The 57,671-nt window shown below is 72.0% G+C and carries 38 protein-coding genes and 3 tRNA genes (1 of these 41 running past the window's edge); 22 read left to right on the forward strand and 19 right to left on the reverse strand.

The annotated features are described in order from the left end of the window. Positions 1 to 2: 2 nt before the first annotated feature. Complete coding sequence (locus tag IE251_RS31755; RefSeq protein WP_229897021.1) at positions 3 to 602, forward strand: hypothetical protein; 600 nt, start codon at positions 3 to 5, stop codon at positions 600 to 602. 191 nt (positions 603 to 793) lie between these two features. Here IE251_RS31755 and IE251_RS31760 read toward each other — a convergent pair. The 3 genes from IE251_RS31760 to IE251_RS31770 form a co-directional block, all read right to left on the reverse strand. Continuing rightward, a tRNA-Ile gene (locus tag IE251_RS31760) sits at positions 794 to 870 on the reverse strand. A gap of 177 nt (positions 871 to 1,047) precedes the next feature. Continuing rightward, positions 1,048 to 1,120: transfer RNA gene (locus IE251_RS31765), tRNA-Asn, on the reverse strand. Positions 1,121 to 1,126: 6 nt separating this feature from the next. After that, positions 1,127 to 1,199, reverse strand: a tRNA-Asn gene (locus IE251_RS31770). A gap of 158 nt (positions 1,200 to 1,357) precedes the next feature. Between IE251_RS31770 and IE251_RS31775 the strand changes: the two genes are divergently transcribed. From IE251_RS31775 to IE251_RS31790, 4 genes are all read left to right on the forward strand, one after another. Beyond that, entirely contained in the window at positions 1,358 to 1,651 is a 294-nt protein-coding gene (locus IE251_RS31775; protein ID WP_030777052.1) for a hypothetical protein, read from the forward strand. A gap of 92 nt (positions 1,652 to 1,743) precedes the next feature. Next, entirely contained in the window at positions 1,744 to 3,183 is a 1,440-nt protein-coding gene (locus IE251_RS31780) for an FGGY family carbohydrate kinase (protein ID WP_189756412.1), read from the forward strand. 151 nt (positions 3,184 to 3,334) lie between these two features. Beyond that, positions 3,335 to 5,068 (forward strand): ABC transporter ATP-binding protein, encoded by a 1,734-nt coding sequence (locus tag IE251_RS31785; RefSeq protein WP_189756413.1) that lies wholly within the window; start codon positions 3,335 to 3,337, stop codon positions 5,066 to 5,068. Next, entirely contained in the window at positions 5,068 to 6,996 is a 1,929-nt protein-coding gene (locus IE251_RS31790) for an ABC transporter ATP-binding protein (RefSeq protein ID WP_189756414.1), read from the forward strand. Before IE251_RS31785 ends, IE251_RS31790 begins: the two co-directional genes overlap by 1 nt. Before the next feature lie 33 nt (positions 6,997 to 7,029). On the opposite strand, the gene IE251_RS31795 is transcribed toward IE251_RS31790, so the two are convergent. From IE251_RS31795 to IE251_RS31815, 5 genes are all read right to left on the reverse strand, one after another. Next, positions 7,030 to 8,172, reverse strand: coding sequence for an RNA polymerase sigma factor (locus tag IE251_RS31795; protein ID WP_189756415.1), 1,143 nt, complete (start codon positions 8,170 to 8,172; stop codon positions 7,030 to 7,032). A gap of 198 nt (positions 8,173 to 8,370) precedes the next feature. Beyond that, positions 8,371 to 10,278, reverse strand: coding sequence for a DNA primase (dnaG, locus tag IE251_RS31800; protein ID WP_189756416.1), 1,908 nt, complete (start codon positions 10,276 to 10,278; stop codon positions 8,371 to 8,373). A 47-nt stretch (positions 10,279 to 10,325) separates the two neighbouring features. Then, positions 10,326 to 11,591 (reverse strand): NAD(P)/FAD-dependent oxidoreductase, encoded by a 1,266-nt coding sequence (locus tag IE251_RS31805; protein ID WP_189756417.1) that lies wholly within the window; start codon positions 11,589 to 11,591, stop codon positions 10,326 to 10,328. A gap of 104 nt (positions 11,592 to 11,695) precedes the next feature. Beyond that, positions 11,696 to 12,994, reverse strand: a complete 1,299-nt coding sequence (locus IE251_RS31810) for a deoxyguanosinetriphosphate triphosphohydrolase (RefSeq protein WP_189756418.1) — start codon at positions 12,992 to 12,994, stop codon at positions 11,696 to 11,698. Between the two features lie 115 nt (positions 12,995 to 13,109). Continuing rightward, positions 13,110 to 13,898 (reverse strand): sirohydrochlorin chelatase, encoded by a 789-nt coding sequence (locus tag IE251_RS31815; protein ID WP_189756419.1) that lies wholly within the window; start codon positions 13,896 to 13,898, stop codon positions 13,110 to 13,112. Between the two features lie 152 nt (positions 13,899 to 14,050). Here IE251_RS31815 and IE251_RS31820 point away from each other — a divergent pair, with 152 nt between their 5' ends. The 3 genes from IE251_RS31820 to IE251_RS31830 all read left to right on the forward strand — a co-directional run bounded on the left by IE251_RS31820 (position 14,051) and on the right by IE251_RS31830 (position 17,932). Then, the gene (locus IE251_RS31820) at positions 14,051 to 14,737 is read left to right on the forward strand and encodes a SanA/YdcF family protein (protein ID WP_189756420.1); all 687 of its coding nucleotides are present in this window, start codon (positions 14,051 to 14,053) and stop codon (positions 14,735 to 14,737) included. Between the two features lie 122 nt (positions 14,738 to 14,859). After that, complete coding sequence (locus IE251_RS31825; protein WP_189756421.1) at positions 14,860 to 17,025, forward strand: molybdopterin oxidoreductase family protein; 2,166 nt, start codon at positions 14,860 to 14,862, stop codon at positions 17,023 to 17,025. A gap of 70 nt (positions 17,026 to 17,095) precedes the next feature. Continuing rightward, a complete protein-coding gene (locus IE251_RS31830) occupies positions 17,096 to 17,932 on the forward strand; it encodes an arylamine N-acetyltransferase family protein (protein WP_189756422.1) in 837 nt (278 codons plus the stop codon). 65 nt (positions 17,933 to 17,997) lie between these two features. Here the strand turns inward: IE251_RS31830 and IE251_RS31835 are convergent, their stop codons facing one another. The 3 genes from IE251_RS31835 to IE251_RS41785 all read right to left on the reverse strand — a co-directional run bounded on the left by IE251_RS31835 (position 17,998) and on the right by IE251_RS41785 (position 26,134). Beyond that, complete coding sequence (locus IE251_RS31835; RefSeq protein ID WP_189756423.1) at positions 17,998 to 18,243, reverse strand: hypothetical protein; 246 nt, start codon at positions 18,241 to 18,243, stop codon at positions 17,998 to 18,000. 420 nt (positions 18,244 to 18,663) lie between these two features. Further along, positions 18,664 to 19,101: a DUF4259 domain-containing protein gene (locus IE251_RS31840; protein ID WP_189756424.1), complete on the reverse strand. Its 438-nt coding sequence runs from the start codon at positions 19,099 to 19,101 to the stop codon at positions 18,664 to 18,666. Between the two features lie 19 nt (positions 19,102 to 19,120). Beyond that, on the reverse strand, positions 19,121 to 26,134 hold the full coding sequence (locus IE251_RS41785; RefSeq protein WP_268253351.1) for an RHS repeat-associated core domain-containing protein: 7,014 nt from the start codon (positions 26,132 to 26,134) through the stop codon (positions 19,121 to 19,123). A 405-nt stretch (positions 26,135 to 26,539) separates the two neighbouring features. Between IE251_RS41785 and IE251_RS31850 the strand changes: the two genes are divergently transcribed. The 4 genes from IE251_RS31850 (at position 26,540) to IE251_RS31865 (ending at position 34,206) form a co-directional block, all read left to right on the forward strand. After that, on the forward strand, positions 26,540 to 30,637 hold the full coding sequence (locus IE251_RS31850; RefSeq protein WP_229897023.1) for a beta-sandwich domain-containing protein: 4,098 nt from the start codon (positions 26,540 to 26,542) through the stop codon (positions 30,635 to 30,637). A gap of 212 nt (positions 30,638 to 30,849) precedes the next feature. Continuing rightward, on the forward strand, positions 30,850 to 32,499 hold the full coding sequence (locus tag IE251_RS31855; RefSeq protein ID WP_189756426.1) for a M4 family metallopeptidase: 1,650 nt from the start codon (positions 30,850 to 30,852) through the stop codon (positions 32,497 to 32,499). Between the two features lie 324 nt (positions 32,500 to 32,823). After that, positions 32,824 to 33,369 (forward strand): hypothetical protein, encoded by a 546-nt coding sequence (locus tag IE251_RS31860; protein ID WP_189756427.1) that lies wholly within the window; start codon positions 32,824 to 32,826, stop codon positions 33,367 to 33,369. A 123-nt stretch (positions 33,370 to 33,492) separates the two neighbouring features. After that, on the forward strand, positions 33,493 to 34,206 hold the full coding sequence (locus IE251_RS31865; RefSeq protein ID WP_189756428.1) for a class F sortase: 714 nt from the start codon (positions 33,493 to 33,495) through the stop codon (positions 34,204 to 34,206). A gap of 17 nt (positions 34,207 to 34,223) precedes the next feature. Here the strand turns inward: IE251_RS31865 and IE251_RS31870 are convergent, their stop codons facing one another. Continuing rightward, positions 34,224 to 34,571, reverse strand: a complete 348-nt coding sequence (locus IE251_RS31870) for a winged helix-turn-helix transcriptional regulator (RefSeq protein ID WP_189756429.1) — start codon at positions 34,569 to 34,571, stop codon at positions 34,224 to 34,226. A 99-nt stretch (positions 34,572 to 34,670) separates the two neighbouring features. Here IE251_RS31870 and IE251_RS31875 point away from each other — a divergent pair, with 99 nt between their 5' ends. From IE251_RS31875 to IE251_RS31900, 6 genes are all read left to right on the forward strand, one after another. Further along, the gene (locus IE251_RS31875; protein WP_189756430.1) at positions 34,671 to 35,576 is read left to right on the forward strand and encodes an NAD(P)-dependent oxidoreductase; all 906 of its coding nucleotides are present in this window, start codon (positions 34,671 to 34,673) and stop codon (positions 35,574 to 35,576) included. A 504-nt stretch (positions 35,577 to 36,080) separates the two neighbouring features. Continuing rightward, positions 36,081 to 37,295 (forward strand): NAD(P)/FAD-dependent oxidoreductase, encoded by a 1,215-nt coding sequence (locus tag IE251_RS31880; RefSeq protein WP_189756431.1) that lies wholly within the window; start codon positions 36,081 to 36,083, stop codon positions 37,293 to 37,295. Next, on the forward strand, positions 37,296 to 39,905 hold the full coding sequence (gene nirB / locus IE251_RS31885; protein WP_189756432.1) for a nitrite reductase large subunit NirB: 2,610 nt from the start codon (positions 37,296 to 37,298) through the stop codon (positions 39,903 to 39,905). Continuing rightward, entirely contained in the window at positions 39,902 to 40,255 is a 354-nt protein-coding gene (gene nirD, locus IE251_RS31890) for a nitrite reductase small subunit NirD (protein WP_189756433.1), read from the forward strand. The genes nirB and nirD overlap by 4 nt, the downstream gene beginning before the upstream one ends. A 49-nt stretch (positions 40,256 to 40,304) precedes the next feature. Then, entirely contained in the window at positions 40,305 to 40,889 is a 585-nt protein-coding gene (locus tag IE251_RS31895; protein ID WP_189756434.1) for a TetR/AcrR family transcriptional regulator, read from the forward strand. 91 nt (positions 40,890 to 40,980) lie between these two features. Continuing rightward, complete coding sequence (locus IE251_RS31900; protein WP_189756435.1) at positions 40,981 to 41,748, forward strand: SDR family NAD(P)-dependent oxidoreductase; 768 nt, start codon at positions 40,981 to 40,983, stop codon at positions 41,746 to 41,748. Between the two features lie 42 nt (positions 41,749 to 41,790). Here the strand turns inward: IE251_RS31900 and IE251_RS31905 are convergent, their stop codons facing one another. Genes IE251_RS31905 through IE251_RS31915 form a run of 3 tightly spaced genes read right to left on the reverse strand, consistent with a single transcriptional unit; the run spans position 41,791 to position 44,757 of the window. Then, positions 41,791 to 42,624 (reverse strand): carbohydrate ABC transporter permease, encoded by an 834-nt coding sequence (locus IE251_RS31905; protein ID WP_189756436.1) that lies wholly within the window; start codon positions 42,622 to 42,624, stop codon positions 41,791 to 41,793. Then, positions 42,617 to 43,519, reverse strand: coding sequence for a carbohydrate ABC transporter permease (locus IE251_RS31910; protein WP_189756437.1), 903 nt, complete (start codon positions 43,517 to 43,519; stop codon positions 42,617 to 42,619). The genes IE251_RS31905 and IE251_RS31910 overlap by 8 nt, the downstream gene beginning before the upstream one ends. Then, positions 43,516 to 44,757, reverse strand: coding sequence for an ABC transporter substrate-binding protein (locus IE251_RS31915; RefSeq protein ID WP_189756517.1), 1,242 nt, complete (start codon positions 44,755 to 44,757; stop codon positions 43,516 to 43,518). Before IE251_RS31915 ends, IE251_RS31910 begins: the two co-directional genes overlap by 4 nt. Positions 44,758 to 44,972: 215 nt before the next feature. Between IE251_RS31915 and IE251_RS31920 the strand changes: the two genes are divergently transcribed. Continuing rightward, a complete protein-coding gene (locus IE251_RS31920) occupies positions 44,973 to 45,551 on the forward strand; it encodes a DUF4232 domain-containing protein (RefSeq protein ID WP_189756438.1) in 579 nt (192 codons plus the stop codon). Positions 45,552 to 45,675: 124 nt separating this feature from the next. Here IE251_RS31920 and ppdK read toward each other — a convergent pair whose 3' ends face one another. Together ppdK and IE251_RS31930 are read right to left on the reverse strand one after the other, a co-directional pair. Further along, a complete protein-coding gene (gene ppdK, locus IE251_RS31925; protein ID WP_189756439.1) occupies positions 45,676 to 48,396 on the reverse strand; it encodes a pyruvate, phosphate dikinase in 2,721 nt (906 codons plus the stop codon). A 776-nt stretch (positions 48,397 to 49,172) separates the two neighbouring features. Beyond that, a complete protein-coding gene (locus tag IE251_RS31930; protein WP_189756440.1) occupies positions 49,173 to 50,402 on the reverse strand; it encodes an ROK family protein in 1,230 nt (409 codons plus the stop codon). Between the two features lie 122 nt (positions 50,403 to 50,524). On the opposite strand from IE251_RS31930, the gene IE251_RS31935 reads away from it, so the two are divergent. From IE251_RS31935 to IE251_RS31945, 3 genes are read left to right on the forward strand one after another with little or no spacing between them, the layout of a single operon-like run. Further along, complete coding sequence (locus IE251_RS31935) at positions 50,525 to 51,991, forward strand: MGH1-like glycoside hydrolase domain-containing protein (protein ID WP_189756441.1); 1,467 nt, start codon at positions 50,525 to 50,527, stop codon at positions 51,989 to 51,991. Next, a complete protein-coding gene (locus IE251_RS31940) occupies positions 51,988 to 53,925 on the forward strand; it encodes an amylo-alpha-1,6-glucosidase (RefSeq protein WP_189756442.1) in 1,938 nt (645 codons plus the stop codon). Before IE251_RS31935 ends, IE251_RS31940 begins: the two co-directional genes overlap by 4 nt. Positions 53,926 to 53,985: 60 nt before the next feature. After that, the gene (locus IE251_RS31945; protein WP_229897024.1) at positions 53,986 to 55,695 is read left to right on the forward strand and encodes an alkaline phosphatase family protein; all 1,710 of its coding nucleotides are present in this window, start codon (positions 53,986 to 53,988) and stop codon (positions 55,693 to 55,695) included. Between the two features lie 17 nt (positions 55,696 to 55,712). Here IE251_RS31945 and dusB read toward each other — a convergent pair whose 3' ends face one another. Together dusB and IE251_RS31955 are read right to left on the reverse strand one after the other, a co-directional pair. Then, positions 55,713 to 56,846 (reverse strand): tRNA dihydrouridine synthase DusB, encoded by a 1,134-nt coding sequence (gene dusB, locus IE251_RS31950; protein ID WP_189756443.1) that lies wholly within the window; start codon positions 56,844 to 56,846, stop codon positions 55,713 to 55,715. 103 nt (positions 56,847 to 56,949) lie between these two features. Beyond that, a protein-coding gene (locus tag IE251_RS31955) for a helix-turn-helix transcriptional regulator (RefSeq protein WP_229897025.1) crosses the window boundary here: on the reverse strand, positions 56,950 to 57,671 show its 3' portion. 49 nt of this gene lie beyond the right edge of the window; 722 of the gene's 771 nt are visible here — the last part of the coding sequence; its start codon lies off the right edge, out of view; it ends in the stop codon at positions 56,950 to 56,952.

Genomic DNA, 57,671 nt, shown 5'->3' on the forward strand with positions numbered 1-57,671 from the left:
TCATCGACGGCGCGAGGAGAGCGGCGGCGGAGGAAGCCCGGAAGAAGCTGGTCCCCGGGGACCTCCTCTCGGCGATCGACCGGAACGTCGAAGTCGAGGTGGGGGCCAAGTGGTACGACCACAGCCCGACGTTCCGGGGTCTGACCGGTGTCCTGTACGACGCCGAGGGTGCCATCGTGCCTTCCCATGAGCGCCGCGGGCCGCGCAGACCGAGTGCCGTGGCCGGCGCCCACCGGTTCGAGGCCGGGGTGCGGAAGCTGCTGCGGAACCGGGGTGCGAGGGCCGTCCCGGCGCTGGTCCGCGACCTGGACGGAATCGCGAGCGTGTTCCTGACGGACCTCGCCCGGGACGCGGCCATGGTCGTCCGCGAGGGCGGGATCAAGCGTTTCGGTTCGGTCCACCTGGTGACGCCGGGCGAACCTGCCCCGCCCCCGCTCCTCAAGGACCCCCTCCTGTCCCTGTCCACCCGCAGGGGGGACCGCCGGACCATCGGCGGGGACGACGTCCTGGCCGCCACCACGATCCAGCTGTTCGGCGGCACCCTCAGGCAGCGGGCCCTCACCGAAGCACGCGAGGCGGCACGGAACACTTCGGCCGGCTGAGCGTGCGGCGACCGTCGGCCCGGGCCGCGTGAGCGAGATGGGACTACCCCGGGGGCCCGAGCCGCGCCCTCCGGGACCCTGGAGGGTCCCTGGATCCTGGCCCGGCAGGGTGAACGGTGGCCGCCGTTTCGGCGTGGCGGCCGCCGTTCCTTCGTTGCCGCAGGTCGCATCGTTTCTGCCCGCGTAGCGAGTGGTGGGGCGGGTGGGACTCGAACCCACGGCCGACGGATTATGAGTCCGCTGCTCTAACCGGCTGAGCTACCGCCCCATAGCGGCGTGTCGCGTACAAGTGTGCGCGCCGTCTGCCGCAGCATAGCCGCTCATACGATCTGCTGCCTCGGCTGGTCGGCTTCCACGCTGCCGCTCATGACCTTGAGGACACCGCCGCGGGCGCGACGGTTCCCGGGGACATGAAAAAGGACCCCTGAGGGGTCCTCGTTCAGCGCTCCCCCGACTGGACTCGAACCAGTAACCTGCCGGTTAACAGCCGGCTGCTCTGCCAATTGAGCTACGGAGGACCGAAGCTCCCCCGACTGGACTCGAACCAGTAACCTGCCGGTTAACAGCCGGCTGCTCTGCCAATTGAGCTACGGAGGATCGCCTCGATTGCATCGAACGTACCTTCCTGGGTATTCGCCAGGGGGCGGTTGCTCGCTGCGACACATACATTAGCGCAAGCAGGGGGGTGCTCCGCCAATCGGTACCCTCGGCGCCAGCGCCGCACCAGATACCTACGCACGGGAAGGGTGGCAGCCATGCGCTACCGGCTCACGTTCCTCGCCGGACTGGCCCTCGGTTACGTACTCGGCACGAAGGCCGGACGCGAGCGCTACGAACAGCTGAAGAAGTCGGCCCGGCAGATCGCGCAGAACCCCGCGGTCCGCAACACCGCCGAGACCGCCGCCCAGCAGGGCCGCGTCTACGCGGGCAAGGCCTTCCACACGGTCGGCGACCGCATCCCCGAGTCGGTGGCCCACCGGGTCCGCTCGCTGCGGGAGCGCAACGGCCACGGCACCCGCGAGGACGACTGGGGCACCAGCACCACCTGACCCCCGGCCCGCGCCCGCGCCGCGGCGGGCACCCCCTCCTCCTTGGGTGCCCTCGGCCGAGCCGGGCGCGGCGGTACGGCAAAATCGTCCGCATGGGGATAGTCGCCGGCTTGGACAGCTCACCGGAGTTCACACGCATCGTGGTCTGCGACACGGACACCGGTGCCGTACTACGACAGGGGTACGCCCCGCACCCGGTGGAGGGCCGGCCCAGCGACATCGACCCGCAGGCCTGGCTGCTCTCCCTCGGCGAGGCGGCCGGCGGCGGTCTGCTGGAGGGGGTGCAGGCCATCGGGGTCTCGGCCCAGCAGAACGCCCTGGTCCCGCTGGACGCCCAGGGCAACACCGTCCGCCCGGCCCTGGTCGGCGGCGACAAGCGCGCGCAGGTCGCCGCCGCCGACCTGGTGGACGCGCTCGGCGGCCGGGAGGCCTGGGCGCAGGCGGTCGGCTGTGTGCCGCAGGCCGCCCAGTCGGTCACCAAGCTGCGCTGGCTGGCGAAGAACGAGCCGGAGAACGCCCAGCGCACCGCCGTCCTGCTCCAGGCCCACGACTGGCTGGTCTGGCAGCTGCTCGGCCGGCCCCTGCGGCGCACCACCGACCGCGGCGGGGCCTCCGGCACCGGGTACTGGTCGGCGGCCACCGGCGCCTGGCGCCCCGACCTGGTCGAGCTGGCGCTCGGCCACCAGGCGGTGCTGCCGGAGGTGATCGGCCCCTCGGAGGCGGCCGGCACCACCCCGGAGGGGCTGCTGATCTCGGCCGGCACCGGGGAGACCATGGCCGCCGCGTTCGGGCTGGGCCTGGGCCTCGGGGACGTGGTGGTGTCGCTCGGGGCCTCCGGTTCGGTGATGGCCGTGCACCCGGAGGCGCTCGCCGACCAGTCCGGGATGATCACCTCGCTCGCCGACGCCACCGGCATGTACCTGCCGGTGGTCACCACGCTGAACGCCGTACGGGCCCTGCGCGGCACCGCCGAACTGCTCGGCCTGCCGGATCTGGAGAGCCTGTCGGACCTGGCGATGAAGTCCACTCCGGGGGCGCACGGGCTGGTGCTGCTGCCGTACCTGGAGGGCGAGCGGACGCCGAACCTGCCGCACACCGCGGGCACCCTCGCGGGGCTGCGGCGCGAGTCGATGAAGCCCGAGCACCTGGCGCGGGCCGCCTTCGAGGGCATGCTGTGCGGGCTGGCGGACGCGCTGGACGTGCTGCGCGGGCGGGGCGTGGAGGTGCGCCGGATCTTCCTGCTGGGCGCGGCCGCCGAGCTGCCCGCCGTGCAGGCATCGGCGCCGTCGCTGTTCGGCGCGCAGGTCGTCGTACCGCAGCCGGCGGACTACGCGGCGATCGGCGCGGCCCGGCAGGCGGCCTGGGCGCTCGGGGTGTCGCAGGGTGCCCTCGATCCGCGTACCCCGCCGGCCTGGCAGGGCGCGGCGGCGCAGGTGCTGGAGCCGGGCGAGGAACTGGCCGTGGGTCAGGCGGTGCGGCAGCAGTTCACCGCGGTACGGGAGCAGACCCATCCGGGGGCGTTTCGCCCGTAAGGGAGCACAGTAGGCGTTAACTTCCCGAAACCCCCGGCCAGTAGAGGAGAGACCTTCGGGTTAATCAGTTGAGGTAACGCGGGTGGAGTGTCCGACGATAGGGGCCAAGGGCAACCGACCAGCCCCTGTCGCCGACTCCGAGAGACGTAGCGTGCTCATACGACTTCTACGGACCTATCTCAGGCCCTACAAGAAACCCATCGCCCTCCTGGTGGCGTTCCAGTTCCTCCAGACCTGCGCGACCCTCTACCTGCCCACCCTGAACGCCGACATCATCGACAACGGTGTCGTGAAGGGCGACACGGACTACATCCTGTCCTTCGGCGCCCTGATGATCGGCATCTCGCTGGCGCAGGTCGTGTGCAACATCGGGGCCGTGTACTACGGCGCCCGGACCGCCTCCGCGCTCGGCCGGGACGTGCGCGGTGCCGTCTTCGACCGGGTGCAGTCCTTCTCCGCGCGTGAGGTGGGTCACTTCGGGGCGCCCTCCCTCATCACCCGTACGACGAACGACGTCCAGCAGGTCCAGATGCTGGTCCTGATGACGTTCACCCTGATGGTGTCGGCGCCCATCATGTGCGTGGGCGGCATCGTGCTGGCGCTCGGCCTGGACGTGCCGCTGTCCACCGTGCTGATCGCGGTCGTGCCGGTGCTCGGGGTCAGTGTGACCCTGATCGTCCGCCGGCTGCGCCCGCTGTTCCGGTCGATGCAGGACCGGCTGGACACGGTCAACCGGGTGCTGCGCGAGCAGATCAGCGGCAACCGGGTGATCCGCGCCTTCGTCCGGGACTCCTACGAGCAGGAGCGGTTCGGCAAGGCCAACACGGAGCTGACCGAGATGCAGCTGGCCACCGGCCGGCTGCTGGCCCTGATGTTCCCGATCGTGATGACGGTGGTGAACCTGTCGTCCATCGCGGTGGTGTGGTTCGGCGCGCACCGCATCGACAGCGGCGGGATGGCCATCGGCGACCTCACCGCGTTCCTCGCCTATCTGATGCAGATCGTCATGTCCGTGGTGATGGCCACCTTCATGTTCATGATGGTGCCGCGCGCGGAGGTCTGCGCCGAGCGCATCCAGGAGGTGCTGGACACCGAGTCCAGCGTCGTGCCGCCGGCGGCCCCCGTCGCCGGGCTGCGCTCCCACGGGCACCTGGAGCTCCGGGGCGCGGGCTTCGGCTATCCGGGGGCCGAGGAGCCGGTGCTGAAGTCCATCGACCTCGTGGCCCGGCCGGGCCGGACCACGGCCGTGATCGGCTCCACCGGCAGCGGCAAGTCGACGCTGCTCGGGCTCGTCCCCCGGCTGTTCGACGCCACCGACGGCGAGGTGCTGGTGGGCGGCGTGGACGTGCGCGAGATCGACCCGGTGCTGCTCGCGAAGACCGTCGGGCTCGTCCCGCAGAAGCCGTACCTGTTCGCCGGCACGGTCGCCGGCAACCTTCGCTACGGCAATCCGGACGCCACCGACGAGGAGCTGTGGCACGCGCTGGAGGTGGCACAGGCCAAGGACTTCGTGACCAAGCTGGAGGGCGGCCTGGACGCGCCGATCGCGCAAGGAGGCACCAATGTCTCCGGCGGTCAGCGGCAGCGGCTCGCCATCGCCCGCACGCTGGTGCAGCGCCCGGAGATCTACCTCTTCGACGACTCCTTCTCCGCGCTCGACTACGCCACCGACGCCGCCCTGCGCGCCGCGCTGGCCCGGGAGACCGCCGAGGCCACCGTGGTGATCGTCGCCCAGCGGGTGTCGACCATCCGGGACGCGGACCGGATCATCGTGCTGGACGAGGGCCGGGTGGTCGGCTCCGGCCGGCACGCCGAGCTGATGGCATCCAACGAGACCTACCGGGAGATCGTGCTCTCCCAGCTGACGGAAGCGGAGGCCGCCTGATGGCCGGGCCCATGGGACGCATGATGGCCGGGGGCGGCCCCGACCAGCGCTCGATGGACTTCAAGGGGTCGGGCAAACGGCTCATCGCACGGTTCCGGCCGGAGCGGCTGACGATCTACGCGCTGCTGCTGTGCGTGGTCGTCAGCGTGGGCCTGAGCGTGGTCGGCCCGAAGATCCTCGGCCGCGCCACCGACCTGGTCTTCGCCGGCCTCATCGGCCGGCAGATGCCGCACGGCGCCACCAAGGAGCAGGTGCTCGACTCCATGCGCGAGCGCGGCGAGGGCCGGGTCGCGGACATGCTGAAGAGCACCGACTTCACCCCCGGCAAGGGCATCGACTTCACCGCCGTGGGGCATGTGCTGCTGCTCGCCCTCGGCACCTTCCTCGTCGCGGGCCTGCTGATGGCGGTCGCCACCCGGCTGGTCAACCGGGCCGTGAACCGCACGATGTACCGGATGCGGGAGGACGTGCAGGCCAAGCTGTCGCGGCTGCCGCTGTCGTACTTCGACAAGCGCCAGCGCGGTGAGGTGCTGTCCCGGGCGACGAACGACATCGACAACATCGGGCAGACCCTCCAGCAGTCGATGGGCCAGCTGATCAACTCGTTGCTGACCATCGTCGGCGTGCTGGTGATGATGTTCTGGGTCTCCTGGATCCTGGCGCTGGTGGCCCTCGTCACCGTCCCGCTGTCGTTCGTGGTCGCCACCCGGGTCGGCAAGCGGTCGCAGCCGCACTTCGTGCAGCAGTGGCGCACCACCGGCAAGCTCAACGCGCACATCGAGGAGATGTACACCGGGCACACCCTGGTGAAGGTGTTCGGGCGGCAGGAGGAGTCGGCGAAGCAGTTCGCCGAGCAGAACGACGCGCTGTACGAGGCCGGGTTCAAGGCGCAGTTCAACAGCGGCGTCATGCAGCCGCTGATGATGTTCGTGTCGAACCTGAACTATGTGCTGGTGGCGGTCGTCGGCGGGCTGCGGGTCGCCTCCGGCGCCCTGTCGATCGGTGACGTGCAGGCGTTCATACAGTACTCGCGGCAGTTCTCCATGCCGCTGACGCAGGTCGCCTCGATGGCGAACCTGGTGCAGTCCGGCGTGGCCTCCGCCGAGCGGATCTTCGAGCTGCTGGACGCGGAGGAGCAGGAGGCGGACCCGGTGCCGGGCGAGCGGCCGGCCGAGCTGCGCGGTCGGGTGTGCCTGGAGCACGTGTCGTTCCGGTACGACCCCGAGAAGCCGCTGATCGAGGACCTGTCGCTGACGGTGGAGCCGGGGCACACGGTGGCGATCGTCGGCCCGACCGGCGCGGGCAAGACCACGCTGGTCAACCTGCTCATGCGGTTCTACGACGTCTCGGGCGGCCGGATCACCCTGGACGGGGTGGACATCCGGAGCATGACCCGGGACGAACTGCGCTCCGGCATCGGCATGGTGCTCCAGGACACCTGGCTGTTCGGCGGCACCATCGCGGAGAACATCGCGTACGGCGCCGCGCGCGAGGTGACGCGCGGGGAGATCGAGGAGGCGGCGCGGGCGGCCCACGCGGACCGGTTCATCCGCACCCTCCCCGACGGCTACGACACCGTGATCGACGACGAGGGCACGGGCGTCAGCGCCGGTGAGAAGCAGCTGATCACCATCGCGCGGGCGTTCCTGTCCGACCCGGTGATCCTGGTGCTGGACGAGGCGACCAGCTCCGTGGACACGCGCACGGAGGTGCTGATCCAGAAGGCGATGGCCAAACTGGCGTCGGGCCGTACGTCGTTCGTGATCGCGCACCGGCTGTCGACGATCCGGGACGCGGACACCATCCTGGTGATGGAGAACGGGTCGATCGTCGAACAGGGCGCGCACGCCGAGCTGCTGGCGGCCGGCGGGGCGTACGCCCGGCTGTACGAGGCGCAGTTCGCGCAGGCCGTGGCCGAGGTGGACTAGGGCCTGGGGGGCCGTCGCCCGGCGGCGGCCCCTTCAGTCCAGATAGCCCCTCAGCTGCTCCGCGAAGGCGTGGTCGCGGAGTTTGCCGAGGGTCTTGGACTCGATCTGGCGGATCCGCTCCCGGGTCACGCCGAACAGCCGGCCGATCTCCTCCAGCGTGCGCGGGCGCCCGTCGGCCAGGCCGTAGCGCAGTTGTACGACCTTCCGCTCGCGCTCCCCCAGGGTGGACAGCACCGCGTCCAGGTGCTCGCGCAGCAGCAGGAAGGCGGCCGACTCCACAGGGCTCGTGGCGTCGCCGTCCTCGATGAGGTCGCCGAGGGCGACCTCGTCCTCCTCGCCGACCGGGGCGTGCAGCGACACCGGTTCCTGGGCGAGGCGCAGCACCTCGCGGACCCGCTCGGGCGTCAGGTCGAGATGGGCGCCGACCTCTTCCGCGGTGGGTTCACAGCCGCGTTCCTGGAGCATCCGCCGCTGCACCCGGACGACCCGGTTGATCAGCTCCACCACGTGCACCGGCACGCGTATGGTGCGGGCCTGGTCGGCCAGCGCCCGGGACATGGCCTGGCGGATCCACCAGGTGGCGTAGGTGGAGAACTTGTAGCCGCGGGCGTAGTCGAACTTCTCCACGGCCCGGATCAGACCGAGGTTGCCCTCCTGGACGAGGTCGAGCATGGTCAGTCCGCGGCCGACGTACCGCTTGGCGACGGAGACGACCAGCCGCAGGTTGGCCTCGATGAGTCTGCGCTTGGCCATCCGGCCCATGACGACGAGCCGGTCCAGGTCGAGCGCCAGCTCGCTGTCCAGGTCGGGGGTGGTGCTCAGCTTCTCCTCCGCGAAGAGGCCGGCCTCGACCCGGCGGGCGAGTTCCACCTCCTCGGCGGCGGTGAGCAGCGGGATACGGCCGATCTCGCGCAGGTACTGCCGGAACAGGTCGGCCGAGGGCCCGCCGGACTCCGCCCGCGCGACGACCGGGACCTCGGCCTCCGGCTGCTCGTCCGACTCGTCCGGCCCCTCCGTGTCCGGCGCCTCCTCCTCGGCGGCCGGCTCCGGGTCCAGGCCGGTCCGGCCCTGCGGGGGTACGGCCACGAGGACGCCGGTCTCCGCGTCCGGCTCGTCCCCGCCGGTGCGGGTGGCGCTGGTACTGCTGTCGGTCTGGGCGAGGGTCCGGGTCTGCACGGGGGGCGACCTCCAGGATGATCGCTGCGAAGCCGAGCGGCAGCGTGCGCTCCGAGGCTCGGGCACCGCCCCCAGTGTGGGGTACGACACAACACCGCCACGAGGGGCGTGCGGTGACTTTTTGCATCCGCCTGGTGACGTGGCGGATATGCGGCTCGTCGGACTATGCGACCGGCAAGTGCGGACGGCCGGATTCCGTCAGAGCGCCTCCGCGCCCCGTTCCCGCAGGGACTGGTCGTACTGCTGGAGGACCCACAGTTCGTTCTGGACGGCGGCCAGTTGGGCGGGGTCGCCGCCGGTGGCCAGGCGGGTCATCTGGGACTGGATGTCGCGGATGCGGCGTTCGACGGCGCGGCGGCGGATCTGGACCAGGACCGTGCCGGCGTAGGTCTCGTCCACCGTGCGGCGCAGGATCGGCTCGACGGCCAGCTCCGTGACCATGGAGCGGACCGTGTCGTCCGGCGCGGCCTCGCGCACCCGGACCAGGTACTCCTGCGGGTCGGGCACGCCGTACTCCGCGCCGCCCGCCTCCGCGATGGCCAGCCGCACGGCCGCGTAGGGCGGTGCCGTGAACTCGTCCACGCCGTACGCGTCGAACGCCGGGGAGACCAACTCGGGGCGCTGGAGGGCGAGTTTGAGCAGTTCCCGCTCGGCGGCGTAGACCGGGTTGCGCAGGGTCAGCGCCGGGCCGGAGGTCGCCGGGCGCGGTGCCTCGGCCCACTGCCGCTCGTCCGGGCGGCGCCGGTCGGCGGGCTGCGGCCCCCTGCCGCCCTCGCGTGCCCAGCGGGCCAGCTGGGCGACCCGGCGGACCACGAACTGGGTGTCGAGGATGCCCAGCATCCCGGCCAGCTCCACGGCGACCTCGTGCTGTGCGCCGCTGTTCTTGATCTTCGCGACGACCGGCGCGGCCTCGTCCAGCGCGGCGGCCCGGCCGGCCGGGGTGTCCAGGTCGTACCGGCTCACGATCTGCCGGAGCGCGAACTCGAAGAGCGGGGTGCGCGGTTCGACCAGGTCGGCCACCGCCTCGTCGCCCTTGGCCAGCCGCAGGTCACAGGGGTCCATGCCGTCGGGCGCGATCGCGATGTACGTCTCGGCGGCGAACTTCTGGTCGTCCTCGAAGGCCCGCAGCGCCGCCTTCTGCCCGGCCGCGTCACCGTCGAAGGTGAAGATCACGCGCGAGCTGCGGTTGTCCATCAGCAGCCGCCGCAGGATCTTGATGTGCTCCCCGCCGAAGGCCGTGCCGCAGGTCGCGATGGCCGTCGTCACCCCGGCCAGGTGGCAGGCCATGACGTCGGTGTAGCCCTCGACCACCACCGCGCTGCTGGTCTTGACGATGTCCTTCTTCGCCAGGTCGATGCCGTACAGCACCTGGCTCTTGCGGTAGATCGCCGTCTCGGGCGTGTTCAGGTACTTCGGCCCGTTGTCCGCCTCGTACAGCTTGCGGGCGCCGAAGCCGACGACCTCGCCGCCGATGTCCCGGATCGGCCACATCAGGCGGCCCCGGAACCGGTCGATGGGGCCCCGGCGGCCCTCCTGGGACAGCCCGGAGAGGATCAGCTCCTTGTCGGTGAAGCCCTTGCCGCGCAGATAGCGGGTGAGGTGGTCCCAGCCCTGCGGGCTGTAGCCGACCCCGAAGTGCACGGCGGCGGCCTGGTCGAAGCCGCGCTCGGCGAGGAAGATCCGGCCGGTCTCGGCCTCGGCGCTGCCGGCCAGCTGCTCGGCGTACCACTGCGCGGCGATCTTGTGCGCCTCGACCAGGCGGATGCGCTCGCCGCGCTGGTGGGCCGGGTTGTACCCGCCCTCCTCGTACCGCAGCGTGATGCCAGCCTGCGCGGCCAGCCGCTCCACCGCCTCCGAGAAGGAGAGGTGGTCCACCTTCATCACGAAGGTGATGGTGTCGCCGCCCTCCTGGCAGCCGAAGCAGTGGAAGAGTCCCTTGCTGGGGCTGACCTGGAAGGACGGCGACTTCTCGTCGTGGAACGGGCACAGGCCCTTGAGGTTGCCGCCGCCCGCGTTGCGCAGCTGGAGGTACTCGGAGACCACGGCGTCGATCGGGACCGCGTCCCGTACCGCCTTCACGTCCTCGTCGTTGATCCGTCCTGCCACGGATGAATTCTACGGGGGTGAGGGGAGGCTCCCGGTGCCTTCGGGGGTCACGGGACGAGCCCGGCGAGCGGCACGTGCGGGTCCGACAGGGCCTCGACGTTCACCTGGGCCCGGGAACGGATGAGGTTCTGGATCGGCTCTGTGACATCCCACACGTTCACGTTCATCCCGGCCAGCACGCGCCCCTCGCGCACCCAGAACGCGATGAACTCCCGCTTGCCCGCGTCGCCCCGGATCACCACCTCGTCGTACGTCCCGGGCGGCGCCCACCCGCTGTACTCCATGCCCAGGTCGTACTGGTCGGTGAAGAAGTACGGCACCCGGTCGTAGGTGACGTCCCGGCCGAGCATCGCCCGCGCGGCGGCCGGACCGCCGTTCAGGGCGTTCGCCCAGTGCTCCACCCGCAGCCGGGTGCCGAACAGCCCGAGCGGGAAGGACGCCACGTCGCCGGCCGCGTGGATGTCGGGGTCGGAGGTGCGCAGCCGCTCGTCCACCAGGATGCCGCCGCCGTGCGCCCGGTCGGCGATCTCCAGTCCGGCCGCCTCGGCGAGCGCCACCCGGGGTGCCGCGCCGATCGCCGCGAGGACGTCGTGCGCCGGGTGCTCCTCGCCGTCGTCGGTGCGTACCGCGAGGACCATGCCGTCCTGTCCGACGATCTCGGTGAGCCGGGCCCCGAAGTGGAAGCGGACGCCGTGCTCGCGGTGCAGCTGGGCGAAGACGTTGCCCAGCTCCGGCCCGAGGACGCCGTACAGCGGGGTGGGCTCCGGTTCGATCACCGTGACCTCGGCGCCGTACTCCCGGGCCGCCGCCGCGACCTCCAGCCCGATCCAGCCGGCGCCCGCGATCACCAGGTGCCCGTTGTCCCGGCCGAGGTGCTGGAGCACGCCCTTGAGGCGCTCGGCGTGCGCGAGACGGCGCAGGTGGTGGACGCCCGCCAGGCCGGTGCCGGGGATGTCCAGGCGGCGCGGTTCGGCGCCGGTGACCAGCAGCAGCTTGTCGTAGCGGACGAGGGTGCCGTCGTCACCGAAGCGGACCGTCTTCGCCGTGCGGTCGATGCGGTCCACGGTCTGGCCGAGGTGCAGTTCGACGTCGTGCCGCGCGTACCAGGCGGGCTCGTGCACGAAGACGCTGTCGCGCTCCTCCTTGCCGAGCAGATAGCCCTTGGACAGCGGCGGGCGCTCGTAGGGGTGGTCGCGTTCGTCGCAGATCAGTATCACCCGTCCGCTGAAACCCTCCGCCCGGAGCGTCTCGGCCGCCTTCGCACCGGCGAGACCGCCTCCGACGATGACGAATGTCTGATCCGCGTCGACCACTTGATGCCTCCTCGTAAGGGTGCCGCCACGTGCGAGCCTCCCGCACGCAGCGTGATGCGGGAAGAGGGTGTGACCCGATCAGGCCACGGACGGTCACTTTCCGCTCACCGGTGTCCCGTCAGTCTCGCGTGCAGCGACAGCGCGGAGGCGTCGGTGAGGGAGGCGATCTGGTCGACGATCACCCGCTTGCGCGCCCGGTCGTCACCCGCCGCGTCGAACAGCGCGCGGAACTGGGGGTCCAGCCCGTCGGGCGCGCGGGCGGTCAGCGCCTCCGCCAGTTCGGCGACGATCACCCGCTGGTCGGCGCGCAGCCGCTCCTGCTCGGCGCGCTGCATCACATACCGGTCCGCGACCGCCTTGAGCACCGCGCACTCCATCCGGGTCTCGCGGGGTACGACCAGCCGGGCGGCGTACCGGGTGAGCCGGCCCGTGCCGTACGCGGCGCGGGTCGCGGTCTCGGCGGCCAGGCAGAACCGGCCGATGAGCTGGCTGGTGGCGTCCTTCAGCCGGGCCTGGGCGGCGGCCGTGCCGTCGTAGCCGTGCGGCCACCACTCCTGGTCCTGGAGGCGGTCCAGCGCGGCGGAGAGTTCGGCCGGGTCGGTGCCGGCGGGGACGTAGCGGCCGACGGCGACCTCGAACACCGCCCGCCGTTCCGGCTCCGCGTGCAGGCAGTTGGGGTCGATGTGCCCGGCGTGCAGTCCGTCCTCCACGTCGTGCACCGAGTAGGCCACGTCGTCCGACCAGTCCATGACCTGTGCCTCGAAGCAGGTGCGGGTGCCGGGGGCGGGGGCGCGGACCCAGTCGAACACGTCGCGGTCGTCGTCGTACACGCCGAACTTCGGCGAGGTGGGCGCGGTGGGGTGCGCGCCGCGCGGCCAGGGGTACTTGGTGGCGGCGTCGAGGGTGGCGCGGGTGAGGTTCAGGCCGACGGAACGGTCCTCGGTGAACCGTTTCGGCTCGATGCGGGTGAGGAGCCTGAGGGACTGGGCGTTGCCCTCGAAGCCGCCGCAGTCGTCGGCGAACTCGTTCAGCGCGGTCTCGCCGTTGTGCCCGAAGGGCGGATGACCGAGGTCGTGGGCGAGACAGGCCGCCTCCACCAGGTCAGGGTCGCAGCCGAGGGCCGCGCCCAGCTCCCGGCCCACCTGGGCGCATTCCAGGGAGTGGGTGAGCCGGGTGCGCGGGCTCGCGTCCCACGCCTGGCTCCTGGTTCCCGGGGTCACCACCTGCGTCTTGCCGGCCAGGCGGCGCAGGGCGGCGGAGTGGAGGATGCGGGCGCGGTCGCGCTGGAAGGCGGTACGGCCGGGGCGTTTGTCGGGTTCGGGGGCCCAGCGTTCGGCCGACGCCGGGTCGTACGCCGGGTCGTACGCCGGGTCGTGTGCGGTGGAGAGTGCGGTGCCTTCCATGGGTCGACAGTAAGCCTGATCGCCTGCCGGGTCCGGTTGCGGGGCGGGTGCGGTGCGGCTGTGGGGCGGGTGCGGGGTGCGGCCGTAAGTCAGGTGCGGTGCGGCCGCGGGCCCCTCAGGCAGCCGACGACCACGGTATTGCAACGCTCTGTTCATAACGGTGCAGGACCAGGCGGGCCATCGCCTCGTGGGCGCCCAACGGCGCCGAGGCGATCCATGGTGCCTGGGAGGCGCACTGCGTCGCGAAGCGGCCCGGAGCCGTGAAGCACGAGGCGACCGCCACCCGGTGCCGGCCCCTGGCCGCCAGGGCGCGCAGGGCCGTCGGGACCGTCGGGGCCGCCGCCGAGGCGTACGCGGGGACGACAGGGACGCCCAGGCGGCCGGCCAGGAGGCGGGCCGTGCGACGGGTGTCCGCGGCCGAGTCCGGGTCGCGGGAGCCCGCCGCCGCGAGGACGACCGCGGTCGTGCGGCGGGCGGTGTCGTCCAGGGCGGCCGGCCAGCCGGCCTCGGTGAGCCGGGCGTGCAGGGCCTCGGCGAGCAGCGGGTGCGGGCCGAGCGGGGCGGCCACGCTCGCGCGTACCGGCGCGGCGGCGGCCAGCTCCGGGATGTCCTGCTTGACGTGGTAGCCCCGGGCGAGGAGCAGCGGGACGAGGACGGCACGCGTGTCGCCGAGGGCCGCGAGGGTGTCGGGCAGCAGGGGCTCGTTCAGCTCGATGTGGCCCAGCCGGACCGGCAGGCCGGGACGCAGCGCGCGGACCCGTGCCATCAGGGCCCGTACGGTGCCGAGCGCCCGCGGATCGCGGCTGCCGTGGGCGACCAGGACCAGGGCGGGCGGTGCCGGGCGGCCGCCGCCCGGCACGGAGACCGGCCGGGTGCGGGTGCGGGAGGGGATCGACGCCGTCATGGCAGGATCCTGGCCCCCGCAGGTTGCGCCCCCGTTGCCGGGCCGTCACGGGCATTTTCCGTACCATCACCCCGGCCGGCGGCGGGGTGTGAGGCGAACCGGACCGGTGCGGGTGGCGTCTTTCCCGGTCGGGACGATCAGGGGGGCATCGTATGAGGAACCGCCGGCCGCGATGGCTGCGATGGCCGCGTACCCGGGCCGGGCAGCGGCGGCTGCTGTGGGCCCTGATGGCCGGGTGCGTGCTGGCGCTGCTGCCGGCGACCTGGCTGCGCCTGTCCACGGCGGACCGGCTGCGGACCACGGCGGACGTGCCGCGCGCCGAGGTCGCGGTGGTGTTCGGGGCGGGACTGTGGCACGGGAAGCCGTCGCCGTATCTCGCGCACCGGCTGGACGCGGCGGTGACGCTGTACCGGGCGGGCCGGATCGAGGTCGTCCTCGTCACCGGCGACAACAGCCGCGAGGACTACGACGAGCCCGACGCCATGCGCGCCTATCTCACGGCACACGGCGTGCCGGACCGGCGGATCGTCAGCGACTACGCGGGCTTCGACACCTGGGACAGCTGCGTACGCGCCAAGCGGATCTTCGGGGTGGACCGGGCGGTGCTGATCAGCCAGGACTTCCACATCCGGCGGGCGGTGGCGCTGTGCGAGGCGGCGGGGGTGGACTCGTACGGCGTCGGGGTGGCCGCCGAGCACGACGTGACCTGGTACTACGGCGGGACGCGCGAGCTGTTCGCGGCGGGCAAGGCGGCGCTGGACACGGTGTTCCGGCCGGACCCGCGGTTCCTCGGACCCCGGGAGCCGGGGGTGACGCGGGCGCTGGCGGCGGGACGGTGACGGCTCCGTCGCCGGGGGACGGCTCCCTCACGGCGGGCCGGGCGGCGCGGGGAGGTAGCCGTGCCGGGCGTGTAACCGGACGCGCCCCGGGGCCGTAACACGCCGGACGCACGCTGGGCGGCATGGAGAAGACCTCGACGCCCACCCACTGCCCGTACTGCGCCTTGCAGTGCGGGATGAACATCACGCCCCTGCCCCAGGGGGGCGTCGAGGTCACCGAACGGGCGGACTTCCCGGTCAACCGGGGCGCGCTGTGCGGCAAGGGCCGTACGGCGGCCGAGGTGCTGTCCCCGGCCGTACGGCTGACCACCCCGCTGGTACGGGAGGGCGGCCGGCTGGTGGAGGCGGACTGGCCCGAGGCGCTGGACCGGATCGCCGGCCGGCTGGCCGCGACCCGGGAGCGGTACGGTCCGGACGCGCTCGGCGTGTTCGGCGGGGGCGGGCTGACCAACGAGAAGGCGTACGCGCTCGGCAAGTTCGCGCGGGTGGCGCTGGGCACCTCGCAGATCGACTACAACGGCCGGTTCTGCATGTCGTCGGCCGCGGCGGCGGGCACCAAGGCGTTCGGGCTGGACCGGGGGCTGCCGTTCCCGCTGGAGGACATCCCGAGGACGGGGTGTGTGATCCTCGTCGGCTCCAACCTGGCCGAGACCATGCCGCCGTCGCTGCGGTTCTTCACCGAGCTGCGGGAGAACGGCGGCACGCTGATCGTCGTCGACCCGCGCCGGACGAGGACGGCACAGCAGGCGGACCTGCACCTCGCGCCCCGCCCCGGCACCGACCTGGCCCTCGCCCTCGGCCTGTTGCACCTGGTGGTGGCCGAGGGACGGACGGACGAGGAGTACATCCGGGAGCGGACCACGGGGTGGGAGGAGGCCCGGGCCGCGGCGATGGCGCACTGGCCCGAGTACGTGGAGCGGATCACCGGGGTCCCGGTGCCCCGGCTGCGCGAGGCCGTACGGATGTTCTGCGAGCCCGAGGCGGCGATGGTGCTCACTGCGCGCGGACCGGAACAGCAGTCCAAGGGCACGGACACGGTGGGCGCGTGGATCAACCTCTGCCTGGCGACCGGCCGGGCGGGGCGCCCGCTGTCCGGGTACGGCTGCCTGACCGGGCAGGGCAACGGACAGGGCGGACGCGAACACGGGCAGAAGGCCGACCAGTTGCCCGGCTACCGCAAGCTGGACGACCCGGCGGCGCGACGGCACGTGGCCGGGGTGTGGGGCGTGGACCCGGACAGCCTGCCGGGCCCGGGGCGCAGCGCGTACGAACTCCTCGACGCGCTCGGCTCGGACGTACGGGCGCTGCTGCTCATGGGCTCCAACCCGGTGGTGTCGGCCCCGCGCGCGGCCCACGTCGAGGAGCGGCTGCGCTCGCTGGACTTCCTGGCCGTGGCCGACGTCGTGCTGTCGGAGACGGCGGAGCTGGCGGATGTGGTGCTGCCGGTGACCCAGTGGGCGGAGGAGACGGGCACGACGACCAGCCTGGAGGGCCGGGTGCTGCTGCGCCGCCGGGCGGTCGCCCCGCCGCCGGGCGTCCACAGCGACCTGTACGTCCTGCACGAGCTGGCCGGCCGGCTCGGCGTGGAGAAGGGCTTCCCGACCGACCCGGAGGAGGTCTTCGGTGAGCTGCGCCGCGCCAGCGCGGGTGGCCCGGCGGACTACTCGGGCATCACCTACCGCCGCCTGACCGAGGAGAACGGCGTCTTCTGGCCCTGCCCGGAGGAACCGGCCGGGACGAGCGGAGCCGAGGGCGCAGACGCGGCTTCGAGCGCCGTGTCCGAGGCTCCGGCGGCCTCCGACGCCTCCGCCTCCGTACGCCACCCCGGCACCCCCCGCCTCTTCCTGGACCGTTTCGCCACCCCGGACGGGCGGGCCCGGTTCGTGGCGGTGGCGCACCGGGCGACCGCCGAGGAGCCGGACGCCGAGTACCCGCTGTTGCTGACCACCGGCCGGGTGGTGTCCCAGTACCAGTCGGGGGCGCAGACCCGGCGCGTGGCGGAGCTGAACGCGGCGGCGCCGGGACCGTTCGTGGAGCTGCACCCCCGGCTCGCGGCCCGACTGGGCGCGGCCGAGGGGGATCCGCTGGCCGTCGTCTCGCGGCGCGGCCGGGCCGTGGCGCCGGCCCGGATCACCGACACGATCCGCCCGGACACCGTCTTCATGCCCTTCCACTGGCCGGGCGAGGGCCGCGCCAACACCCTCACCAACCCGGCGCTGGACCCCACGTCCCGGATGCCGGAGTTCAAGTCGTGCGCGGTGCGGGTGGAGGTCGTACCGCGGTCGTAGGGCCTCGGTCGGAGCGCGGTTCGGCCGGGGGGACGCGGTGGCGCGGGGCGGGCTCGCGTAGGTTCGGGGTATGTCCGACCAAGAGCGGTACGACCTCGACGCCTACCTGGACCGGATCGGCTGGAAGGGGGAGCGGCGGGCCGACCTGGCCACTTTGCGGGGCGTGCACCTGGCGCATTCGCTGGCACTGCCCTTCGAGAACCTGGACCCGGTGCGGGGCTCGGCCCCCTCCCTGGACCCCGCCGATCTGATGGCGAAGATGGTGCGCGGGCGGCGCGGCGGCTACTGCTACGAGCACAACGCCCTGCTGCGGCTGGCACTGGAGGCGCTCGGGTTCCGGGTGACCCCGCTGGCCGGCCGGGTGGTGCTGGGCGCCGAGGGGGAGCCCGGGAGCCGGCCGCGTACGCACGCGATGCTCCGGGTGGAGGTGGCGGGCGAGCCGTGGCCGTACCTGGCCGACGTCGGTTTCGGCGCGGTCGGGGCGCTGCTGCAGCCGGTGCCGCTGGTGGCCGGGACCGAGTACGAGGGCGCCGGACGCCGGCACCGGCTGGCGCCGCTGCCGCACGAAGGGCCGCTGGAACTGTGGGAGTTGCAGGCGCGGGACCGGCGGACCGGGGAGTGGACCGGCCAGTACGCCTTCACCCAGGAGCCGTTCAGCGCGCCGGACCTCGAGGTGTTCAACTGGTTCGTCGCCACCCACCCCCGTTCCCCGTTCACCCGCCGCCCCTACCTCCAGCGCCCCCTGCCCGACGGCCGCCACCTCTCCCTGGCCGGCCCCTTGCTGACGGAGACCCACACCGACGGCACGGTCACGTCACGCGACCTGGCGAACGAGACGGAGGCACGGCAGCTGGTGGAGGAGCTGTTCGGGATCGCGGTTCCGGCCGGGGTGACGCTGCTGGGCTGAGCGTCGCTTTTGGCGGGCCGGCGGGAGCCAGGAGGTGGCGGCGCCCAGCCCGACCGAACCCCTGCCTACAAATAAAGCTCCAGCCATTCCCAGTCACCGGGACACTTGCTCAGCTCCCGAAGGCAGTACCGCAGACAAAGCTGAAGATCGCGGGCGTCTGTACGGATATGCTGACGTTCACCTAAACCCGGACCTGACATCACCATCGTCCAAGGTTTGATTCCAGTTTGCATACGCTCATGATCAACCTTGACAAGAACCGTGACACCGGCTCTTCCCAGCTCGTCCATGAGCAGCTCGAGATCCGCCAAGGAACCCATCCTCCGCAACAGCCATTCGGCGCGTCATCCCAGAGATTCCGCCTCTGCATTATTCTCGGCGATCATCCCTCGGAAGAACTCGGAGAAGGTTCGACATCTCTCGACTTCCCCTCCCGCAAGCCAGATGACCACTGCCGACCTTTTCTGCTCCGGCGCACACGGGTCTCGGTCACTGACTGCCAGCCTGCGCTTGGCCGTATCCACTTCCGCGAAAAGCGCCAGCCAACCAGACACCGCCACCCCCGTAATTCACCGACCCACCCACATGGCATCCGCGTATGCCCGGCAACACCTGAGCAGGGAAGTCTGCCCGCCACCGCACATCTCCGCCTATTTGGTGCCTCACGTGCCGCCTCCCCCTGATAGAACCTGCGGTAGAGACCCGTCTCGTGGGCGACATCGATCAGAGGACTACCGAGACTCACCTTCACTGACGGGACGCAATACAGACCTCAGACTGTCAATCGCAGCCTGTGCCTCTTCCCTCTCGCTAGCGTCGACCCAGCTCGTCCAGAACCATCCATCTGCGGGCAACGCAACTTCCAGCGCCTGAATCGCAGCCGAGGCGAGGGCGGGCGCAATCGGTTTCGCCAGCCATTCTGTAATGCTCGGGTAGTCCTCGTTCCAAGCCAAGAAACTCCCCGCTGGGACATTGGCCGCGACCACACCAGCAGCCGCCATTACTTCCTCAGGAAGCACAGAGGGATTTGACCTACTCCCCGCCTCGATGGCGGAACGGAATGTACTCTCGACGACCGCCAGTCGCCGCGATACAGGCTGTTTCTCCAGCTCATCGAGGAAGTCCTCAGCGGAGTCGCTGTCGAACGGTCCTGTTCCCCAGGTGCCCATCACACACTCCAGTCGAGACTTACGGCAGGTATCCACCGAATGGAACTTCGATCTCTGGGTCTCTTCGGTTCAAGAGAGTCCCACCCCTCGCCTTTACCCCTTCCATCATCGTCTGCTCCATACGGCGAATCGCTGTTTTACTCGCACCGTTAGCCAGAGTGAAATAGGTAACATTCACCACGTCGTCGGCCGCATAACCAGCCTTACGGACGGCATGCTTCGACCGCATCGACTTATTCACTCGCTCTCTGATGCTTGAAGTAGAGCTTCCTACGTACTTCGTTCCGTCATTCAGGTGGATGGTGTAGATGCCCGGCTGCGCAGGCACGTCGAACCGGGTTCCCGGGAGCGCCGCTGTCCCACAGTTGTGGACCAGGATCGGCGTGGCGCCCGCCAGCACATAGTACGTATGCAATGTGCCGACGGTGAGGTCGTAAGTCGTTTGGCGCTGGTGGAAGTTGTGGACCGTCTTGACGGTGACCGTCGTGCCGTCGGGGCCGCGGAGGCGGGTGCCGGGGGTGAGGTCGTGGGCGTCGGTCCAGCGGTGGTGGGTGGTGTCCCAGAAGGGGTGGTGCCAGGTGGTGGTGAGGGTCTCGGACTTGGTGGTGCGGGGCGGGCCGCGGACCGGGGTGGTGTCCAGGGTGAGGGTGGTGAAGTCCCGGTCCGTGTGGGTGACGATCAGCCGCTGGACCTTTTCCGGCGCGGTGACGCCGGTCTGTGGGTCGGTGGCCAGCACCGTGTCGCCCGTCTTGATCTGGCTGATGGGTGTGGAGGAGCCGTCGGCGAGCCGGACCGGTGTGCCGGCCACGAAGCTGTGCACCGCGCAGCTCGCCGCTGCCGTGCCGGCGCTCTCGGCTTCTCTGATCTCGTCGAGCGCGCGCTCGGCGTCCAGCATGCCGTCGACGACCTTCTCCGCTTCCTCGGCGTCCTTGACGGCGGTGTAGGCGCGGTCGAGCGCTCTCCAGACCTTGAAGGCTTCGATACCGACCTTGATGGCCTTGAATGCCTTGCCCCAGGGCACCGAGGTCAGGGCGGTGTTGAGGCAGCCCATGACGTCGCCCTTGGTGAAACAGTTGTAGGCGTCGGTGAGGCCGATGACGTCGGCGACGAGATTGACCAGGTGCTGTTTGAGGCCGGAGGCCTGCTTCTTCGCGGCGGCGGTCGACGCCTGCGCGGTGGCCTTGGCCCGTGCCAGGGCCCGGGATTCGGCCTGCCGGTCGTAGGTCTTGGAGCTGATGTTGCCGCCGTGCACTCCCCCGCCCGCGCCGAGGCGGTGACCGTCGGTGCAGGAGCCGTGGTGGCAGTAGGCCTGGTTGCCGCCCGCGGAGCTGCCCATGGGGTCGACGGGGCCGGTGTCGACGTAGCGCTTGGGGTTGCTGGGGCTGCTGCCGGTGCCGCCGATGGGGTAGCCGACGCCGCACTGGTCGGCCATGCACAGGCCGGAGGGGTCGGAGCTGGTGACGGGAGTGTCGTCGGCGTAGTCGTAGGCGTTCCACGACTGCGGGTCGCCGGTGTCGAGCAGGGGGTCGGGGACGAGGAAGCGGCCGATGGACGGGTCGTACTCGCGGGCGCCGAGGTTGGTCAGGCCGGTGTTGTCGTCCTGGGTGCCGCCGACGTAGCCGCGCTGGCCCGCCGTCCAGGTGCCGGTCTGGTCGCGTCGCTCGCCGAAGGGTTTGTACTGGCGGCGGGTGACGGCCTGGGTCTGGGCGTCGATGGCGAGGGTGCCGGTGCCCTGGCGGTCGGGGATCAGGTAGGTGAAGTGACCGTCGGAGGAGTGCGTGGCCACGGTCTGGCCGGCCAGGCCGATGTAGCGCACGCCGTCGGCGTTCGTGGCGCCCTTCTTGAGGGTGATCTCCTCGTCGCCGGTGTACAGGGTGGTCGCGCCGGGGCTGCGGCGGATCAGCAGGCTCCCGTCGGCGCCGTACAGGTACGTCGTGTCGCCCGCACTGCCGGTGGAGGACAGTTCGGCGAGGTGGCCCTCGTCGTCGTAGGTGAAGGTGTCGGTGCCCGCGCGGGTGGTGCGGGTGCGGACGTTGCCGTCCTCGTCGTAGGTGTAGGTGCTGGTGGTGCCGGCGGTCGGGTCCGCCGGGGTGGTCCTGTCGACCTGGGCGACCGCGTGGGCCGGACGGCCCGTGCCCGGGGTCGCGAAGGGGGTGTAGGTGGCCGTGGTGTCGTGCGAGGTGTCTCCGGACGGGTCGTGGTCGACCTGGGTCCGGCGGGCGCCCGTGCCGTCGTAGGTCCAGCTCTGCCAGTACGGGGAGGGGCCGCCTACGGTGGTGGAGGTGCCGGGCGCGGGGGTGGCGGCGCAGTCGTCGGTGGCCGTCCAGGCCGCCTTCAGGCGCTGTGCCCAGTCGTAGCCGAAGCACTGGGTGTCGGTCTGCCCGGTCTCCAGCTTGTCGGTGATCCTGGTGACGTTGCCGGAGGGCTGGTAGGTGTACGTCGTCCGGTCGGCGATCGCACGGCCGGACTCGGTGACGATGGTGGACCCCGTCAGGCGGTGGGTCTGGTCGTCGTAATCGAGGGTCTGCTGGGCGAAGTTGCCGGACGTGCCGTAGGTGAACTGCTGCGGTTCGTCGAACTCCGTGTACATCAGGCCGCTGACGTAGGACCAGCCGCCGGTGCCGCTGCCGACGCCGATGGGCCGGTCGTAGGCGTCGTAGGTGTAGGCGACCGTCTCCTCGGGCAGCGCGACGGTGGCGGGGTCCTGGTCGGTGTAGCTGCTGACGGTGCCGGTGAGCCGGTAGTGGTTCTGGTGGAGGTAGGTGCCGGCGAGGGCGCCCTCGGAGGACGGGACGACGAGTTCGGTGGCCTGCGCCCAGCCGTGGCTGTCGTAGCCGAGGACCTTGCTGGTGTACGCGGTACCGCCGGCGCCGTCGACATAGCGGGTGGACGAAGTGGGCTTTCCCTTTTTCAGCGTGTCGTAGGTCCAGGCGGCCAGTTCGTTGCCCGGTGCCGGGTCGGCGCCGCCGGTGGTGTCGTACGCGGCGGTCTTGCGGCCCATCTCGTCGTACTTGTAGGAGATCGTCTTGCCGCGGTTGTCGGTGATGGTCAGCAGTTGGCCGGCGTTGTCGTAGGTCGAGCTGGAGGACCCGGTGTCGGGGTCGGTCTGGGAGGTGCGGCGGCCCAGCAGGTCGTAGTGGCTGGACCAGGTGTGGCCCTGGCCGTCGTCTTGGCCGGTCTGGTGGCCGGCGGCATCGTAGGAGTAGGTGACGGTGTCCGCCGTCCCGGTGGGGGCGGCGCCGTGGTAGCGCAGCAGTTTGGCGGTCTGGCCGCGCGCGTCGGTGTAGGCCGTGGTGGGAGTCGCGCCCTGGGGCGGGGTGACGTCGACCCGGTCGGAACCGGGGTAGGCGGTTGTGGAGCGCCAGGTCTCCGACGCGAAGTGGTAGGCGATGGAGGCGGTGACGCGGCCCGCGCCGTCGTAGACCGTGCCGGTCTGGGACGGGGTCTGGTTGTCGGGCGCGTCCACCAGCGTGGCGGACGGGGCGCCGCTGTTGTAGTAGGGGGCGGACGAACTCACCGCCCAGCCGTGGCTGTCGTAGACGGTGTCGGAGATGACCCGTCCGCCGTCCACGGTCGCGGTCTGTGTCTCCCGCGGGCGCAGCATCGCGTCGTAGAGGGAGATGGAGGTGCGGTAGGTGTTGTTGTCGAGCAGGGTCTGGGTGGTCACCGTCGACGGGGCGCCGGGGGCGAGGTTGTAGCCGTACTTGGTGTTGGGGTTGTTGGTGGTGGGGAACCCCGGGTCCCATACGGCGGTGAGCCGGCCCAGTGGGTCGTAGGTGCTGGTCGTGGAGTAGCCGGCCGCGTCGGTGGTCTTCAGGTCCAGACCGCGGGCCGGGTCGAGGGTGGTCGTGGTGCTGAAGCCGGCGGTCTGCCCGGTGACCTTGGGCTGGGTGACCTTGACGGAAGTGGGGGCGGCGCCGGTGGCGGGGGTGTACACCGTGGTGGTGGTGTGGTTGTCGGCGTCCGTCTCGGTGAGTTCGCGGCCGTAGGAGTCGTAGGTCGTCCTCAGCGCGGTGATGTAGTGCGGGGTGCCGTCACCGGAGACGGAGTCGGCCTTCTGCACCATCGTCACGTCGCCCTTGGTGGGCGGGGTGGTGTTGTCGGTGGCGTTGTCGAAGAAGGTCAGGTCGTCGCTGATCAGGTCGTCCGGGTACGACGGGGTGGCGGAGCAGGCGACGGCGACCTGCTGGACCCGGCGCGGGACGGGCAGGGTGGCGCCGGAGGCGTCCTTGGCGTACCAGGTGCGGGTGCACTTGTCGTCGGCGGTGGTGGCGGTGTCGCCACGGTCGTCGACGGACGTGGGGAGGCCGGTGGCGTCGTCGAGGGTGTAGTCGGTCTCGGTGGTGCGCCGGGTGCCGTCCGCCTTGGTGGTGACGGCCCGGCTGCGGCGGACGTTGACGCGGTGGGCGACCAGGTCGTCGAGGCCCGCCTTGGTACGGGACTGGGCCGCCGTCGCCGGGGAGGTCCAGGGGTCGCTGATCTCGTCGGAGAGGAGGGCGCCGCCGTCGCCGTTGAAGCCGAGGGTCTCAAAGGCCTGGCCGGCCAGCCAGTCCGAGTCCTTCTGCGGATCGTCGCCGGCGCGGTCGTCGAGGGTGACGCTGCGGGTGCCGGAGGAGGTCTTGTCCCCGTCCATGCCGCGGAAGTACGTCTGCGTCGAGAGCGTGATCTTCTCCGGCGCCGTGCCAGTGCGCGTTTCCACCGTGCCGTAGCCGCGCCACTGGTTCCAGGTGCGGTACTTGGCCTGGGTGAGCGGGTTGTCGTCGAAGTGCCAGGCCGGGTCGCCGACGTAGGTGTAGGACGTCTGGACGGGCAGTCCCTGTGCGGTCGGGTCCTGGGTGGTCACGGAGTTGACGACGAACTTGTTGAACCAGTCCAGCTGCGGGGACGTCTGACCGGGCGGGGTCCAGTACGACGGGTAGCAGCGCAAGGTGTTGGCGTCCTGGCTGGACGGCAGCACGGTGGTGCCCGCGCGGTGGCACTGGGGGCCGGAGTAGTTGGCGGTGATCACTTCGCCGGACTCGGTGGTGATGGTGGTGAGCCGGTAGCGGGTGATCGGCTGGTAGCCGTCCAGGCCGTCGACCCGGTTGGCGAGGGCCTGCCCGGCGAACGTGACCGGAGGCAGGGCGAGACTGCCGCCGTCCATGCCGGTGTGGGTGATGGAGGACAGCCACAGGGAGGGTGTGGTGGTGTCTCCGGTCGCGGGGAAGGTGTGGGTCAGGGACCAGGCGTCGACGTTCTGGTAGCCGGTGCCGACCAGGGTCTGGGTGCGGATGCCGGTCAGGCGCCGGGTGGTGAAGAACGCCGGGCCGTGATTGGCGCAGCTGCCCGACGACGCGCACGTCTGGTCCACGGGCACGTCGGGCCAGTGCGAGGCGTTGGCCGTCGTCATCTTCGAGGTGGCACAGTCGAAGCCGGAGTCGGGCAGGCAGCGCTCGGCGGTGTCGAAGAAGACCTGCGCGGCGGCCTGAGCCGTGGTGTCGTAGACCTTGCCCGCCAGTTGCCCGTACTGGATCTTGGCGAGGTAGCCGCCGCGGGTGTACGGCGTGGCGGTGGTGGTGTCGTCGCGGCCGTAGTATCCGGTCTCCGGCGTGTACCAGTAGCTCATGGCGTTGCCATGGGCATCGGTGACGTAGTCGAGGTTCCACCGGTAGCCCTGCTGACACCAGGAGGCGGCGAAGGTGGAGGCGTGGCACGGCTCGCCGGTGTCGTTGCCGTAGACGGGCGCGGTGAACACCGAGTTGGTGGTGGCGTTGCCGGTGGCCCAGCCGGGAAGGCGGTTCAGGCCGAAGTAGTAGCGGGTGCCGTCGGCGGTGGTGACGAGGAAGTACTCGTGGTCGTTGTCGTCGTTGACCGTGTCGGTCTTGATCTCGATCTTCTCGCCGTTGTCGTCCTGCGGGTGCCAGGTGCCCGTCTTGTCGTCGTGGACGAGGGTGTTGGACGATCCGTTGAGGGAGAGGGTGAGGGTCTGGGCGGTGTCCGACCAGCACTCGTCGGAGGTCTTGGGCGTGCCGTTCGCCGTGTCGTCTGAGCAGCCGGGGTAGCTGCGCTCGACGAAGCCGGGCGAGTAGTCCCAGCCGTCACCGATCCAGGAGGACTGGGCGTTGGTGGAGGAGGTGCGCCCGTCCACGCTCTGCGAGTTGTAGCTCAGGGAGACGGTCGGCGTGAGGCTGCCGGGGACGTCCGGCACCGTGAGGGGGTACGAGTAGGAGAAGGCACCGCTGGAGCCTCCGGCCGACCACTGGCCGGACGGGGACAGCGAGGTGGCCGCGTAGGTGCCGCCTCCGCCGGAGGTGCCGGCCACGGCCGCGAGAACCATCGGCTGGGCCGTCGTGGCCTGGTGGGCGACGGGGTCCGCCGGGAGTGACAGGTCGGCGGAGACCGTCCGGCTCCTGACGTCGTTGGTGGAGGGGAGCGGGGTCTGCGCGCGGCAGGCGGCCCTGTCGGGCGTGGTCAGGGCGCAGGCCGGCAGCCGCACCAGGCGCAGCCGTGCGGCCCAGTCGCCGCCGTAGGCGTCCTTGAAGGCCGAGTAGTCCAGGCCGAGGCGGGCGCTGCCACCGGAGGCCGGGGCGTTCGGCTGGACGGTGAAGAGGACACCCCGCAGTCCGAGTCGCTGTGCGGCCTCCTGGCCCGGCATGCGCAGGCGCAGTCGGGTGCCCGAGGGGGCGAGGTGCCCGCTCTTGGCCGCGGTCAGGGACAGGGGAAGGTGGCCGGCGTGCCGGGTGCCGGCACCGCGGGCGGGGACCGTGGTGTCGGCGGCGCCCGCCTCGGGCCAGGTCCGCCGTCCCGTGCCGGGGCTGAAGCGGGGCATGTGCGGCACTGCGACGTGCTTGCCCTCGACCGGCCGGACCGGGACCGAGTGCTGCTTGTCCACCTTGACGAGGTAATCGGGACGGTGCCCGGCGGCGAGGGCGGCCTGGGGCGCGACGAGACCTGACAGAAGCCCGAGTGCGGTGACGACGGCGATCCACAGGCCGGGAACTCTGCGGATCCTCAGGGTTCTTCCGTAAAGCCGCCACAGTGAGTTTCGATGCACTCTGAACCCCCCAATTCGGCGCGACTGCCGAGGGGATATTCGACCAGAGGGAAAGCGCTTTTTACAGAGCCCACATGGCATCGATCACACATAGAGATCGCCATGACTCACCCCGCGAATCACCAAGAAGAGGTAATGCGCACCTCGCTCGGTCCACGGGAAGGTCGGAGCGGGCCAAAAGGTGCCCAACGGTCCACAGTGGAGGCAAAATGCTGCATAGGCCATGCAGTCTGTCCGCGGAAAAAGCGGCATCGAATTTCAGCCATTGCTTGTCGCCCTGACGCAATCACAGGTAACCTCCTCGCGCTTATCGGCTCTTTCCTCACCGGAAGCCAACCTGGGGGGCGTATGTCCGGCATTTTCCGCTCGCGCCGCACGAATAGACCTGCCAAAGGGAAACCGCGAATGCCTGGCCGGCTCCTGGTCACGGCCGTTCTCGGGGCGCTGTCGCTGTCCCTGACGCCGGTGGTATCCGCCGCGGCCGACAACGGTGGTGGGTCGCCGGTCTCCACCCCCGCGCCCGAGCTGCCGCAGAGCCACCCCGAGGGCCCGCTCGGCACCATCAGACCCGCGGACGACTCCGGGCTGACGGCGGAACAGCAGACGGCGCTGGCACAGGCCCAGAGCGAGGCGTCCGCCACCGGCAGCCCCGTCCGGGTGGCAGCCCTGACCACGCAGACCGCCACGGTGCAGGCCAACCCTTCGGGCACCGTGACCTGGACCACCAGCCTGCTGCCGGAGCGCGTCCGCCAGGGCGGCTCATGGGTGCCGGTCGACGCCACTCTGAAGCAGAACGACGACGGCAGTTACAGCCCCCGGGCGTCCGCCGAACCGCTGACCTTCTCCGGCGGCGGCAGCGGCCCCCTGGCGTCCATGACGAGCGGCAGTACCCGGCTCGCCTTCTCCTGGCCCCAGACCCTGCCCCCGCCCACCGTGTCCGGAGCCACGATCACCTACCCCGACGTACTCGAAGGCGTCGATCTGAGGCTGACGGCCAACACTCTCGGCGGCTTCGCCGAACTGATCGTCGTCAAGACCGCCGAGGCGGCCGGCAACCCGGCCCTGGCCACCCTGAAGCTGACCACCCACGCCACCGGCGTGACCGTCTCCGACGACGGCCACGACAATCTGCAGGCCGCCACACCGGCGGGACAGGTGATGTTCAGTGCGCCACAACCGCTGATGTGGGATTCCTCCGGCGGCACCACCGCCCGACCGCTGTCCGCGAGCACGGACGCTTCCGGACCGGACGACGTACCCGCTCCCGGCATCGGCGCCCAGGTGGCCCGCGTCTCCGACGACGTCTCCGGCTCGACGCTCTCCCTGACACCGGACCAGGAACTGCTCACCGGCTCCGCCACCCGCTACCCGGTCTACATCGACCCCAGTTGGAACCCTCACTACGCCACCGGCGGCAAACAGCACTACGTCGAGACCCAACAGGGCTGCCCGACCGCGAAGAACTACGACTCCACCCAGTACGGCGATCCCGGCGTCGGCTACAACAGCTGGTCGGGCTGCATCGGCGCCGAGCGCTCCTACTTCCAGCTCGGCATCCCCTCCGCCGTCTGGGGCACCCACATCGTTTCCGCCACGGTCAACGCCAAGGAGAACTACTCCGCGAGCTGCAGCCTCTCCTCCGACGTGAAGCTGTACCTCACCGGCGCCATCGGTTCGGGCACCACCTGGAACAACAAGCCCGCCCTGTCGACCTATCTGGCGGCCAAGAGCTTCGGTCCCGCCTGCAGCAGCGAACCCTCCGGCGGGTTCTCCGTCACCTCCACCATCGCCAAGAAGGCCGCCGCGAAGGACTCCAGCTGGACCTTCGCACTGGTCAACAGCCGGACAGGCAGTGACGACGGCAACTACTTCAAGCGGTTCGCGAACAACCCGTCGATGTCGATCGAGTACAACCACGTCCCCGGCAAGCCCAGCGCCCTGGCCGCCAAGTTCGGCACGCACTCGGTCGGCTGCGGCACCACCGCCCCCTACCCCGTCATCGGCAAGACACTGGTCACCACACCGCCCACGCTGAACGCCGTGGTCAGTGACGGCGACAAGGACGCCCTGGCGGCGACCTACAAGTACTGGGTCGGCAGCGGCACCGCCACCACGACCACCAGCGCCACCGTCGCCAGTGGCCAGAACGCCCCCAAGCAGCTGTCCTCCTCGTTCATGAGCGGGCTGAAGAGCGGTGACACCGTGGGATGGAACGTCACCGCGAGCGACGGCAAGGACACCGGCGCCGCCTCCTCCACCTGCCACTTCACCGTCGATCTCACAGCCCCGGCCGAGCCGGCCGTCACGGACGCGGACGGCACCTACCCCGAGGACTCCCCCGGCGTCACCCCTGCCGGCACCGCGGGCCACTTCACGCTCAGCACCAACAGCGCCACCAAGTTCCTCTACCGCCTGGACGTCAGCCCGCCCACCTCCAACACACCCGCCTCGCAGGTCGTCACCGCCTCCGGCAACAAGGCGACGATCTCCGTCACTCCCACCGCACCCGGGACGCACACCCTCTACGTCTACGCGGTCGACTCGGCCGGCAACGTCTCCGCCCAACAGCAGTACCAGTTCACCGCCCTCGGCCACACCGGCAAGACCTACGCGAGCCTGAAGGACGCGTTCAACAACACCGCCGTCACCGACAACGCCGATCAGGCGGCCGCCGACGCCGACGGTTCCGGCGCGACCATGTCGCTGCAGGACCTGAAGGCCGCCGGCTGGCAGCCCGGCGGCAGGATCACCGTGGACGGCGCCGCCTTCACCCTGCCCGCCTTCGCCTCCGCTACGGGTGACAACGTGCTGGCCGCCAACCAGACCATCCAGCTGAGCGGCAGCGGACGCGCCCTGGTCTTCCTCGGCTTCTCCACCTACGGCTTCGTCGGCTCCCAGCACGCCGAGGACGACTACTCCAGCCCCGCCGTCCCCGACGGCACCCCGGTCAGCGGCACCGACTGCACCCTCGGCAACGGACAGTACGAGGACTGCCGGGCCGGCGGCCCCACCGGCTCGCTCACCTACGCCGACGGCAGCACCTCCGCCTACCACCTGACCGTTCCCGACTGGGTCTACGGCTCCAACGCCCTGGCCGCCGTCACCCTCCCCCACCGCAACCACGCAAACGGCACCCAGGAGACCCGTTCCACCAACATCTACGCCTTCGCCATCCCGCTCGAGCCCAACAGGTCCCTCAGCTCGGTCACCCTCCCCGACCTCAGCAACGCCGCCCGGCAGGACATCCCCGGCCTGCACCTCTTCGGCATGGCCCTGCGTGACACCACCACCGCGTCCGGCGGCGCGAAGTGGACCGGCGCATGGAGCTCCCCCAGCGAAGGCGCGTTCAACTACGAGGGCACCGACTACAAGAACCAGACCTTCCGCATCGCCGCCGACCCGAGCGTCGCCGGGTCCAGCGTCCGTGTCCGCCTGTCCAACGCCCTCGGCCGCACCCCGCTGACCATCGACCACACCACCATCGCCACCCAGTCCACGGGGGCCGCCCCCACCGCCACACCCGCCGACCTCACCTTCAACGGCGGCAGCAGGACAGTGACCATCCCGGTCGGGGGCGAGGTCTACAGCGACGCGACCGCCTACAACGCCTCACCCGGCAAACGCATCATGATCAGTCTCCACCTCGCCAACGACACGCCCTACCTCGTCCAGCACAGCTGGGCCGGCGCCGCCGTGCAGTACGTCAGCGCCGTGGGCTCCGGCGACCACACCGCGGACACCGCCACCACCGCCTTCACCGGCACCGGCGTGCAATGGGGCGAGTTTACCGACATCCTGACCGGCATCGACGTCACCGCCGGGGCGAACCAGCCCACCATCGCCGTCCTCGGAGACAACCTCACCGACCCTTTCGCCGGCACCGCCAGGGCCGGACTCACCACCCCCCGCGTGTCCGACGCCCTCGCCGCCGCCCTGCGGAGCGACGAGCAGGTACCCGACTACGGCGTCGTCGCCTCCGGCATCGAGAACAACCGCATCGCCACCGAGCAGGGCCAGGGCGGACCCGCCGTGCTCACCCGCCTGGACCGGGACGTCCTCGCCCTTCCCGGCATCACCACCGCGATCGTCGACGAGGGCCTGAAGGACATCGTCGCCGGCACCGACGACACCGAGCTGAGCCGGGCCTACGCCCAACTGCTCGCCCAGCTGCGCGGCTGGGGCATCGAAGTCGTCATCACGACCCTCACCCCCTGCCGCGGGTACGCCGCCTGCACCGCCGCCACGGACGCCAACCGCGTCTCCGCCAATGCGTGGATCACCGACCAGACCGACTTCAGCACGCCCACCGTCACCTGCCTGGACGCCGAATCAGCCGTCGCCGTCCCCGACTCCACCAGCACGGCGGACCCGGCGCCCCTCGTCCTCAACTCCGGTGCCGCCCCCGGTGACTACGACGCCGGCGACCACGTCAACCTCACCGCCGACGGGTACAGGGCCATCGCGGGCGCGATCGACCTGACCACGCTCGGACCGGACGCCTGAGGCCGCCGCCGGGCCGACGGACACCGGTGGGGTCCGTCGGCCCGGCGGCGGGCACGGAAGCGATTCCCCGCCCCCGCCACCCCGCCACACCCCTCGCCGAAGATCCACAAAGCTCCACCACGACACCTATGGACATGACATGTCATGGCCATTTAAATCTCGGGAATCAGCGCCACCCCCACCGCCTGACGGGCGCCTTCCCGAGGAGACAGATGAGCCGGATACGGCAGCATGTCCGAGGAACCCGCCGCACGGTCACCGCCGGTGTCGCCGCCGCCACCGCGACCCTGCTGGCCGTCGGCCTCTCCCCCGCCGCCCACGCCGAGGGCGGACCGACCCGGGCCACCGCGATCGACAACGCGGCCTCCGCACTCCTGGCCCACGCCTCCGCGCTGGGCCTCGCCGCCCCGCAGGGCACCAGCGTCCGGGACGTGATCGTGGACAAGGACGGCACCCAGCACGTCCGCTACGACCGCACCTACCGCCATCTCCCGGTTCTCGGCGGCGACTTCGTCGTCCACCTGGCCCCGGGCGGCGCCTACCGGGGCGCCGACCGCGCCACCCGGCAGACCGTCTCCGTGCCCACGGTCACCCCGGCGGTCCCCGGCCCGAAGGCCGCCGGTCTCGCGGTCGACGCCCTGCGCGCGGCCCACCCGGGCACGCCGCTGAAGCAGGCCAAGGCCAAGCCGCAACTGGTGGTCGACGCCCTGCACGGCACGCCCAGGCTGGCCTGGCGCACCACCGCCGTCGGCCTGGACTCGCTCGGCAACCCGGTCGCCCGGACCCTGCTGACCGACGCCCGCACCGGCGCCCGGATCGACGCCTGGGACAGCATCGAGACCGCCACCGGCGACGGCGCCTCCCTCTACAGCGGGACCGTGCCGCTGGAGACCACCTCGTCCGGGTCGTCGTACCAGCTCAAGGACCCGACCCGGGGCAACACCTACACCGGTGACGCGGAGAACAAGACCGACCTGTGCATCTTCGGGATCTGCTTCAGCCGGGCCCCCGCGACCCTGTTCTCGGACGCCGACAACCACTGGGGCACCGGCGCCACGGCGGACCGCGCCTCGGCCGCCGTCGACGCCCAGTACGGCACCGACGAGACCTGGGACTACTACAAGAACGTGCACGGCCGCACCGGCATCGCCGGGGACGGCAAGGGCTCGTACAACCGCGTCCACTACGGCACCAACTACAACAACGCCTTCTGGGACGACAGTTGCTTCTGCATGACCTACGGTGACGGCGACGGGACCACCTTCGGGCCGCTGGTCGCCCTCGACGTCGCCGGGCACGAGATGTCCCACGGGGTGACCTCGAAGACGGCCGCGCTGACCTACTCGGGCGAGTCCGGCGGGCTGAACGAGGCCACCTCCGACATCCTCGGCACGATGGTGGAGTGGTACGCGGACAACCCCTCCGACGCCGGTGACTACCTCATCGGCGAGAAGATCGTGAAGCCCGGCTTCGGCAAGGCGGCGCTGCGCTTCATGGACAAGCCCTCCAGGGACGGCAGTTCGGCCGACTACTGGAGCTCGTCGGTCGGCAACCTCGACGTCCACTACTCCTCCGGCGTCGCCAACCACTTCGCCTACCTGCTCGCCGAGGGCAGCGGCGCGAAGACCATCAACGGCGTCGCCTACGACTCGCCGACCTACAACGGCTCCGCCGTCACCGGCATCGGCCGGGACAAGGTCGGCAAGATCTGGTACCGGGCGCTGACGGTCTACATGACGTCCTCGACCAACTACAAGGGTGCCCGCACGGCGACCCTGAACGCGGCGAAGGACCTCTACGGCGCCGGCAGCACGGAGTACAACGCCGTGGCCGCGGCCTGGAGCGCGGTCAACGTCAGCTGACCTCCGCCGTACGTTTCCGGGGCCGGTGTCCGCTCGGGCACCGGCCCCGGTGTGCGCCGGGGTGGACGCGCTGACGTCGTGTCACCCGTTCACCGGCGCCGCCGCTCCATTCGTGTTCTTTTCATACTTCTCCCTCCCGGCTGTCCCGCTCCCACGCCTGACCTGCCGGAACGCCGCACACGCTCACCCGGGCGGGTGGCCGGGCCGCCACCCGTTCACCGCATTCCTGACGGCCACTCAGCAAGCGGGCCGGCCGCCGAGCCACTTATCTCGGAAGGGCAGGGGCGCACCCCTGGACGAGTCGGACAAGCTCTGGGGAGCACCATGCGACGCACTGCCCGTCTCCTGGCCGGTACCGCGCTCGCCGTGGCCGCCACGGCACCCGCCCACGCGGTGGCGGCCACGGACCCGGCGGCACCGCTCACGGCCGCCCCGTCCGGCCGGCTGGAGGTCCGGCCGGCCACCGTGACGCCCGGCGACGAGGTCACCGTGAGCACGGCCGCGTGCGGCTCCCCGGGCGCCGCGACCGGGGACGCGGGCGCGGTCGGCGCCGGCACCTTCCCGCTGGCGCCCGGCACCGGCGAAGGGCGGGTGTCCGGCCGGTTCCGGGTGCCGCCGAGCGCCCAGCCGGGCACGTACGAGATCCTCGCCCGGTGCGCCGAGGGGGACCGGCAGGTGGCGGGCGACCTGGTGGTGGCGCTCAGCGCGGCGCACGGGCAGGTGCAGCCGCGGGGAAGCGTGAAGACAGGGGTCGGCGGCGGGCTGAGCCGCGACCCCGTACAGACCACGGCGGGTGTGGCGGCACTGGCCGTCGCCGCCGCGGGCGGTACCTGGCTCCTGCATCGCCGGGCGAGAGGCGACGGGATCTGACGGACACCCTCCGCTGTCCGTCCACCGGTACCGCACATCCCGCCCCCTCCGGGTCCGACGCCCCTCGCGGCCCGGAGGGGGCGGGCATCCGACAGGGGGCCGTCCGAGGGAGAGGGGTCGCGCATGCGTGCTGGGTCGGCCAAGGGCGCCGCAACAGCCGGGCGTGGGGCTGGACATGGTCACGGGCATGGGCGCGGGCACGGGTATGGGCGCGGGCGCCGCGCCCGCCTCGCGGACGCCCTCATAGCCGCCGTCACCGTGGTGGCCCTCGGCTCGGGCGTATGGCTGCTGGCCGGCACCGGCCCGCGCACCCCGCCGCAGCCGACGGCCGCCGAGGGCCGGACCGAGCCCGGCGGTGAGCGGAACGCGGCCCCCGCCCTCGCGCCCTCGCCGCCCCTGCGCGTCCGCATCCCCGCGATCCGCGTGGACGCGCCCCTGACCGGCCTGGCCCTCACCCCCTCCGGCAGCCTGGACGCCCCGCCCGCCGAGGAGCAGAACCTGGCCGGCTGGTACGAGGCCGGGACCACGCCCGGGGAGACGGGCACCGCGATCGTCGCCGGCCATGTCGACAACGCCGACGGCCCCGCCGTCTTCTACCGCCTCGGCGCGCTCAAGCGGGGCGACCGCGTCGAGGTGGACCGCCGGGACGGCACCGTGGCGCTGTTCACCGTGGACGCGGTGGAGGTGTACTCGGCCCGCGACTTCCCCGACGACAAGGTGTACGGCGCCGCCCCCCGCCCCGAACTCCGCGTCATCACCTGCGGCGGCGGCTACTCGAAGACCACCGGTTACCAGGGCAACGTGGTGGTGTTCGCGCACCTGACGGGGAGCCGCTGACCGCACTCCGCGTGCCCTCAGCGCGCCGCCGGTTCCACGCCCAGGACATGTCTCTTCCCCCACACGCCCAGCGGGGCCAGCGCCTCGTTCAGCTGGTGGCCGATCCCGGTCAGCGAGTACTCGACGCGGGGCGGCACCTCCGCGTAGTCCTCGCGGTGCACGATCCCGTCGGCCTCCAGCTCGCGCAGCTGCGCGGCGAGCACCTTCTCCGTGACGCCCGGCAGCAGCCGGCGCAGTTCCCCGAACCGCCGGGCGCCCCCCTCCCCCAGCGCCCACAGGATCGACACCTTCCACTTGCCGTCGATGATGTCCATCGCCGCGTCGGTGCCGCAGACGTACGCCCCCGGCCGTCGTCCCACCGGCATGCCGTTCCCCCTTCCGACCCGCAGGCTTTCCCGCGGGTAACCACCCACTCCGAAGTACGTACTTACGCTCGGTGGCTCTCCGAGGGGAGCCTAGCCGTCATGACCGACAACTCCCCTTCCTCCGGCCCCCGTACCCCCCTCACCCTGCTCGGCACCGGTGCCATGGGCACCGCGCTCGGCCGGGCCTGGCTCGCCGCCGGGCACCCCCTGACCGTCTGGAACCGCACCCCGGAGCGGACGGCCGCGCTGACCGCCGAGGGCGCGGTGGCCGCCGACAGCGCGGCGGCGGCCGTGGCCGCGAACCGGCTCGTCGTGGCCTGCCTGCTGGACGACGCCTCGGTGGGCGCCGCCCTGGACGGTGCCGACCTGGCCGGCCGGGACCTGGTGAACCTCACCACCGGCACCCCCGCCGACGCCCGTGGCCGTGCCGCCTGGGCCGCGGAGCGGGGCGCCCGGCTGCTGGACGGCGGGATCATGGCCGTACCGCCGATGATCGGCACGCCCGGCGCCTTCGTGTTCTACAGCGGTGACCCCAAGGTGTTCGAGGAGCACCGGGACACCCTCGCGGTCCCGGCCGGCACCGAGTACGTCGGCGCCGACCCCGGGCTCGCCGCGCTGCACGACGTGGCGCTGCTGACCGGCATGTACGGCATGTTCGCGGGGATCACGAGCGCCTTCGCGCTGGTGCGGGACACGGACGTGGCGCCCGAGGAGTTCGCCCCGCTGCTGGTGTCCTGGCTGTCCGCGATGGCCGGCCAGGCGCACGGCATGGCCGGCCGGCTGGCGTCCGGCGACTACACCTCCGATGTCGTCTCCAACCTCGCGATGCAGGTCGCGGGCACCGGCACCCTGCTGCGCACGGCCGGGGAACAGGGGGTGAGCCCGGAACTGATCACCCCCTTCTTCGACCTCATGCACCGCCGCCTGGCCGACGGCCACGGCACGGAGGACACCACGGGCCTGGTGGACCTGCTGAGCACCCGCCGCCCGGCCACGGCCCGGTGACGAGCGGGGGCCCGGAGCCCCGCCGGGCCCGGCGACCCGCCAGAGCCCGCCCACCGGGGCCAGCGACCCGCCAGAGCCCGCCCCCCAGGGCCGGTGACCCGCCAGAGCCCGGTGCCGCCGGGCCCGGTGCCCCGCCGAGGGCCGCCGCCCCGGCGGAACGCCGAACATCCGAGGCCCTGCGGCCCTACGGGGCCCGGCCCCCCACCGAGCCCGCCAGCTGGCCAAGACCCGGCGACCGGTGAGGGCCCGGACCCCAGGCTCCGGTGACCGCGGCGGGAAGCCCGCGCCCGCCCCTGGGACCCCGCGTCCGCCGTCCCCTCCGCACCCCCCGCACGGACGCGCACCCCCTCAACACCCTCCCCACCCCGACACGCCCCCTCACACCCCACCCCCGCACCCGCCCAGCCCCCTCACACCCCCCACCCCGCCCCGCTGAGGGCAGCGTTCCGCCCGGGAAACAGATGTGATGCCGCCGGGTAACGTCGGGCCCGCACGCTCAAGTGCATGACCTCGAATACGCGTGTGGTGGTGATCGGCGCCGGCCTCGCGGGCGTACGGCTCGCCCGGCGGCTCGGCGAGCTGGGCACGCCCGCGCTGCTCGTCGGCGACGAGGAGCACGCGCCGTACAATCGGGTGCTGCTCGCCGAGGTGCTGGCCGGCCGGTACGCGCCGGAGGTGATCGCCCTCCCGCCGCCGACCGGCCTGCTGCGCGCCCGCGTCACCGGCATCGACCGGGCCGCCCGTACCGTCTCCTGCGCCGACGGCATGTCGATCGCCTACGACACGCTGGTCCTGGCCACCGGCTCCAACCCGGTGCTGCCCCCGCTGCGCGGCCTGTTCACGCCCGACCGGCGGCTCCCCGAGGGCGTCCACGCCTTCCGCACCCTGGACGACTGTCTGGGCCTCACCAAGGCGGTGCGGCCGGGGATCCGCGCGGTCGTCATCGGCGGCGGCCTGCTCGGCGTCTCCGCGGCCCGCGCGCTGGCCGTGCGCGGCGCCCAGGTGGTCCTCGCCCAGCAGGCCGAGCGGCTCATGGAGCGCCAGCTCGACCCGGACGCCTCCCGGCTGGTGCTGCGCCACCTCACCGACCTGGGCGTGGAGGTGCACACCGAGTGCCGGGTGCGGGACGTGCGCTGCGTGGCCGGCGCGGTCCGCTCGGTGGAGCTGGCCGACGGCTACGCCCTCGACGCCGACCTCGTCGTCCTCGCCTGCGGGGTACGTCCCCGTACGGGCCTGGCCGAACAGGCGGGCCTCGCCGTGCGCAAGGGCGTCCTGGTGGACGACGAGCTGCGCACCTCCGACCCGTTCATCCACGCCGTCGGCGACTGCGCCCAGCACGACGGCACGGTCTACGGCCTGGCCGCCCCGGCCCTCGAACAGGCCGAGGCGCTCGCCGAGTTGCTCGCGGGCGACGTCGGCGCGCGCTACCGCGGGACCCGTTCCCTGACCCGGCTGACCCTGACCGGTCCCGGCTCCCCCTTCGACCTCGCCGCGTTCGGCGAGACCGAGGCGCGCCCCGGCGACGACGTGGTGCGGATCGCCGACGCCACCCGGGGCACCTACCGCAAGGTCGTCGTCCGCGACGACCGCCTGGTCGGCGGGGTCCTCGTCGGCGAACTCGGCACCGTGGGCGCGCTCGCCCGGGCCTGGGAGGGAGCGGAGCCGCTCCCCGACGACGGGCCCCTGCTGCACCTGCTCACCAACGATGGAGGCTCCTGAATGACCGCCACCCCGGGGGCCACCCCCACGATCGTGCTCGTCGGCCACGGCATGGTCGGCCAGCGCTTCCTCGAAGCACTGGCCGAGCGCGGCCTGACCGCCACGCACCGCGTGGTCGTGCTGTGCGAGGAGCCGCGCCCGGCGTACGACCGCGTGCAGCTCACCTCGTACTTCTCGGGCCGTACGCCCGAGGATCTCTCCCTGACCGACCGGGAGTTCATCAAGGACCACGGCATCGAGCTGCACATCGGCGACCCGGCCGAGTCGATCGACCGCGAGGCACGGAAGGTGACGGCCCGCTCGGGCCTGGTCGTGGACTACGACGTCCTCGTCCTGGCCACCGGCTCCTACCCCTTCGTGCCGCCGGTGCCGAACAAGGACGCCACCGGCTGTTTCGTCTACCGCACCATCGAGGACCTGCTCGCCATCGAGGAGTACGCGAAGTCCCGGGCGACGACGGGTGCCGTGGTCGGCGGCGGGCTGCTCGGCCTGGAGGCCGCCGGCGCGCTCAAGGGGCTCGGACTGAACACGCACATCGTGGAGTTCGCGCCGCGCCTGATGCCGGTGCAGGTGGACGAGGGCGGCGGCGCGGCCCTGCTGCGCACCATCGAGCGGATGGGCCTGACGGTCCACACCGGCGTGGGCACCCAGGAGATCGTGACGGACTCCGAGGGTGCCGTGACCGGGATGAAGCTGTCCGACGGCTCCGAACTCGCGGCCGACATGGTGGTGTTCAGCGCCGGTGTCCGCCCCCGCGACCAGCTCGCCCGGGACGCGGGCCTGACGGTCGGCGAGCGCGGCGGCATCGCGGTGGACGAGCGGTGCCGGACGGTGTCCGACCCGCACGTCTTCGCGATCGGCGAGTGCGCGCTGGCCGCCGACGGCCGGGTGTACGGCCTGGTGGCGCCGGGCTACGAGCAGGCCGAGACGGCCGCCGCCACCATCGCCCGCGACGAGGCCGCCTTCACCGGCGCCGACCTGTCCACGAAGCTGAAGCTGCTCGGCGTGGACGTCGCCTCCTTCGGCGACGCGCACGGCACCGCCGAGGACTGCCTGGACGTCGTCTACTCCGACTCGCGCGCGGGCCTGTACAAGAAGCTGGTCATCGGCGCGGACGGCACCCTGCTCGGCGGCATCCTGGTCGGTGACGCGGAGGCGTACGGCACCCTGCGCGCGCTCACCGGCTCGGTGCCCCCCATCTCCCCCGAGTCGCTCGTCCTGCCCGCCGGAGCCGGCTCGGGGGCCCAGCTCGGGCCGTCCGCGCTGCCGGACGACGCGATCATCTGCTCCTGCCACAACGTCAGCAAGGGCACCATCCGCGGCGCGGTCACCGAGCACGGCTGCACCACCGTGCCCGAGGTGAAGAAGTGCACCAAGGCCGGTACCGGGTGCGGCAGTTGTGTGAAGGTGCTGGGCCAGCTGGTCACCGCCGAGCTGGAGGCGTCCGGCGTCGAGGTCGACAAGGGGCTGTGCGGCTGCTTCGCCCAGACCCGCGAGGAGCTGTACGAGATCGTCCTCGCGCTGCGCGTCACCTCGTACCGGGAGCTGCTGGACCGCTTCGGCCGCGAGGGCGCCCGGGGCGGGGAGGGCTGCGAGGTGTGCAAGCCGACGGTCGGCTCGATCATCGCCTCCCTCGCCCCCTCCATCGGCGCGAGCGGCTATGTCCTGGACGGCGAGCAGGCCGCGCTGCAGGACACCAACGACCACTTCCTGGCCAACCTCCAGAAGAACGGCTCGTACTCGGTCGTGCCGCGCATCCCCGGCGGGGAGATCGCGCCCGAGAAGCTGATCGTGATCGGCGAGATCGCCCGGGACTTCGGCCTCTACACGAAGATCACCGGCGGGCAGCGGATCGACATGTTCGGCGCCCGGGTGGAGCAACTGCCGCTGATCTGGGCCCGGCTGGTGGACGCCGGCTTCGAGTCCGGGCACGCCTACGGCAAGGCGCTGCGCACGGTGAAGTCCTGTGTGGGCTCCACCTGGTGCCGCTACGGCGTGCAGGACTCGGTGCGGATGGCGATCGACCTGGAGCTGCGCTACCGCGGTCTGAGGTCCCCGCACAAGCTGAAGTCGGCGGTCTCCGGCTGCCAGCGCGAGTGCGCGGAGGCCCAGTCGAAGGACTTCGGGGTGATCGCCACGGCCAACGGCTGGAACCTGTACGTCGGCGGCAACGGCGGCGCCACCCCGCGCCACGCCGACCTGCTCGCCCAGGACCTGTCCGACGCCGAACTGGTCCGGCTGATCGACCGGTTCCTGATGTTCTACATCCGCACCGCCGACCGGCTGGAGCGCACCTCCACCTGGCTGGAGCGCATCCCCGGCGGCCTGGACCACGTACGGGACGTGGTGGTGCACGACTCGCTCGGCATCTGCGACGAGCTGGAACGGCTGATGCGGGAGCACGTGGCGCACTACCGGGACGAGTGGGCGGAGACGGTGGGCGACCCGGAGAAGCTGGCCCGGTTCGTGTCCTTCGTGAACGCCCCGGACACTCCCGACCCGGTGGTCTCCTTCGTCCCCGAGCGCGACCAGATCAAGCCCGACCTGCCGCTGCTGACCATCGGGCTGCGGCCCGCCGACGACGTCCTGGAAGGAAGCGCCCAGCGATGACCCTGGCAGTTGAGACGACCGATCTGAAGGTCCAGCTCCAGCTGGCGGACGGCTGGTTCACGGTCTGCGACCTGAGCGTGCTGGTCCCCGGCCGGGGGGTGGCGGCCCTGCTGCCGGACGGCCGCCAGGCGGCCCTCTTCCGGGACCGCGCGGACCGGCTGTACGCCGTGGACAACCGCGACCCGTTCACCGGGGCGGCCGTCCTCTCCCGCGGTCTGACCGGCACCCACCAGGGCCGCCCCTTCGTGGCCTCCCCCCTGCTGAAGCAGCGCTTCGACCTGGTCAGCGGCGTCTGCCTGGACGACGAGGCGGTGCGGATCCCGGTGTACGAGGTGCGCACGGTGTCGTGAGACCCAGGGTTTCTTGACTGATCGTTTCAGTAACCCTAGGCTGCCGCGCATGGGCAGGACCAAGGAATTCGACCCGGACGCCGCGCTCCAGTCGGCGCTCGAGCTGTTCTGGCGGCGCGGCTACGAGGCCACCTCGATGGCCGACCTGGTCGAGCACCTGGGCATCGGCAAGGCGAGCCTGTACGCCACCTTCGGCAGCAAGCACGAGCTGTACCTGAGGGCGCTGGACCGCTACGGACAGGCGCAGAAGCCGGTGCTCGTCCGCGAGCTGTCCGCGCCCGGCCCGGTGCTGCCGGCCGTGCGCGGCCTGGTCCGGCGGTTCGCCGCCGAGGCCACCGCCGCGGCCACCCGGGAGCAGGGCTGCCTGGTCACGAACACGGCGGTCGAACTGGCCCCGCACGACCGGGAGGCCGCCCGCCGGGTGGAGCACAGCTGGGACACCGTCGAGACCCTGCTGCACTCCGCCCTGGCGCGCGCCCGGGCGCAGGGCGAGCTGGCGGCGGACCGCGATCCGCTGGCCCTCGCCCGGACGCTGTTCGTGCTGCTCCAGGGGCTCAGGGTGGTCGGCAAGGCGTCGGCGGACCCGGCCCGGGTGCGGGACGCGGCGGAGCAGGCCCTGGCACTGCTGGACTGACCCCGCACCCGAGGACGCGCCTCTCCCCGTGGAGGCGCGTTTTTCCGGCCCTCATACTGAACCGATCGTTCTAGACAAAAGGGACTTCACCATGGCGCACCGCTTCTCCGGCCGGACCGCACTCGTCACCGGCGCCGGCTCCGGCATCGGCCGCGGGGTGGCCCTCGCCCTCGCCCGGGAGGGCGCTCAGGTCGTCGTCGCCGGGCGGCGCCGCGCCCCGCTCGACGAGACCGTGGCGCTGATCGAGGCCGAGGGCGGCAAGGCGCTCGCCGTGGCCGCCGACGTCTCCCGCGCCGAGGAGGTGCGGGACCTGGTGGCCGCGACCGTGGACCGGTTCGGCTCGCTGGACGTGGCGGTGAACAACGCCGGTGTCCTCGAGGGCCGCGGGCGCACCGTGGGCGAGCTGCCCGAGGAGGACTGGCGCCGGATGATGGACATCAACGTCACCGGCGTCTTCCTCGCCCTCCAGGCCGAGATCGCCCGGATGCGCACCCAGCCGAACGGCGGCGCGATCGTCAACATCGCCTCCCGGATCGGCATGCACAGCCGGCTGCCCGGCGTCGCGGGCTACGCCGTCAGCAAGGCGGCCGTGTCGGTCCTCACCCGGTCCGCCGCCCTCGACCACATCGCCGACGGGGTGCGCATCAACGCCGTCAGCCCCGGCTCCACCGCCACCGACATGTCCTTCAAGCCCGGCGAGACCGAGGCCGGCCGGGCCGCGCGGATGCGTACCGAGGTGCCGCTCGGCCGGGTCTCCACCATCGAGGAGGTGGCCGCGGCGGTGCTGTACCTCGCCTCGGACGACGCGGCCTCGGTGGTCGGCGCCGACCTGGTGATCGACGGCGGCTCCACGGCCTGATCCGGCCCGGCCCCGCGGGTCAGTCGATCCCGTTCCCGGGGGTCAGTCGATCCCGGACCGTTCCACCCCGGCCACGATCCACCGCTGGAAGCACAGGAACACCAGCAGCAGCGGCAGGATCGACACGGCCGCCGCGACGAACAGCTCGTGCAGCCGGACGACCTGCGCGGTGGTGAACGAGGACAGGGCCACCTGCACCGTCCAGGCGCTCTGGTCCTGCCCGATCACCAGCGGCCACAGGAAGGAGTTCCACGCGCCGAGGAACACGATGGTGCCGACGGCCGCGAACACCGGGCGGCTGTTGGGCACGACGACCCGCCAGTACGTCCGCCAGTACCCGAGCCCGTCCACCTGAGCGGCGTCCTCCAGCTCCCGGGGGAAACCGAGGAAGTACTGCCGGAAGACGAAGCAGGCGAACGCGGAGAACAGCGTCGGCACGATCAGACCGCGCAGCGTGGAGATCCAGCCCAGCGACGACACCAGCACGAAGCTGGGCACGAAGGTGACGGCCGCCGGGACCAGCAGGGTGCCCAGGATGCCGTAGAACACCTTGTTCGCGTGCCGGTAGGGGATGCGGGCCAGGCCGTAGCCGGCGAGGGAGGCGAGCAGCAGGGTGCCGAGGGTGGTGGCGACGGCGATCAGCGCCGAGTTGAGCAGGGACCGGGCGAACGGCACCGACGGGTCCTGGAACAGCTCGCGGACATTGCCCCACCGCACGTCGGCGGGGAAGAAGGTCCACTCCGGGGAGGTGATGTCCCGCTCGTCGGCCAGCCCGTTGCGCACCAGCAGGTAGAAGGGGACCAGGAAGAGCAGGGCGAGCGCGGCCAGCAGGGCCAGCCTGAGCGCCCGCCCGGCCCGCACCAGGGCGTCATCCATCGCCGTCCGTCCTTCCCAGTCGCAGCCAGCGCGCCTGTGCCACCGTGACGACCGCGATGACCAGCGCCAGTATCACCGCGCCCGCGCTGCCGAGGCCCAGGTTCTGCCCCTGCCCGAGCGCGGTGTAGTAGAGGTAGACCAGCGGCGGCCGGGCGTAGGGCGGGTAACCGCGGGCGTCGGACAGCAGGTTGTAGAACTCGTCGAAGGCCTGGAACGCGTTCACGACGAGCAGCAGCAGCACCGCGACCGAGGTGCCCCGCAGCTGCGGCAGGGTGATGTGCCGCAGCACCGTCCAGCCGGGACGGGCCCCGTCCACGGCCGCCGCCTCGTACAGCGCCGGATCGATCCGCTGGAGCCCGGCGAGGAACAGGATCATGTAGAACCCGGCCTGCAACCACAGCCGTACGGTCACGATGACCAGCCAGTACCAGGGCGGGTCGGTGGTGGACAGCCAGGCGACGGGGTCGCCGCCGAACCAGCCCAGCACGGTGTTCGCCAGCCCGAACCGCACCCCGTTGAAGATCGACATCTTCCAGATCAGCGCGGCCACCACATAGCTGCACGCGGCCGGCAGGAAGAACACCGACCGGAAGAACGCCCGCGCCCAGCGGACCCGGTTGACCATCAGGGCGAGGGCCAGGGAGAACCCGTAGGTGACCGGCACGATGAAGGCGGTGAACAGCAGGAAGGTCTTCAGGCTGTCGCGGAACGCCGCATCCCGCAGCATCGCCGCGTAGTTGTCCAGGCCGGTGAAGTGCGTGGGGGTGACGGTGTTGTGCGCGTCGAAGAAGCTCAGCCCCACGCTCCACAGCAGCGGTACGTAGGTGAACAGCGCGAGCCCGCACGCGAACGGCCCGACGAACACCCAGAACCACAGGGTTCTGTGCCGCCTCACGCGCCCACCCTGGCGATCTCCTCCGCCACCTTCCGCACGGCGGCCCGCAGTTCGCGCTCCGGGTCCGCCCCGCCCTTGATGATCCGGCTGAGGGCGTCCTGGTAGGCGGTCTGGCCGGCCGGGGTCCACAGCAGCGGCTGAGCGTATCCGTGGTCGGTGGTGAACCGTACGACGTCGGCGGCCGGGCCCTCGCGCAGCGCGGCGGCCTCGGTGGCGAGGGAGCGCCGGGCGGGGATGTGGAAGCCGTAGGAGAGCGCGAAGTCCTTCTGGTAGTCGGTGCGTTCGACCCACAGCCACTTCACGTACGCCTTGGCCAGATCCTTGTGCCGGCTGCGGGCGCTGACGGCGGCGCCGTAGGCCCCCACGGGTACGGCGGGCCGTCCCCGGTCACCGTCCGCCGGGAACGGCAGCACCCCGAAGTCGTCCCCGAGTTCGCGCTTGATCTGCGGCAGCGCCCACAGTCCGGACCACTGCATCGCGGTCAGCCCCTGGAGGAAGGCGGAGGGGTCGGACCAGTCGGCGGGCGCGCCGAGGAGCAGGGACTTGTCGGCGTACAGCCGGTGCAGTTTGCCGAGGGTGCGGGCGGCGGCGGGATCGTCGAAGCCGACCCGGCCGTCGTCGGTGACGAGGGGGAATCCGGCCGCGTACAGGGGAGTACCGCCCAGGACCCCGGCGCCTCCGTCGTTGCCGAGGAAGAGTCCCTTGGTCTTGCGGTCTGTGAGCGCGCGGGCGGCGTCGACCAGGGCGTCCAGGGTGGTGGGCGGCTCCACGCCGGCGTCGCGCAGCAGGCTCTTGCGGTAGTACAGCAGCTGGGTGTCGATGACCTGCGGAATCCCGTAGATCCGCCCCTCGTGGGTCTTCGGCGCGAGCACGGCCGGATTGAAGTCGTCCTTGACCCCTGCCAGCAGATCGGTGAGGTCGAGGACCTGGCCGCCCCGGATCTGGTCGAGGGTCGGCCCGTCGACCTCGAAGACGTCGGGCCCGGAGTCGGTGAGCAGGGCGGCGGCGGTCTGCTGGTCGTAGTTGCCCGGCCGCCACTGCACCGAGACGTCGGCCTTCCGGAAGGCGGCGGCGTACCGCTGGACGGCCCGTTCGGTGCCCGGCTCGCCGTACTGGTGGTACCACTGTGACAGCCGGGGCCCGGAACCGCCGCCCCCGCGCCCGGTGTTCGATCCGCACGCCGTGAGCAGTCCGGCGCCCGCGCCCGCGGCGAGCAGTGTCCTGCGGCTGATCGTCATCATGTGCCCCCTGACGTCCGTCGTCGATGTGCGGCCCAACGATCAACCATGCGCGGCGATTACGAAAGACGCGTTGCGGCCGTGTGTCGGCGTTCGCCCCTGGGTGGGAACCCGGTTCCCGTGTCCCGGCACCGGTGCACAACTTTTCCGCTCCGGGACGCATCCAACACAGCGACCCACATGCACCCTTCGACTGGAAGAAGGAGAATGTGACCATGTTCCAGATGCCGAATCCGACGGCTCCGCCTCCCGGCCGGCGCCCCGCGGGACGCTCCCGGTTCCTGCGCGGACGCGGACCGGTGACCGCGCTCGCCGCCGCGCTGCTGGGCGTCACGGCCGCCGGGGCCGCCTGGAGCGCGACACCGGCGGCGGCCCGGACCACGACGGCCGTACGGACCTGCGCGGTGAGCGACCTGTATCTGTCCACGGGTGCCAAGGAGGGCGCGGCCGGATCCCTGTACTGGCCGGTCCGGTTCACCAACACCAGCACCGGCGAGTGCGCCCTGCGCGGCTACCCGGGCGTGAGCGTCCTGGACGGCGCCCACCACCGCGTCGGCCCGGCGGCGAAGCACAGCGGCCGCGCCTACGGCACCGTCACCCTCTCCCCCGGCCACTCCGCCTCGGCGGTCCTGCGCACGACCAACGGCCCGGTCGGCGGCCCCTGCGAACGCACCGGCACCTACCTCCGGGTCTACCCGCCGGCCTCCCGCACCGCGACCCTGATCCCGGCACCGTGGAAGACCTGCTCGGGGGTGTTCCAGACGGGGCCGGTGAACACGGACGGCGGGTTCTGAGCGACCGGGACGCGCAAAGGGGCGGCACCCCCCGCACTGGGGTGCCGCCCCTTCTCTTTCGTGCGCCGGGGCCGTCGCCGATCGGTGAGGGTCGGGGACCGGCGACGGCTCCGGGGTCCGGGGGTCAGCGGTGGTCGCTGCCCGCCGACTGGGTGGCCGCGCGGCCCGCTTCCAGGCGGGCGACCGGGATGCGGAACGGGGAGCAGGAGACGTAGTCCAGGCCCGCCTCGTGGAAGAAGTGGACCGACTCCGGGTCGCCGCCGTGCTCGCCGCAGACGCCCAGCTTGAGGTCGGGGCGGGTGCGGCGGCCGGCCTCCGCGGCCGACTTGACCAGGGAGCCGACGCCGTCCTTGTCGATCGTCTCGAACGGGCTGACGCCGAAGATGCCCTTCTCCAGGTACGCCGTGAAGAACGAGGCCTCGACGTCGTCGCGGCTGAAGCCCCACACCGTCTGCGTCAGGTCGTTCGTGCCGAAGGAGAAGAACTCCGCGGCCTCGGCGATCTCGCCCGCCGTGAGGGCGGCGCGCGGGAGTTCGATCATCGTGCCGATGGCCAGCTTGAGCTTCGTACCCGTCGCCGCCTCGACCTCCGCGACGACCTGGTCCGCCTCCTCGCGGACGATCTCCAGCTCCTGGACCGTGCCGACGAGCGGGATCATGATCTCCGCGCGCGGGTCGCCCTTGGCGGCCTTGCGCTCGGCCGCCGCCTCCGCGATCGCGCGGACCTGCATGGTGAACAGGCCGGGGATGACCAGGCCGAGGCGTACGCCGCGCAGGCCCAGCATCGGGTTCTGCTCGTGCAGCCGGTGCACCGCCTGGAGCAGCCGCAGCTCGTTCTCGTGCGGCTCCTGCCGGGACTCCGCCAGGGCCACCCGGACGGACAGTTCCGTGATGTCGGGGAGGAACTCGTGCAGCGGCGGGTCCAGCAGCCGGATCGTCACCGGCAGGCCGTCCATCGCCTCGAACAGCTCCACGAAGTCCTGCTTCTGCAGCGGCAGCAGGGACTTCAGGGACGCCTCGCGCTCCTCCTCGGTGTCGGCCAGGATGAGGCGCTCGACCAGCTCACGGCGGTCGCCGAGGAACATGTGCTCGGTGCGGCACAGGCCGATGCCCTGGGCGCCGAAGCGGCGGGCGCGCAGCGCGTCCTCGGCGTTGTCGGCGTTGGCCCGCACCCGCAGCCGGCGCTTGCGGTCGGCGAAGGCCATCATGCGGTGCACGGCCTCCACCAGCTCGTCGGCGTCGTCGGCGCCCGGGTGCATGCGGCCCTCGAAGTACTCCACGACCGGGGACGGCACGACCGGGACCTCGCCCAGGTAGACCTTGCCCGTGGAGCCGTCGATGGAGATGACGTCGCCCTCCTCGACGACGTGCCCGCCGGGGACCGTCATCCGGCGCCGCTTGGTGTCGACCTCCAGCTCCTCCGCGCCGCACACACAGGTCTTGCCCATGCCCCGGGCGACCACGGCCGCGTGGGAGGTCTTGCCGCCCCGGGAGGTGAGGATGCCCTCGGCCGCGATCATGCCGTCCAGGTCGTCGGGGTTGGTCTCCCGGCGGACCAGGATGACCTTCTCGCCCGAGCGGGACCACTTCACGGCCGTGTACGAGTCGAAGACCGCCTTGCCGACCGCCGCACCCGGCGAGGCCGCGATGCCCCGGGCCACCTGCTCGACCTTCGCGTGCTCGTCGAAGCGCGGGAACATCAGCTGGGCCAGCTGGGCGCCGGTGACGCGCTGGAGCGCCTCCGTCTCGTCGATCAGGCCCTGGTCCACCAGCTGGGTGGCGATCCGGAAGGCCGCGCCCGCCGTGCGCTTGCCGACGCGGGTCTGGAGCATCCACAGCCGGCCGCGCTCGATGGTGAACTCGATGTCGCAGAGGTCCTTGTAGTGGTTCTCCAGGGTCTCCATGATCTTCATGAGCTGGTCGTACGACTTCTTGTCGATCCGCTCCAGCTCGGCGAGCGGGACGGTGTTGCGGATGCCCGCGACCACGTCCTCGCCCTGGGCGTTCTGCAGGTAGTCGCCGTAGACGCCCTGGTGGCCGGAGGCGGGGTCGCGGGTGAAGGCGACGCCGGTGCCGGAGTCGGGGCCGAGGTTGCCGAAGACCATCGAGCAGACGTTGACGGCGGTGCCCAGGTCGTGCGGGATGCGCTCCTGACGGCGGTAGAGCTTCGCGCGGTCACCGTTCCAGGAGTCGAAGACCGCCTTGATGGCGAGGTCCATCTGCTCGCGCGGGTCCTGCGGGAACTCCCGGCCGGCCTCCTTCTTGACGATCTTCTTGAAGGTGGTGACCAGCTTCTTCAGGTCGGCGGCCTCCAGGTCGGTGTCGACCGTGACCTTCTTGGCGGCCTTCGCCTTGTCGAGGGCCTCCTCGAAGAGGTCGCCGTCGACGCCGAGGACGGTCTTGCCGAACATCTGGATGAGGCGGCGGTAGGAGTCCCAGGCGAACCGCTCGTCACCGGCCTGCTCGGCCAGGCCCCGCACGGAGGCGTCCGACAGACCGATGTTCAGGACGGTGTCCATCATGCCGGGCATGGAGAACTTGGCGCCGGAGCGGACCGAGACCAGCAGCGGGTTGTCCGCCTGGCCCAGCTTCTTGCCCATCTTGCGTTCCAGGGCGTCGAGGTGCGCACTCACCTCGTCACGCAGTGCCGCCGGTTCCTCGCCACTGTCGAGGTAGACCTTGCATGCCTCCGTGGTGATGGTGAAGCCGGGAGGGACCGGCAGACCGAGGTTGGTCATCTCGGCGAGATTGGCACCCTTGCCGCCGAGGAGGTCCTTGAGGTCCTTGTTGCCCTCGGTGAAGTCGTAAACGAACTTCGGCGCGTGGGGTTCTTTGTTTTCCGACACGGGTCTCGACTCCTTGAGGCCACGGTGGCTGCCCTGACGGCGAGGAACATACCCAGATCGAAGGTGGTTGGGTACGTCTACTTGCCCGTCATACGGCTGTAACCACCCGTCCGCCAGCGGATCGAAAGTCAAAGCTTGGCAAGCCTGACGGAGATTATGTTTTCACTTCTTGAACGCAACGCCGCCCACAGGTGCGGATTTCCGCTCACATGAGCGCCCACCGACACGACTGATTTCGATCGCTGAACGATCAAGGGGTGGCACCCAGTGCCACCCCTTGGAGAAGTGCAGTCGCGCATGATCCGCTCATCTGAGCGCTACCCCTATCAAGGGTGGCGAGAATCACGCTGCCACAGGCCGCCGAATTCCACCATGCGGACGACGCCTCGGACACCAGTCGGAAGCGGAAACACCGCCGTCACACCCGCCCGGAACCGGAACCGTGCCGGCACCGACCGGGCGGGGACCCGCGCCGGCGGGTCCGGGTCCCGGGAGGACGTCGGGATGGCGCCGGAGGGCGTCGGGATGGCGCCGGGGGCCTCGGGGTGGTGCCGGGGAGCGTCGGGGGCGGTGTGACCGGACGCGGCGGGGATGGCATGCCCCGGGGGGCGGGTTTTGGACCGGTCGTACCAGAGCGGGTGTCAGGCGGTGGGGACCGGAGCCGGTTCCGGGCCCCGACGCCGGCCACACCGCGCCCGGACTCCGCCGCCGGCCCTGCCCGCCGCTCCGTACGCCCCCGGCGCCGACCCCCTCACGCCGCCCCCGGAACCTCCCCCTCACATCCCCATCGCCGCGAGCCGCTCCTCCACCCGCTCCGGTGCGTAAAGGTGCTCCACCACCATCGCCCCGGCCCCGACCAGCCCGGCCCGGTCGCCGAGCCGGGAGGTGACCACGTCCAGGTGGGCCGTGGAGCGGGGCAGCGCCCGCTGGTAGAGCAGCTCGCGCACACCGGTCAGGAACGGCGTCCCGGCCAGGTCGCCCGCGATCATCAGCACGCCCGGGTTGAGCAGGGTCACCACCGTCGCCAGCACGTCCCCGACCCGGCGCCCGGCCTCCCGCGCCAGCGCGGCGGCCTCCGGGTGCCCGGCCGCCAGCAGGTCCCGCACATCGGAGCCGGAGGTGGCCGGCACCCCGGACGCGGCCAGCCGCCGGGCCACCGCGCCACCGCTTGCGACCGCCGCCAGGCAGCCCTGCGAACCGCACCGGCACAGCGCGTCGGCGCCGACCCGGATGTGCCCGATGTCGCCGGCGCCGCCGTCCACGCCCCGGTAGACCGAGCCGTCCACGACCACCCCGGCGCCGATACCGGTGGACACCTTGACCAGCACGAAGGCCGTGCAGTCGGGATATCCGGTGCGCTGCTCGCCGTAGGCCATGAGGTTGGCGTCGTTGTCGACCAGCACGGGTATCGGGGGCGCCCCGGTGCGCTCGGTGAAGGCACGGGACATCCGGCCGCGGATGTCGTAGCCGTCCCAGCCCGGCATGATCGGCGGCTGCACCACCCGGCCGGTCTCGCTGTCCACCGGGCCCGGCACCGCGAGCCCGATCCCGCACACCTCCTCGGCCCGGTGCCCGGCCTTGGTCAGCAACTCCTCGAACCAGCCGCCCAGTTCGCCGAGGACCGCCTCCGGTCCCTCCTCCACCACCAGCGTGCCGGCCTGCTCGGCGAGGATCTCCCCGGTCAGCGAGAGCACGGCCGCGCGGGCGTGCCGGGTGTCCAGGTCGGCGGCGAGGACCACCGCGTGGGAGTCGTCGAACTCCAGCGTGATGGAAGGGCGTCCGCCGAGCGGCGAGTCGACCGGGCCGCCGGCGCCCTCGCGCAGCCAGCCCGCCCGGAACAGCCGGTCCAAGCGCTGGCCGACGGTGGCCCGGGACAGTCCGGTCGCCTGCTGGAGCGCCCCGCGCGTCACGGCCCGGCCGTTGCGCACGAGGGCGAGCAGATCCCCGGCTCCCGCCTGGCCTCCGCTCCTGCCGCTCCTGCCGGCCCTTCCCGGACGTCCGGTCATGCGCACCCCCTTGTGTTTCTCCAGCTTGCCTTACATATTGAGTTTTGCGTGTTAAATAGACGTAACCCTACGGTGGTCGCAGCCGAACCTCGCCGCGGCCGGACGTCTTCGGGGAGCCCCGAGTGGATCGCACCGCCCAGCTCAGTACCCGTTCCTTCCCGTACGAGATCGCATACGATCCACCGACCGCACCGCCGTCCCCGCACGTCAGGGCCGCCCGGGTGCTGGCGGCGAACTGGACCGGCGCCTCCACGGTCCCGTCCAGGAAGCTGTACCCGCACCAGTGGTCCTGGGACTCCGCGTTCATCGCGATCGGGCTGCGGCATGTCTCGCCGGCCCGGGCCCAGACGGAGCTGGAGACGCTGCTGGCCGCGCAGTGGGCCGACGGGCGCGTCCCGCACATCGTCTTCAACCCCTCCGTCCCGCTCGACGCGTACTTCCCGAGCCCCGACTTCTGGCGCTCCTCCACCGCCGGGCGCGCCGCGGGCGCCCCGCGCACCGTACAGACCTCCGGCATCGTGCAGCCACCGGTGCACGCGCTGGCCGCCTGGCTGGTGCACCGCGCCGACCCCGCCCTGTCCCGCTCCCGCGGCTTCCTGGCCCGGGTCTACCCGAAGCTGGCCGCCTGGCACCGGTATCTGCTGCACCGGCGGGACCTCGGCGGCGCCGGGCTGGTGTCCGTGGTGCACCCGTGGGAGCAGGGTATGGACAACAGCCCCTGCTGGGACGCCCCGCTGGCCCGGATCACCCCGGCCCCGGCCCGCTCCTTCCGCCGTGCCGACCTCGATCACGGCGCGGCGGAGGACCGGCCGACCGATCTGGACTACGGCCGGTACGTGCGGCTGGCCGCCGACTACCGGGACCGTGAATACGCCGACGGGGAGGGGGAGTTCGCCGTGGAGGACCCGGCGTTCAACGCTCTGCTGATCGCCTCCGAGCACGCCCTCGCGCGGATCGCCGAGGAGCTGGGCGCCGCCGGTGCCGCCCGCCGGGAGCGCGCCGAGCGGCTGACGGCGGCAATGGTGGAGCGGCTGTGGGAGCCGGCCGCCGGGATGTTCCTGTGCCGTGACCTGCGCGGTGACGGTCCGAGGCCCGAGCGCTCGGTCTCCGGGCTGATCCCGCTGCTCCTGCCCGGTCTGCCCCGCGCCGTGGCCGCCGCGCTGGTGGACACCCTGCGCGGGCCGCACTTCTCGCTCGGCGGCCGCACCCGGCTGGTGCCGAGCTACGACCTGCTCGGGGAGGCGTTCGACCCGCACCGCTACTGGCGCGGCCCGGCCTGGTTCAACACCAACTGGCTGCTGGAGCGCGGGCTGCGGGCGCACGGCGAGACGGCCGCGGCCGACGCCCTGCGCACGGCGTTCCTGGAACTGGCCGACGCCACCGGCTTCGCCGAGTACGTCGACCCGTACACCGGCGAGCCCTGCGGGGCGACCGGCTTCAGCTGGACGGCGGCTCTGGCGCTGGACCTGTACCACCGCGAGCCCGCATCACATGGACGTCAAAGGCCGGACAAGAGCCCGTCAAGGGACGTGTCCGCGCCCGGCACCGGCACGTTCGACAGGAGTGACCAAGGAGGGGACCGGGGATGACGGACCGGCATCATCTGCTCGTGCACGGCGCCACCTTCGCCGCCGTGGGCGACCGCGGCGACATCAGCGGGGTACGCGGCGGCGGCTTCCCGGACGGGTTGTTCGTCCGGGACGCCCGGCACCTCAGCCGCTGGCAGCTCACCCTCGACGGGGCGGTGCCCGAGGTGCTCAGCCCGGTGACGGACGGGGACGAGGCGCGCTGTGTGCTGGTCCCGCGCGGTGGCCGGCAGGAGCCGCCGGCCTGCACCGTCTTCCGTGAACAGGCCGTCGGGGACAGCTCGTTCGTGGATTCGCTGAAGGTCACCAGCAACCGTCCGGTGCCCATCACCGTGCGGCTCGCGCTCACCGTCGACGCCGACTTCACCGACCAGTTCGAACTCCGCTCCGACCACCGCACCTACGTCAAGACCGGCGTCGTACGCTCCCGCCACCTCCTCCCCGACGGCATCGAGTTCGCCTACCGCCGGGCCGACTGGCGGTCCCGCACGGCGATCACGGCCGAACCGGCCCCGGACGCCGTGGAGGAGACCGGCACCGGCGCCCGCCGCCTGGTGTGGTCCCTCGACGTCGCGCCGCACGGCACGACCGAGCTGCTGCTGCGGGTGATCGCCCGCCCGCACGGCGAGAAGCGCGCGCTGCGCGTGCCCCGCGACCCGGCCGCCGTGCACCGTCAATTACGCGCCCGTGAGGAGCAGTTCGCCGAGGGGGTGGCCTTTCCCACCGGCTGGCCGGAGCTGACCGCGGCCTGTGTCCGCGGCCTCGCCGACCTCGCCGCGCTCCAGGTGCCGGCCGGCGGACCGGACGGCGAGGACCTGCGCGTCCCGGCGGCCGGCGCGCCCTGGTTCCTCACCCTGCTGGGCCGCGACGCGCTGATCACCTCCCTGTTCGCCCTGCCCTACCGCCCCGGCCCGGCCGCCGCCACCCTGCTCGCCCTGGCCGCCACCCAGGCCACCGGCACCGGTGACGCCCCGGTCGCCCAGCCCGGCAAGATCGTGCACGAGGTGCGGCACGGGGAGCTGGCCCACTTCGGGCAGGTGCCGTTCGGCCGCTACTACGGCTCGGTGGACGCCACCCCGCTGTTCCTGGTCCTGCTCGGCGCGTATGTCGAGCAGACCGGGGACACGGCCCTGGCCCGCCGGCTGGAGCCGCACGCCCGGGCCGCCGTCGGCTGGATGCTCGACCACGGCGGGCTGACCTCGCGCGGCTATCTCGTCTACCGCGCCGACGAGGGCGGCCTCGCCAACCAGAACTGGAAGGACTCCCCCGGCGCGATCTGCTGCGCCGACGGCACCCGGCCCACCGGCGCGGTGATGGCGGCGGGCGCGCAGGGCTACGCGTACGACGCGCTGCGCCGAACGGCGTCGGTGGCGCGCGGAGTGTGGGGCGACGAGACGTACGCGGCGCTGCTGGAGCAGGCGGCGGCCGATCTGCGGGACCGGTTCCAGCGGGACTTCTGGATGCGGGAGCGGTCGTTCCCGGCGCTGGCGCTGGACGGCCAGGGCCGCCAGATAGACGCGCTGGCCTCCGACGCCGGGCATCTGCTGTGGTCGGGGCTGCTGGACAAGGAGTACGGCGAGGTGGTGGGCCGGCGGCTGCTGGAGCCGGACTTCTTCTCCGGCTGGGGCGTGCGCACGGTGGCCTCCGGGCAGCCGGCCTACCACCCGCTGTCCTACCACCGCGGCTCGGTCTGGCCGCACGACAACGCCCTGATCACGCTGGGCCTGGCCCGCTACGGGCTGCACGACGAGGCCCGTACGGTGGCGCACGCGCTGCTCGACGCGGCGGCGGTGACCGGGTACCGGCTGCCGGAGGTGTGGGCCGGGTACGGGCGGGACACGCACGGTGAGCCGGTGCCGTACCCGCACGCGTGCGGCCTGGAGGCCCGGTCCGCGGCGGCGCCGCTGGCCTTGCTGACGGCGGTCGGGGGCGTCTGAGCGCACGATGTCCCGCGCTCCCCGGTGAACGGCGGACCGCCGTGCGCCGTACCGAGGGGCATGCGTCAGTCAGTCGTGGTGGTGGCCGGGGAGCGCGAGTCCGTCGTACGCGGGGTGGGGTGGCGGTGGCCGGGCAGGGCGCGGGCGCTGTCGGTCACCCTGACCGGGCTCGCCGCCCTCCTCGTGCTCGCGGCGCTCGTCATGCCGGACTCGGCGGACCGGCTCGGGCCGGCCGCCTTCGTGCGCGTACCGGCGGAGGCCGTCGTCGGGGCGGTGGTGCTGCCCGCGCTGCCGCGCCGACCCCGGGTGGCGGTGGCCGCGGGGTGCGGGGTGCTGCTCGCGGCGCTGACCGTGCTGAACGCGCTGGACATGGGCTTCCGGCAGTATCTGGGCCGGACGTTCGACGTGGTGCTGGACTGGAGCCTGCTCGGGGACGCGGAGTCGTATCTGGAGGACTCCCTCGGCTCCGGCACCGCCCTCGCCGCCGTGACCGGGGCCCTCGCCCTGGTCCTGCTGCTCTTCGTGCTGCTGGCGCTGTCCGTGGTGCGGCTGACCGAGCTGCTCGCCCGGCACCCCGGCACCGCCCGCCGCTCCACCCTGGTCGCCGCCGTCACGTGGGTCGTCTGTGCCTCGCTCGGCCTGGCGCCGGCGGCCGTGCCGCTCGCCTCCCACCGCGCCGTCACCGCGCTGCGCGGCCAGGTCCACCGGGTCTCGGACACGCTCCGGGACGAGGCGGAGTTCCGGGAGGTGGCCCGGGCCGACGCGTTCGGGAACACCCCGGGCGACCGGCTCGTGCCGGACCTGCGCGGCAAGGACGTCATCTTCGCGTTCGTCGAGAGCTACGGCCGGAGCGCGATCGAGGACCCGGTCATGGCACCCGGCGTGGACCGGATGCTCGACGCCCGCACCAAGGCCCTGGCCGAGGCCGGTTTCCACGCCCGGAGCGGCTGGCTGACCTCGGCGACGTACGGCGGCAGCAGCTGGCTGGGCCACTCCACCACCATGTCGGGGCTGTGGATCAGCAACCAGCAGCGCTACCGCACGGTCATGGCGAGCGACCGCCTCAGCCTGACGGGGGCGTTCCGGAAGACCGGCGCGTTCGAGACGGTCGGGGTGATGCCGGGCGTCCAGAAGGGCTGGCCGGAGCAGAAGTGGTACGGCCTGGACAAGGTCTACGACGCCTTCCGCCTCGGCTACCGGGGTCCGAAGTTCAGCTGGTCGACCATGCCCGACCAGTACGCGCTCCAGCAGTACCAGGAGCGGGTGCACGGCAGGCGGCCTGCCGCGGGCAAGGGGCGGATGTCGCTGCTCATCCTGACCTCCAGCCACCAGCCCTGGGCGCCGGTCCCGAGCATGGTGGACTGGGACCGGCTCGGTGACGGCTCGGCCTTCGAGGCCATGGAGGCGGCGGGCGACAAGGCGGCGGACGTCATCGCCGACACCGCCAGGTCCCGCGCGGCGTACGGCAAGTCGGTCCAGTACTCGGTGACCGCGCTCACCGAGTGGCTCCAGCGGTACGGCACGAAGGACACCGTGCTGGTCTTCCTCGGCGACCACCAGCCCATCGCCCGGGTCAGCGGCACCCACGCGAGCCGGGACGTGCCGGTGTCGCTCGTCGCCAAGGACCCGAAGCTGCTGGACCGGATCGCCGACTGGCACTGGACCGACGGCCTGCGCCCCGCCCACGACGCCCCGGTCTGGAAGATGAGCGCCTTCCGCGACCGCTTCCTGACGGCGTACGGCTCGACACCGGGACCGAAGAGAAACTGACGGACCCTCTCGGCCGGTCAGCCGCCGGAGGTGTCCAGCTCTGCGTCCTCCCCGACGCCCGAGCAGTCGTACGGGTCCTTCAGCCACCCGTCCGGCAGCACCACCCGGTTGTTGCCGGAGGTCCGCCCCCGCGGCCCCTCCGCCCCGGCCGGCCACGCCTGGTCCAGGTCCAGCTCGTCCAGCCCGGCCCGCAGCTCCTGGAGGGAGGAGGTGATCGCGAGCCGCTTGCGCATCTCGGAGCCGACCGCGAAGCCCTTCAGATACCAGGCGACGTGCTTGCGGAAGTCCACCACGCCCTTGGACTCGTCGCCGCTCCACTCCCCGAGCAGCGTGGCGTGCCGCACCATGACGTCGGCGACCTCCCGCAGCGTCGGCCGTACGAAATCCTCCGTACGCCCCTCGAACCCGGCCACCAGGTCCGCGAACAGCCACGGCCGGCCCAGGCAGCCCCGGCCGACCACGACCCCGTCGCAGCCGGTCTCCCGCACCATCCGCAGCGCGTCCTCGGCCGACCAGATGTCGCCGTTGCCGAGCACCGGGATCTCCGGCACATGCTCCTTCAGCCGGGCGATGGCGTCCCAGTCGGCGGTGCCGCCGTAGTGCTGGGCGGTGGTACGGCCGTGCAGCGCGATGGCGGTCACCCCCTCCTCGACGGCGATGCGGCCGGCGTCGAGGTAGGTGATGTGGTCGTCGTCGATGCCCTTGCGCATCTTCATGGTCACCGGCAGGTCACCGGCGCCGGAGACCGCCTCGCGCAGGATGGCCCGCAGCAGGTTCCGCTTGTACGGCAGTGCGGAGCCGCCGCCCTTGCGCGTCACCTTCGGCACCGGGCAGCCGAAGTTCAGGTCGATGTGGTCGGCGAGGTCCTCCTCCACGATCATGCGGACGGCCTTGCCGACGGTCGCGGGGTCGACGCCGTACAGCTGGATCGAGCGCGGCCGCTCGCTCGCGTCGAACCTGATGAGCTGCATGGTCTTCTCGTTGCGCTCGACCAGCGCCCGGGTGGTGATCATCTCGCTGACGAAGAGTCCCTTGCCGCCCGAGAACTCCCGGCACAGGGTGCGGAAGGGCGCGTTGGTGATCCCCGCCATGGGTGCGAGCACGACGGGCGGCGTCACGGCGTGCGGTCCGATGGAAAGCGGGTGGGTCATCGTCAGGGCTCCGGGACGGATCTACGGCGACAGGGGCAAGGCTCCATTGTCCCCCACCCGGCCGGACACTCGTATCCCCCACCCGGCCGGGCGCTCGTATCCCTTACCCGGCCGGGCGCTCGTCGGGCAGTTCCGCGAGCCGTTCCAGCCGCTCCTCGCTCTCCTCGTCGGCGGGCAGGTAGGCGACCACCCGGTGGGCGGGGGACTGCGGGGCCGGCCACATGTTCCGGTGCTCCAGCCGGATCAGCCCGACCCGGGGGTGCCGGTACCGCTTGACGTGCGGGGACATCGGCGCGACCTCGTGCCGTTCCCACAGCTCCCGGAACTCGCCGGAGGCCCGGAGCAGCCGGTTCAGCTGCTGCTTCCAGGCGGGCTCGGCCACGTGCTCGGCCATGCCCGCGCGGTACTTGGCGATCAGGTCGCGCAGCATCTCGTCCCGGTCCAGGAAGTCCCGTTTCCAGCGCTCGCTGGTGGTCGGCAGCCGCAGGCAGTTCCGGTCGGCCGGGGGCAGCTCGGCGGGGTCGCCGAAGAGCTGGGCGTAGGGGCGGTTGGCGGCGAGGACGTCGTAGCGGGCGTTCTGCAGGGAGGCCGGGTAGGGGGCGAGCCGTTCGACGACCTTCAGGGCGGTCTTGGCGGCGACCGGGTACTCCGGCCCGGAGCGCGGGTCGTGGGTCCCGGCCAGGGCGAACAGGTGGGCGCGCTCGGTGGGGTCCATCAGCAGGGCGCGGGCGACGGCGTCCAGCACCTGCGCGGAGACGTGGGCGGCGCGGCCCTGCTCGAACCACGTGTACCAGGTGACGCCGACGGCGGAGAGCTGGGCGACCT

It is taken from the genome of Streptomyces eurythermus (genome assembly GCF_014649115.1).
GTDB classification, from domain to species: Bacteria; Actinomycetota; Actinomycetes; order Streptomycetales; family Streptomycetaceae; genus Streptomyces; species Streptomyces eurythermus.

Excerpts from the sequence above, each read along its gene's own strand:
- IE251_RS31780 (WP_189756412.1), top strand. The coding sequence starts at position 1,744 with ATGGGGATAGTCGCCGGCTTGGACAGCTCACCGGAGTTCACACGCATC.
- nirB (WP_189756432.1), top strand. The coding sequence starts at position 37,296 with ATGACCGCCACCCCGGGGGCCACCCCCACGATCGTGCTCGTCGGCCAC.
- IE251_RS31820 (WP_189756420.1), top strand. The coding sequence starts at position 14,051 with ATGAGGAACCGCCGGCCGCGATGGCTGCGATGGCCGCGTACCCGGGCC.
- IE251_RS31825 (WP_189756421.1), top strand. The coding sequence starts at position 14,860 with ATGGAGAAGACCTCGACGCCCACCCACTGCCCGTACTGCGCCTTGCAG.
- nirD (WP_189756433.1), top strand. The coding sequence starts at position 39,902 with ATGACCCTGGCAGTTGAGACGACCGATCTGAAGGTCCAGCTCCAGCTG.
- IE251_RS31855 (WP_189756426.1), top strand. The coding sequence starts at position 30,850 with ATGAGCCGGATACGGCAGCATGTCCGAGGAACCCGCCGCACGGTCACC.
- dusB (WP_189756443.1), bottom strand. The coding sequence starts at position 56,846 with ATGACCCACCCGCTTTCCATCGGACCGCACGCCGTGACGCCGCCCGTC.
- IE251_RS31860 (WP_189756427.1), top strand. The coding sequence starts at position 32,824 with ATGCGACGCACTGCCCGTCTCCTGGCCGGTACCGCGCTCGCCGTGGCC.
- IE251_RS31915 (WP_189756517.1), bottom strand. The coding sequence starts at position 44,757 with ATGACGATCAGCCGCAGGACACTGCTCGCCGCGGGCGCGGGCGCCGGA.
- IE251_RS31850 (WP_229897023.1), top strand. The coding sequence starts at position 26,540 with ATGCCTGGCCGGCTCCTGGTCACGGCCGTTCTCGGGGCGCTGTCGCTG.
- IE251_RS31945 (WP_229897024.1), top strand. The coding sequence starts at position 53,986 with ATGCGTCAGTCAGTCGTGGTGGTGGCCGGGGAGCGCGAGTCCGTCGTA.
- IE251_RS31840 (WP_189756424.1), bottom strand. The coding sequence starts at position 19,101 with ATGGGCACCTGGGGAACAGGACCGTTCGACAGCGACTCCGCTGAGGAC.
- IE251_RS31775 (WP_030777052.1), top strand. The coding sequence starts at position 1,358 with ATGCGCTACCGGCTCACGTTCCTCGCCGGACTGGCCCTCGGTTACGTA.
- IE251_RS31920 (WP_189756438.1), top strand. The coding sequence starts at position 44,973 with ATGTTCCAGATGCCGAATCCGACGGCTCCGCCTCCCGGCCGGCGCCCC.
- IE251_RS31870 (WP_189756429.1), bottom strand. The coding sequence starts at position 34,571 with ATGCCGGTGGGACGACGGCCGGGGGCGTACGTCTGCGGCACCGACGCG.
- IE251_RS31895 (WP_189756434.1), top strand. The coding sequence starts at position 40,305 with ATGGGCAGGACCAAGGAATTCGACCCGGACGCCGCGCTCCAGTCGGCG.
- IE251_RS31810 (WP_189756418.1), bottom strand. The coding sequence starts at position 12,994 with ATGGAAGGCACCGCACTCTCCACCGCACACGACCCGGCGTACGACCCG.
- IE251_RS31875 (WP_189756430.1), top strand. The coding sequence starts at position 34,671 with ATGACCGACAACTCCCCTTCCTCCGGCCCCCGTACCCCCCTCACCCTG.
- IE251_RS31900 (WP_189756435.1), top strand. The coding sequence starts at position 40,981 with ATGGCGCACCGCTTCTCCGGCCGGACCGCACTCGTCACCGGCGCCGGC.
- IE251_RS31940 (WP_189756442.1), top strand. The coding sequence starts at position 51,988 with ATGACGGACCGGCATCATCTGCTCGTGCACGGCGCCACCTTCGCCGCC.
- IE251_RS31905 (WP_189756436.1), bottom strand. The coding sequence starts at position 42,624 with ATGGATGACGCCCTGGTGCGGGCCGGGCGGGCGCTCAGGCTGGCCCTG.
- IE251_RS31790 (WP_189756414.1), top strand. The coding sequence starts at position 5,068 with ATGGCCGGGCCCATGGGACGCATGATGGCCGGGGGCGGCCCCGACCAG.
- IE251_RS31865 (WP_189756428.1), top strand. The coding sequence starts at position 33,493 with ATGCGTGCTGGGTCGGCCAAGGGCGCCGCAACAGCCGGGCGTGGGGCT.
- IE251_RS31930 (WP_189756440.1), bottom strand. The coding sequence starts at position 50,402 with ATGACCGGACGTCCGGGAAGGGCCGGCAGGAGCGGCAGGAGCGGAGGC.
- IE251_RS31815 (WP_189756419.1), bottom strand. The coding sequence starts at position 13,898 with ATGACGGCGTCGATCCCCTCCCGCACCCGCACCCGGCCGGTCTCCGTG.
- IE251_RS31830 (WP_189756422.1), top strand. The coding sequence starts at position 17,096 with ATGTCCGACCAAGAGCGGTACGACCTCGACGCCTACCTGGACCGGATC.
- IE251_RS31880 (WP_189756431.1), top strand. The coding sequence starts at position 36,081 with ATGACCTCGAATACGCGTGTGGTGGTGATCGGCGCCGGCCTCGCGGGC.